Below are 56,968 nucleotides of genomic sequence, written 5' to 3'. Positions count from 1 at the left end.
TGCTCCGTGGCCCGGGCCGGGCATCCGCCGCCCGCCGTGGTGACCCCGGACGGCACCGTCCGCTTCCTCGACGTGCCCGCGGGGCCGCCGCTCGGGCTCGGCGGGCTGCCCTTCGAGGCGATGGAGAAGGAACTGCCCGAGGGCAGCCTGCTCGTGCTCTACACCGACGGGCTGCTGGAGGCCCGCGACCACGACATCGACGAGGCCCTGGACAAGTTGTCCGTCGCGCTCGGCCGTCCCGCGCAGTCGCTGGAGTCGGTGTGCGACCGGGTTCTCGGCGACCTGCTCAGCCACCGCCTCGACGACGACATCGCCCTGCTGGTGGCCCGCACCCGGGCCCTGCACGAGGACCTGGTCGCCTCCTGGGAGCTGTGCGACGAGCCCTCCGTCGTCTCGCTGGCCCGCCGGTACACCACCGGCCAACTGTCCGTGTGGGGCCTTGACGAGGCCGCGTTCACCACCGAGCTGATGGTCAGCGAGCTGGTCACCAATGCCATCCGCTACGGCCGTCCGCCCCTCCGGCTCCGGCTGATCCATCAGGGCAGGACCCTGATCAGCGAGGTCTACGACGCCAGCGACACCGCCCCGCACATGCGCCGGGCCCGGATCTTCGACGAGGGCGGCCGGGGCCTGCTGCTGGTCGCCCAGCTCGCCGACCGCTGGGGCACCCGGCACGACCGGATCGGCAAGACGGTGTGGGCGGAGCAGTCGCTGACCGCGCTCTGACAGGCGGGGCACTCCCCCAAGCGCCCCAAGCACCGCCGACTCCGCACCGCCCGCATGGCGAAGGCCCGGGCCTCCCTCACGGAACCCGGGCCTTCCCTCATCCGGCAGCGTCCGTCACGCCGCTACCGGAACCTCCGGCGCCGCGTCGCTCGTGGCGGGCGCGAGCGCCAGTTCCAGTACCTGCCGGACGTCGGTCACGGTGTGGACGTCGAGCTTGTCCAGCACCTCGGCCGGGACGTCGTCCAGGTCGGGCTCGTTGCGCTTGGGGATGATGACGGTGGTCACCCCGGCGCGCTGGGCGGCGAGCAGCTTCTGCTTCACGCCGCCGATGGGCAGCACCCGGCCGGTCAGCGAGACCTCGCCGGTCATGGCGACGTCCGTGCGGACCAGGCGGCCGGAGAGCAGCGAGGCGAGGGCCGTGGTCATCGTGATGCCCGCGCTCGGACCGTCCTTCGGCACCGCGCCCGCCGGGAAGTGGATGTGCACGCCCCGGTCCTTCAGGTCGGCCACCGGCAGCTCCAGCTCGGCGCCGTGGCTGCGCAGGAAGCTCAGCGCGATCTGCGCCGACTCCTTCATCACGTCGCCCAGCTGGCCGGTCAGGGTCAGCCCCGCCCCACCCGTCTCCGGGTCGGCCAGGGACGCCTCCACGAAGAGCACGTCGCCGCCGGCGCCGGTGACCGCGAGGCCGGTCGCCACACCGGGGACGGCCGTACGGCGCTCGGCCGGGTCCTGGGCGGACTCGGGCACGTGGTGCGGCCGGCCGATGAGCCCGCGCAGATCACCGTCGGTGACGGTGAACGGCAGCTCGCGCTCGCCCAGTTCGTGCTGGGCCGCGACCTTCCGCAGCAGCCGTGCGATGGACCGCTCCAGGGTTCGCACGCCCGCCTCGCGGGTGTACTCGCCGGCGAGCTTGCGCAGCGCGCTCTCGTCCAGCGTGACCTCGGCCTTGTCCAGGCCGGCCCGCTCCAGCTGGCGCGGGAGCAGGTGGTCCCGGGCGATGACGACCTTCTCGTCCTCGGTGTAGCCGTCCAGGCGGACGATCTCCATACGGTCGGCGAGCGCCTCCGGGATGGCCTCCAGGACGTTGGCGGTGGCGAGGAAGACCACGTCCGACAGGTCCAGCTCGACCTCCAGGTAGTGGTCCCGGAAGGTGTGGTTCTGCGCCGGGTCGAGCACTTCGAGGAGGGCGGCGGCCGGGTCGCCCCGGAAGTCGGAGCCCACCTTGTCGATCTCGTCCAGCAGGACCACCGGGTTCATGGACCCGGCCTCCTTGACGGCGCGCACGATCCGGCCGGGCAGCGCGCCGACGTACGTACGGCGGTGACCGCGGATCTCGGCCTCGTCACGGACGCCGCCGAGGGCGACGCGGACGAACTTGCGGCCCATGGCGTGCGCGACGGACTCGCCCAGCGAGGTCTTGCCGACACCGGGCGGGCCGACGAGCGCGAGCACGGCACCGCCGCGCCGCCCGCCGATGACGCCCAGGCCCCGGTCGCCGCGCCGCTTGCGCACGGCCAGGTACTCGGTGATGCGTTCCTTCACGTCGTCCAGGCCCGCGTGCTCGGCGTCGAGCACGGCCTTCGCGCCCTGGATGTCGTACGCGTCCTCGGTCCGCTCGTTCCACGGCATCTCCAGGACGGTGTCCAGCCAGGTGCGGATCCAGGAGCCCTCGGGTGACTGCTCGGAGGCGCGCTCCAGCTTGTCGACCTCCTTGAGGGCGGCCTCGCGGACCTTCTCCGGCAGGTCGGCGGCCTCGACGCGGGCGCGGTAGTCGTCGGACTCCTCGCCCTCCTTCTCGCCGTTGAGCTCGCGCAGTTCCTTGCGGACGGCCTCCAGCTGACGGCGCAGCAGGAACTCGCGCTGCTGCTTGTCGACGCCTTCCTGGACGTCCTTGGCGATGGTCTCGGCCACGTCCTGCTCCGCGAGGTGGTCGCGCAGCTGCTGCGTGGCGAGCTTGAGCCGGGCCACCGGGTCGGCGGTCTCCAGCAGTTCGACCTTCTGTTCGGTCGTCAGGAACGGCGAGTAGCCGGAGTTGTCGGCCAGCGCCGACACGTCCTCGATGGCCTGGACGCGGTCCACGACCTGCCAGGCACCGCGCTTCTTCAGCCAGGTGGTGGCGAGTGCCTTGTACTCCTTGACGAGTTCCGTGACCTGGCCCGGCAGCGGCTCGGGAACGGTCTCCTCGACACGGGCTCCCTCGACCCAGAGCGCGGCGCCCGGGCCGGTGGTGCCGGCGCCGATGCGGACGCGGCTGCGACCGCGGACCAGGGCCCCCGGGTCACCGTCGGCGAGCCGGCCGACCTGTTCCACCGTGCCGAGGACGCCGGTCTTGGCGTACGTACCGTCGATGCGCGGCACCAGCAGCACCTTGGGCTTTCCGGGTTCGGAGCGGGCGGCGGCCTGAGCGGCCTCCACCGCGGCCCGCACCTCGGCGTCGCTCAGGTCCAGCGGGACCACCATGCCGGGCAGCACGACCTCGTCGTCGAGCGGCAGCACGGGCAGGTTCAGCGTGAACGCCGGTGACTCAGCAGCCATGATCTCCCCTTCGGCAGTCAACTTGAGCTATGCCGACTCAATGTTCTGGCGGGGTCTATTGTTCCCGGGCCGCTGTTCGCTCTGAGCGATCACCTACGACCAGGGGGATGAGCTGCGCAAACGTGCGTGGGTGCGGGTGGGTTGGGGTGCTCGCGCGGTTCCCCGCGCTCTAGGCCGGCCGGTGCCACCGTCGGACCAGGGGCCAGGCCGCCACACCGATCGTCAGGGCGATGACGTGGCCCCAGTTCGTCAGCGGGTCGGCGTAGGTCAGCAGGTCGCTCAGCAGTCCGCCGGCCGCCAGGGTCAGCAACGGCCAGCGCAGCCAGGGGCGCAGGAGGCCCGTCAGGGCGCCGGTACTCGTGGCCACGCCGAAGCTGATGCCGTAGTCGAGGCGGTGCAGCGAGGTGTCGGGCAGGTGGCCCAGCAGGACGGCGAGGCCCACCGGGACCTCGGTGGCGAGGGTGGCCAGGACATGGCCGGCCAGGAAGACACAGGCGGCCCGCGCTCCGCCTATCCGCCGCTCCAGCACCGTGAGCACCAGCAGGAACGCGACCGTGTACGGCGAGAGGATCCCGCCCGCGACCCACAGCGCGCTCGCCAGCAGCACCAGCACGGGCGTGCGCACCAGGTGGGCCACGTCGGTGCTGGAGCCCTGGTGGAGCGTCTGCACCAGGGCGGGGTCGGCGTGGGTCGCGATCAGGGAGGTGACGGCCAGGACGGCCGCGTAGGCGAAGGTGAACGGGGTGCCGACGGGGGTCGGCAGCAGGCGCCACGGGCGGGGCAGCGGCCGGTGCGGGAGCGGGGCGGGGTCCGCGGTGTCGGGGGCCGCCCCGGGGGCGGCGGCGCGCTGGCGGGGCATGCCGTCCAGCAGGCCGGCGAGGGCCGGGGCCGGGACGGCGGCGCCGTCGGGAAGGGGCGTGCCCGGCGCGGGCGGGCACGCGTCCGGCGTGGGGCCCGTCGTACTCCGTTCCACGGTGAGGCGCTCCTTCCGTCGCGCCCCACCCTTCGTGCTCGGCACGGCGCTGTCTATGACCGACGCCACCCGGCTGCGGATTCACGGCGACCTCTCACCCGCCGGCCGCGTCCGGCCCCGGTGCGGACCACCCGTCCGTGGGCGTCATGCGCAATTCCCGTGAACGCCAGGCTCCGTTCAAGCAGGATGGGGTCATGACTGCCGTGTACGACACTCCCGTGGTCCTGGACCGACGCGACGGCCCGTACGGCGAGGTGGTGCTGCGCAGACACGGTGCGCTGCTTCAGATCATCGCCAACGGCTGCTTCCTGATGGACACCTCCGACGGCCGCTCGGAGCGGCTGCTGGTCGACGCGGCCCGCGCCGCGCTGGACGGGCGGCCCGCCCCGAAGGTGCTGATCGGCGGGCTGGGCGTGGGCTTCTCGCTGGCGCATGCCGCCGCCGACCCGCGGTGGGGGCGGATCACCGTGGTCGAGCGGGAACCCGCCGTCATCGACTGGCACCGGGACGGACCGCTGGCCGAACTGTCCGCCGCCGCGCTCGCCGATCCGCGCACCGTGATCGTCGAAGCGGATCTCGTGCGGTACGTCAATGAGACATCGGACACGTTCGACGCGCTGTGTCTCGACATCGACAACGGGCCCGGCTGGACCGTCACCGAGGACAACGACAGCCTCTACTCACCGGCCGGACTCGCCGCCTGCGTACGGGTGTTGAGGCCTGGCGGGGTGCTCGCGGTGTGGTCGGCCGAGCCCTCTCCGGAATTTGAAGGAAGCTTGCGGAATGCCGGGTTCCAACAGGTGCGTACCGAAGAGGTGCCGGTTGCCCGGGGCGTTCCGGACGCCATCCACCTCGCCGTCCGACCTGGATAGCGACAGCACGGCCGGTCACCGTAATGTGCTGCCCTGACGCCGATCATTCAAGCGTCAAACGCAGACATGGGATCACCCCACTGATTCCGGAAAGCAACAACAGGGGCGGGCGATGGAGCAGACACACACCTCCCAGAGCGGCGCGGCGACGACCACCCCGGGCGCGCAGCGCCGGGTGCTGGTCGTCGAGGACGACCCCACGATCGTCGACGCCATCGCGGCCCGGCTGCGCGCCGAGGGATTTCTCGTGCAAACGGCGGCCGACGGTCCGGCCGCGGTCGACACCGCGGAGGCATGGCAGCCCGATCTGCTGATCCTCGACATCATGCTGCCGGGCTTCGACGGGCTCGAAGTGTGCCGGCGGGTGCAGGCCCAGCGGCCGGTGCCGGTGCTGATGCTGACCGCGCGGGACGACGAGACGGACATGCTGGTCGGGCTCGGCGTGGGCGCCGACGACTACATGACCAAGCCGTTCTCGATGCGGGAGCTGGCCGCACGCGTGCACGTGCTGCTGCGCCGGGTGGAGCGGGCCGCGCTGGCCGCGACCACCCCGCGCTCCGGCATCCTGCGGCTCGGCGAGCTGGAGATCGACCACGCGCAGCGCCGGGTGCGGGTGAAGTCCGAGGACGTCCACCTGACGCCCACCGAGTTCGACCTGCTGGTGTGCCTGGCGAACACCCCGCGCGCGGTGCTCTCCCGGGAGCAGCTGCTGGCCGAGGTGTGGGACTGGGCGGACGCCTCCGGCACCCGCACGGTCGACAGCCACATCAAGGCGCTGCGGCGGAAGATCGGTGCGGAGCGCATCCGCACGGTGCACGGTGTGGGCTACGCGCTGGAGACGCCGACCCCATGAGCGGCGGCGGGCGCCAGGCCGCACGGAGGAGCCCCGGGGCCGTCGGCGAGAACCCCTGGGGCGGCGTGCGCCCGTTCTCGATCAAGACCAAGCTGGGTGCGCTGGTCGTCATCTCCGTGCTGATCACCACGGGTCTGTCGATCGTGGCGGTGCACACCAAGACGGAGCTGCGCTTCATCACGGTCTTCTCGATGATCGCCACCCTGCTGATCACGCAGTTCGTGGCGCACTCCCTCACCATGCCGCTGGACGAGATGAACGCGGTGGCCCGCTCCATCTCCGAGGGCGACTACACCCGCCGGGTGCGGGAGAACCGCCGGGACGAGCTCGGCGACCTGGCCCAGACGATCAACGTCATGGCCGACGAGCTGGAGGCCCAGGACAACCAGCGCAAGGAGCTCGTCGCGAACGTCTCGCACGAGCTGCGCACCCCGATCGCCGGGCTGCGCGCGGTGCTGGAGAACATCGTCGACGGGGTCACCGAGGCCGACCCGGAGACCATGCGGACGGCCCTGAAGCAGACCGAGCGGCTCGGCCGCCTGGTGGAGACCCTGCTGGACCTGTCCCGGCTCGACAACGGCGTCGTACCGCTGAAGCTGCGGCGGTTCGAGGTGTGGCCGTACCTGTCCGGCGTGCTGAAGGAGGCCAACATGGTCGCCTCCGCGCGCGCGGGCATGGCCACCGGCTCCGGCAGCCACACGCGCACGGACGTCCACCTGCACCTCGACGTCTCCCCGCCGGAGCTGACCGCGCACGCGGACCCCGAGCGCATCCACCAGGTCGTCGCGAACCTGATCGACAACGCGGTCAAGCACAGCCCGCCGCACGGCCGGGTGACCGTGCGGGCGCGGCGCGGGCCGCAGCCGGACTCGCTGGAGCTGGAGATCCTGGACGAGGGCCCCGGCATCCCCCGGTCGGAGTGGCACCGGGTGTTCGAGCGGTTCAACCGCGGCGCGGTGACCCGGCCGCACGGTCCGGGCAGCGACGGCGGTACGGGGCTGGGCCTGGCGATCGCCCGGTGGGCGGTGGATCTGCACGGCGGCCGGATCGGTGTGGCCGAATCCGAGCGGGGCTGCCGGATCATCGTCACTCTTCCGGGACTGACTTCCGCCCCAAGTTGACGTAAAGTCCGAGCGGAACCACAAGATCCACGTCCGTCGCCGCCGGTCCGCGCGGCTGGACCCGTGTGATCAGGGCAGGCCCGGGCACCCGTCGGACGAAGACGCGCAGGGCCCGGGCCGCCACACCCTCCCCTCCGCGGAACCACGCTTGTTTCCCGCCATTTCAAGCCCTGAAACAAGATTCTTGATGTGACTTACGCGACGATGACCTTGCTCGACCTGACCTTCCCGCCCAGGGAGGCGTAGCCTTTATTCCCGCTGTCCATCACCTTGTGAAGCGGAAGAGGGCGGTTGCCGCCGTGTCGCCACAGTCCCCCAGTAACTCGAGCATCTCCACCGACGACCAAGCCGGGAAGAACCCCGCCGCAGCGTTCGGTGCGAACGAGTGGCTCGTCGACGAGATCTATCAGCAGTACCTCCAGGACCCGAATTCGGTAGACCGTGCCTGGTGGGACTTCTTCGCCGATTACAAGCCGGGGGCTCCTGCCACCCCGGCTCCGGCGGGTACTGCGGCCACGGGGGCCGCAGAGACCCCCACCACGGCCCCGCAGGCCCGGCCCGCGGCCCCGGCCCCCCAGGCCGCCGCCCCGGCCGCCCCCGCGGCTCAGAAGCCCGCCGCCGCCCCCGCTCAGGCCCCGGCTCCGGCCCCGGCCCCCGCGGCGAAGGCTCCCGCCCCGGCCAAGCCGGCGCAGCCCGCACAGGCGCCCGCTCAGCCCACGGCGAAGCCCGCCGCGGCCGAGGCCCCCGAGGGCCCGGAGCTGATCACGCTGCGCGGCCCGGCCGCCGCCGTCGCCAAGAACATGAACGCCTCCCTGGAGCTGCCGACCGCCACCTCGGTCCGCGCCGTCCCGGTGAAGCTGCTGTTCGACAACCGCATCGTCATCAACAACCACCTGAAGCGCGCCCGGGGCGGGAAGATCTCCTTCACGCACCTGATCGGCTTCGCGATGGTGCAGGCCATCAAGGCCATGCCGTCGATGAACTGGTCGTTCGGCGAGAAGGACGGCAAGCCGACCCTCGTCAAGCCGCCGCACGTCAACCTCGGCCTGGCCATCGACCTGGTCAAGCCCAACGGTGACCGCCAGCTCGTCGTGGCCGCCATCAAGAAGGCCGAGACGCTGAACTTCTTCGAGTTCTGGCAGGCCTACGAGGACATCGTCCGCCGCGCCCGCGACGGCAAGCTGACGATGGACGACTTCACCGGCGTCACGGTCTCCCTGACCAACCCCGGCGGCCTCGGCACCGTCCACTCCGTGCCGCGCCTCATGCCCGGCCAGTCCGTGATCATGGGCGTCGGCTCCATGGACTACCCGGCGGAGTTCCAGGGCACCAGCCAGGACACCCTGAACAAGCTCGGCATCTCCAAGGTCATGACGCTCACGTCGACCTACGACCACCGGGTCATCCAGGGCGCCGCCTCCGGCGAGTTCCTCCGCCAGGTCGCCAACCTGCTGCTCGGCGAGAACGGCTTCTACGACGGCATCTTCGAGGCGCTGCGCATCCCCTACGAGCCGGTCCGCTGGCTCAAGGACATCGACGCCTCCCACGACGACGACGTCACCAAGGCCGCCCGCGTCTTCGAGCTGATCCACTCCTACCGGGTCCGCGGCCACGTCATGGCCGACACCGACCCGCTGGAGTACAAGCAGCGCAAGCACCCCGACCTGGACATCACCGAGCACGGGCTCACGCTGTGGGACCTGGAGCGCGACTTCGCGGTCGGCGGCTTCGCCGGCAAGTCGATGATGAAGCTGCGCGACATCCTCGGCGTCCTGCGCGACTCGTACTGCCGCACCACCGGCATCGAGTTCATGCACATCCAGGACCCCAAGCAGCGCAAGTGGATCCAGGACCGGGTCGAGCGCCCGCACGCCAAGATGGAGCGTGAGGAGCAGCTGCGGATCCTGCGCCGGCTGAACGCCGCGGAGGCCTTCGAGACGTTCCTCCAGACGAAGTACGTCGGCCAGAAGCGCTTCTCGCTGGAGGGCGGCGAGTCCGTCATCCCGCTGCTCGACGCGGTGATCGACTCCGCCGCCGAGTCCCGCCTGGACGAGGTCGTCATCGGCATGGCCCACCGTGGCCGCCTGAACGTCCTCGCCAACATCGTCGGCAAGTCCTACGCGCAGATCTTCCGCGAGTTCGAGGGCAACCTCGACCCGAAGTCGATGCACGGCTCCGGTGACGTCAAGTACCACCTGGGCGCCGAGGGCACCTTCACCGGCCTGGACGGCGAGCAGATCAAGGTCTCGCTGGCCGCCAACCCGTCCCACCTGGAGACGGTCGACCCGGTCATCGAGGGCATCGCCCGCGCCAAGCAGGACATCATCAACAAGGGCGGGACGGACTTCACCGTGCTGCCCGTCGCGCTGCACGGCGACGCGGCCTTCGCGGGCCAGGGCGTGGTGGCCGAGACCCTGAACATGTCGCAGCTGCGCGGCTACCGCACCGGCGGCACGGTCCACATCGTCATCAACAACCAGGTCGGCTTCACCGCGGCCCCCGAGTCCTCGCGTTCCTCCATGTACGCGACGGACGTGGCCCGCATGATCGAGGCCCCGATCTTCCACGTGAACGGCGACGACCCGGAGGCCGTGGTCCGCGTCGCGCGGCTGGCCTTCGAGTTCCGCCAGGCGTTCAACAAGGACGTGGTGATCGACCTCATCTGCTACCGCCGCCGCGGTCACAACGAGTCGGACAACCCGGCCTTCACCCAGCCGCTGATGTACGACCTGATCGACAAGAAGCGCTCGGTGCGCAAGCTGTACACCGAGTCCCTGATCGGTCGCGGCGACATCACCCTGGAAGAGGCCGAGCAGGCCCTCCAGGACTACCAGGGCCAGCTGGAGAAGGTCTTCACGGAGGTCCGCGAGGCCGTCACGACCCAGCAGGCCACCGGCCCCGTGTCGGACCCGCAGGCGGAGTTCCCGGTCGCCGTGAACACCGCGATCTCCTCGGAGGTCGTCAAGCGCATCGCCGAGTCCCAGGTCAACATCCCGGACTCCTTCCACGTGCACCCGCGCCTGCTGCCCCAGTTGCAGCGCCGGGCGGCGATGGTCGAGGACGGCACGATCGACTGGGGCATGGGCGAGACCCTCGCGGTCGGCTCCCTGCTGCTGGAGGGCACCCCGGTCCGGCTGTCCGGCCAGGACTCCCAGCGCGGCACCTTCGGCCAGCGCCACGCGGTCCTCATCGACCGCGAGACGGGCGAGGAGTACACCCCGCTCCAGTACCTCGCCGAAGAGCAGGCGCGCTACAACGTCTACAACTCCCTGCTGTCCGAGTACGCGGTCATGGGCTTCGAGTACGGCTACTCGCTGGCCCGCCCCGACGCGCTCGTGATGTGGGAGGCGCAGTTCGGTGACTTCGTCAACGGCGCCCAGACGGTGGTCGACGAGTACATCTCGGCGGCGGAGCAGAAGTGGGGCCAGACGTCCGGCGTCACCCTGCTCCTGCCGCACGGCTACGAGGGCCAGGGCCCGGACCACTCCTCGGCCCGGGTCGAGCGGTTCCTCCAGCTCTGCGCCCAGAACAACATGACGGTCGCCATGCCGACCCTGCCGTCGAACTACTTCCACCTCCTGCGGTGGCAGGTGCACAACCCGCACCACAAGCCGCTGGTGGTCTTCACCCCGAAGTCGATGCTCCGCCTGAAGGCCGCCGCGTCGAAGACGGAGGAGTTCACGTCGGGTCAGTTCCGTCCCGTCATCGGGGACACGACGGCGGACCCGGCCGCGGTCCACAAGGTCGTGTTCGTGGCCGGCAAGCTGTACTACGACCTCGAGGCCGAGCGGCAGAAGCGGGGCGTGACGGACACCGCGATCATCCGCATCGAGCGGCTGTACCCGCTGCCGGGTGCGGAGATCCAGGCGGAGGTCAACAAGTACCCGAACGCCGAGAAGTACCTGTGGGCGCAGGAGGAGCCGGCGAACCAGGGTGCGTGGCCGTTCATCGCGCTCAACCTGATCGACCACCTGGACCTGGCGGTCGGCGCGGACGTCCCGCACGGCGAGCGCCTGCGGCGCATCTCGCGTCCGCACTCCTCGTCCCCGGCGGTCGGCTCCGCGAAGCGGCACCAGGCGGAGCAGGAGCAGTTGGTGCGTGAGGTGTTCGAGGCGTAAGCCTCCGGCGGTCCGCCAGGTAGGAGGGCCCGGTGTCGAGTTCCTGCTCGGCGCCGGGCCCTTCGCCCGTGGGGCGCGTCCTCAGCCCAGGTACGCCTCGAAGTCCCAGTAGGGGCGGACCCGCCCGCGGGCCGAGATGGTGTGGGGGTGCTGGGCGCCCAGGGTGCGGGTGAGGGACAGGAGGGCGTCCTCCTCCAGCTTGCCGGCCTCCTCCTGCTCGTGCGCCGCCCTCAGGTCCGCGGCGAGCGCGACCTGACACGACAGCGTGAGCGGGTGCTCGTGGCCCAGGGCGTGCCGGGACCGGCGCACGGTGTCGCGGCTCAGTTCCACCGCGTCCTCGATGCGGCCGTTGAAGTTGCGCGCGCCGGCCGCGTTGAGGGCGCAGCCCAGGACCCAGGGGTGGTCCTGGCCGAGGGTGGCGCCGAGGCCGGCGAGGGCGGACTCGAACATGGACAGGGCCTCGCCCCGCTCGCCCGCGGCCTGCATCACCAGCCCGGTGTTGGACAGCATGCCGGTGGCCACGGGATGCGCGGGGCCGAGCAGCGACCGGTAGCCGGCCTCCGCCTCGTCGATGAGGTCGCGGGCCTGGCTGAGATCGCCGTGTTCCCGCAGGTAGTTGCCGTAGTTGGTGAGGAACGCCAGCGTGCGGTAGTGCTCGCGGCCGTGCAGCTGCGTCAGCTGGTCCAGCAGGCTGGCCATGCCGGGGCCCACGTCCGGTCCGTGACCGCCCTCCCGGCGCCGGCACATGGCCAGCTGGGAGCGGGCTTCGAGGGTCTGCGGATGCTGCGGGCCGAGCACCTGCACATGGAGCCGTACGACGGGTTCCTGACGGGCCAGCGCCTCGCGGTAGCGGCCGAGCAGGCGGAGGCTGTGGGTGACCGCGTTGCCGGAGTGGAGCGTGTTGATGTGCCGGGCGCGCAGCACGCTCTCGCGCCGGGCCAGGGTCTCCAGGTCGAGGTCCAGCGCCTCGGCGTACCGGCCCAGCATGCGCAGGGTGACGCCGAGGTTGTGCCGGGCGACCAGGGTGGGCGGCTCGTCCGGGCCGAGGAGCCGTTCGTTGCCGTCGAGGACCTCGCGCTGGAGGTCGTACGCCTCCTGGTAGCGGCCCAGGGAGCGCAGGCCGGAGGCGATGGCGCTCTTGCTGACGAGTTCGCCGATCTCGTTGCGCCGGGGCGCGGCCTGGAGCTGTCTCAGCACGCCCCGGTGCAGCTCGTACACCTCGCGGAACCGGCCGCTGTTGCGCAGCATGTTGCCCTCCTGGGTGGCCAGGTCGAGCATCGGCTGGTCGATCGGTTCCATGAACCGCGACCAGTGCTCGCGCACCTGCTGCGCCAGTTCCAGGCCGCCGCTGTACTCGCCGCTGCGGGTGCAGTACCGCAGGCAGTTCAGGACCAGCTCCTGCACGCGCGGCTGCCGGCTCTCCAGGGCGCCGGAGGGTTCCAGGTGGGGCAGCAGCTCGGCGTAGCGCGGCCAGTTGCGGCTGTCGGCGGGGTTGCCGGGGTCGGCCTCGGCGAGCAGGGTGCGCACCGCCCGCCGGTGCAGTTCGTGGCCGCCGTCGCCGGTCAGCTTGGAGACGATGTCGTGGACGAGCCGGTGCATGTGCACCGACTCCTGGTGCGGGCCCATCTCGGCGGCCAGCGGGCCACGGGTCTCGCGGGTGAGCACCGAGTAGTTGACGAGGGTGTCCAGGGCCCGGGTCCAGGCGGGCAGGTCGGTGGACATCCAGCGCAGTTCCTCGGGCAGCTCGGCGCGCGGGTAGGCGCGGATGAGGCCGAGCGGGATGCGTCCGGGGGCGAAGGAGGTGCACAGGCCGAGCACCTCGATGGCCTGCGGCTGGGAGCGGCGCAGCCGGTTGAGCAGTATGGCCCAGGAGGTGAGGGAGGACTGCGGGAAGCCCTCGCCGGTGACGGGTTCGTCGACGGTGGACAGCCGCCGTTCGCGCACCATCCGCAGGTACTCGGCGGCCTCCATGCCGGACTCGCCGAGCCAGGACGCGGCCTGCACCAGCGGCAGCGGCACGTCCCCGAACTCGGCGGCCACCTCGTCGGCCTCGCGGGCGGTGATGTGCGGGGCGCGGCGCATCAGGTAGGCGGTGGACTCGGGGCGCAGGAACGCGGGGATCTCCAGTACGTCGGTGTGCTCGTTCCAGCCCCGGTTGCGGGAGGTGATCAGCACGTGTCCGGTGCCCTGCGGGAGCAGCGAGGTCACGCCGTCGATGTCGTCCCAGCCGTCGAAGACCAGCAGCCAGTTCCCGTACGGCTCCCCGCGCCTGAGCGCATTGCGGACCGCGCGGATGCGTTCGCCGGGCTCGCTGCCGATGCGCAGGCCGAGTTCGACGGCGAGTTCGCCGAGGCGGTCGCGCTGGAGGGTGCGGTCGTCGCTGTTGACCCACCACACCAGGTCGTAGTCGGTGCTGAAGCGGTGGGCGTACTCGGCGGCGAGCTGGGTCTTGCCGATGCCGGACATGCCGACGAGCGTGCAGGCGGCGGCGCCGCGCTCGGCGTCGGCGAGCCGCTGGTGGAGTTCGCCCAGCAGGTCGTCGCGGCCGGTGAAGCGCGGGTTGCGGCGCGGCACCTCGCCCCAGATCTCGCAGCGCTCGTCCGGGTAGCGGATCCGGCCGGCGAGCGTGCGGGGGCGGGTGAGCGGCTCCAGGCCGAGGCGGCGCAGCAGGCGGTCCTCGGCGGCCTCCTCGCTCAGCGCCCACAGGCTGGCCGGTTCCAGGACGGCGGTGGCGGGCAACAGCGGCCGGTTGGTGAGGTTGACGGCCGCGAACCGGTCGGCGTGGGCGGCGACGAAGCCGCGCAGCGCGTCGTTCCACTCACCCGGCGGGCGGGGGCCCAGTTCGAAGAACCAGTCGTTGAGGACCAGCAGCACCTTTCCGCTGGCCAGCAGCAGGTCGCCGAGCGAGTCCTCCAGCTCGACCTCGCGCGGCGGGTCCCAGCGTTGCAGGGTGGCCCGGTGTCCGTGCCGCTCCAGGCACTGAGCGATCCACGCCGCCCACGAGCGGTAGTACCCCGGGAAGACCACGAGCACATGCTCGGGTGCCGCCGCACCGTTCGCGCCCGGCCGCCGCTGTTCCGCCATCGCCGCTCCCTGCTTCCACCGCGGCCGCCGGTCTCCTGCGCAGCCGCACGCATAACGTAACGCAATAGGTCGTCGACGGAGCGTCAGCCCGGCGCGTGGGCGCTCCCCGCGAGGCGCGCGTGGTGGCTTCCCATGTGCCGGACGAACTCCCTTCCGTACGGGGTCAGTTCATCGGAGTCCGCCAGCACGGACAAGGCCTCGGCGACCTGCTCCCGGCACGCCTCGAACCGCTCGGCGGCGCGCCGCCGCCACACCCAGGCGGCTCCGGTGCGGGCCCGCCACCACAGGTCCAGCAGCGCCAGGTGCGCGTACGCGCCCTGGAGGACGCCCGGCACCGGGCGCGGGTCCCGCCGCCAGCCCACCCGGTGCAGGGTGCCGCCGGGCCGCCACAGCGGGACCAGTTCGTCCAGCACGGCCAGCTTGGTGTGGTGCGTCTCGTGCACCAGCAGTTCGACCAGCTCGCGCCGGTCGGCCGGCAGCTGGGCCAGGACGGCGCCGGGCGCGGTCCGCACGGTGGCGCTCAGCGGCGGTCCGCCGCCCGCCGACGGCACCAGCGGGACGACGGCACGCACCAGCGCCAGGGTCTCGGCGGCCCGCGCGGGGTGCGTCGCGGCCAGCAGGGCGTGCGCGTCGCGCCAGCGGGCGGCCCACGCGGCCGGGTCGGAGTACGGCCGCTCGGCCGCGGGCAGTGCCGCCGGCCCGATGCCGCCCGGGGGCACCCGATGGGGGTCGACGTCGTCGAGTACGGCGGTGCCGCCGGGCAGGGTGTGCAGCGCCGACCAGGCCAGGGCGCCGTCGGCGGTCCACCGGGTGCCGGGTCCGGCCGGGGCGGCCCCGGGGAGCAGCAGTGTCCGGCCCGCTCCGTCGGTGATGCGGAGGACTCCGGACCGGCCGCTGAGCCGGGCCCGGCCCCGGGCGCAGCGCAGCAGCCCGGCACCGGGCAGCGGCAGGGTGCCGGCGGGCAGCACCCGGGTGGTGGTGAAGCGGCAGCCGGCGCGCAGGGCGGCGGCGACGGCCACCGCGCCCAGTCCGGCGAGACCCTCGGCGAACTCCGGGCCGTCGGGCGCGGCGAGCGCCGAGGCCAGCCAGGCGCCGGTCGTCGGATAGTCGAGGACGGCGCGGACGGCCGGGGCGTCGGACCGCTCGGCCCGCTCCAGCAGCGCCCAGTCGTCCTCGAAGCGCCGCCGTACGACCGCGGGCAGGGTGCCGCGCACACGGTCGAAGCGGACCAGGAGGGACTTCAGCAGCAGCATCCGCCGGGCGTGCAGGGCGGCGCGCAGGGCCGCGGTCGCGGCGGGCAGCGGCCGGGTGCGGGCCAGGGCGTCGAGGATCTCGGGCGGGACCGGCCCGCGAGCGGGGGCGGCCGGGGCCGCCGGCCGTATGTCCCCCAGGGGTCCCACGGCTCCCGGGGTCATGCCACGGTGTCCTCGCCGCGTAAGGCCTGCACGGGACCGGCCGAAAACACACGCCCGGGCCGGCCCGGCGTGATCTCGTCGTCCCCGCCGGTGGTGTACCAGACCCGGCGCAGCCCGTCCGGGTCGGCGAGCACCCCGGCGACCGCGGCGAGCACCGCCGGATCGTCCATGGCACGCAGTGTCCGCAGGTCGACGTCGGTGAGGTCGGGCGGGAACACGGCCTCTTCAGCGTCCTCGCCGAGGCCGGCCCCCCGTGTCCTAAGCTCCCCCACCCTCGGCTCCTCCCTGCCCTACGCCCGCCCCGCACAGCCGCAGTGGCTGCCCACTTCTTCCCGACAGGCCGGAACCAGAAACCCTGGACGGCTCAACTCCGGTCAAGTTCGCGCGCGTCGGCCCACTCCTGGGACCACGGCCACCACGGCGGGGCCGTTTCCCGCCAGTCCGGCTCGGGCAGCGACCGGGCGTCCGGGGGCGGCGGTTGCCGTTCCGCCCGCCGGGTCAGCTCGACATCGCCCCAGTCGACCTCGCGCAGCGCCCCGACGAGCCGCTGCCACTGCTCCAGGGCCGCCCGGAACGCGCCACGGGCCGCGCCGGGCCGTCCCATCAGCGCCAGCACCGCCCCGCAGCCGTGCCGGGCGCGGGCGGCCGTCACCGAGCCGGGGTCGCCGCCGTGGGCCGCCTCCGCCTCCCGCTCGGCGTTCTCGTACGCCTGCAACGCCTCCATCAGCACCGGCGCGCCCGCGTGGTACCAGCCCTCCAGCCGCACCCGGCCCAACTGGAGCCAGACCTCGGCCCGTACGGCCGCGTCGGTCGCCGCGCGCACCGCCTGGCCGAGCAGATGCCGGCTCTCGAACAGGTCGGGCAGGAAGCCGACATGGCGGAAGCGCTGGGCGAGCGCGCTGCCGACCAGGCCCTGGAGCCGGCCGCGGTGGGCAGACCGGGCGGGCAGCGACTTCAGCGCCTCGCGCAGCACGTACTCGGCCCGGTCCACCACACCGGCCCCGTCACCGGCGGAGGCCCTCCGCAGCAGCGACTCGCCCCAGGCGGTGAGGAGCTGGACGCGCAGCGGGCCGTCGGCGGGGGCGAGCAGCGCGGCTCGCTCGTAGGCCGCGTCGGCCTCCCCGGTCTCCCCGGCCGCGTCGTGGAACGCGGCCAGCGCGGCCAGGCACGGCAGCAACAGGTCCGGATCGTCCCCGGCGGCCTCCAGCGCCTCGCCGAGCGCCCGCCGGAGCTCGGCGTCCTCGACGTCGGCCCGGTGCAGTGCCCGCGCGAGGTCGAGCAACGCGGGCCCCCGTACGGCGTCGGGCACCCGCTCCCGCGCCAGCACGGCGCAGGCCTCCCGCAGTACGGGCTCGGCGGCACCGGGACGCCGCAGATCGAGCAGGACCCGGCCGCGCAGCAACAGCCGTGTCCGGTGGGCGGTCACCTCCCAGGGCACGCCGTCCCGGCTCGCGGAGACGGCTTCCGGATCAGCGGCGGCGGGTACGACGGCGTCCGTGCCGCCGAGGTCGTGTCCGGAACCACCGCCACCGGTACGGCCGTCCGTACCCCCGGCGTCACCGGGACCACCCCGACCGGCCTCGCCGCCACCGGAACCGGGGTAGGCGACCCCTCTGTCAGCAGAGCCGCCGTCGCCGTCGCCGTCGTAACCGGACCCGCCGGCACCGGGCCCACCCCCGGACCCGTCGTAGCCTGGGCTGCCGTCACCCGGGATCGCGCCCCCGGGCCCCCCGAGGTCGGGACGCCAGTCGCGGGCGACGGCGGTGATGCGCGGCCAGGGCGGGACCTCGCCGTCCAGGGTGTCGAGCGCTTCCGTCAGGTGGTCCTGCTCCGCCGAGAGCTGCCACAGCTCACGCCGGCACGAGGCCAGTTCCAGAGCCGCTTCCGCCCGTTCCCGGCTGTCGGCCGGAGCCACCCCGTACGCGGCGGCGAGTTCGGCCGCCGCCTCCCGCAGCAGCCCGGCGCGCCGCCCCTCGGCCCGCGCACCCGCCGTACCGGCCTCCGCGCGCAGCACGCGGCCGAGGACCAGGCGCGCCCGGGCCACGGGACCGGGGCCGCCGGGGCCGTCGGCGCCCGTGCCCGCCGTGGCGACGCGGGCCTGTTCCCGGGCCCGGCGCAGCATCTCCGGGTCAGCCAGCTGCCGCCACCGGTCGAGCAGCCGCTCGGCCTCGGTCAGCGGGTCGGGGGTGACCAGGTCCGGCAGGTAGAAGCGCAGCACGCGCGCGGGGATGCGGGCGAACAGCTCGGCCTCCATGCTGCCGCCGCCGTCCCGCGCACCGCCGTCCTCGGCGGAGCGCCCCGTACCGGCGTCCGGGTCGTGGTCGGCGAGCCGGGCCGCGGCCAGGGCGGCGAAGTTGCGGGTGCCCTTGCCGAAGTGCCGTTCCACGTAGGCCGAGCAGTGCTTGAGGACGAGCCCGGCGGTGTCCTGGTCGAGGGAGGACAGCAGCAGGTCCTGCATGCGCGGCGAGTACGCGAAGCACGGCTGCTCCTCGGTGCCGGGCAGTTGCCGCAGCAGTCCGCCGAGCAGCACCTCGGCCAGTTCCATGGGACCGGTGTCGGGCAGCATGGCCCGCTGCACCAGCCGCATCACGGGGAGGGTGAGGGGCGCGGCGGCGAGGTAGACGGCGAGCCGGAGGGCGCCGGGTGAGGCGCCGGCGCGGAAGGCACGCAGCAGCTCCTCGTCGCTGCGCGCCGGCGCCGCGGCGGGGACGGCTCCCGGTGCGGTGGCGGGGTGGGCGAAGCCGGCCCAGGCGTGCTCGCGGGTCGGCCCGGTGCCGGCGAGCAGCCGGGCGAAGGCCGCGAACGCCTCCGGGGTGGGCTGGAGCACCGGCACGGGCCGCGCACCCGGCGGCGGTTCCTCCGCCTCCTCCCACGGCTCGTCCTCGGGCAGGAAGTCGAGGCGCCCTCCCGACTCGCCGGTGCGGACCAGCAGCCCGGGCTCGGCGGGCAGCGCGGTACGGCTCCACAGCCGGGGCGGCAGCGGCTGGACCACGGCCAGCGGGGCGGTGCGCGGCCAGCCGTGCAGCAGGCGTTGCGCGGTGCCGTCCTGCCACAGGGGGCCGACGCAGTCGCTGATGACGAAGGTCAGCCGGCGCCCGCTGGGGTCGTGCAGCTCGTCGGCGGGCCGCAGCCGGATGCGCCGGCCGGGACCGACGGTCGTACCGACGAGGGGGGTGCCGGAGTCGTCGGCGTAGAGCTGGTGGACGCGGACGGAGGCGAACGCGCCGGACTGCTGGCAGGCCTGGCGCAGTTCCTCGACCATCTCGCCCCAGACGGCCATGGCGGGCCCGGTGTCCATGAGCAGCTGGACGTCGCAGCGCCGGTCGCGGCCGGGCCGGGTGACGGGGAGCAGGATGCCGCTGGCGGCGGCCCGGTCGGCGGTGGCCGCCTCGTCGATCCGCTCGTCCCGGCCGTGTGCGGAGGCGGTGCGGTAGCGGCCGAGGGCACGCAGTGCCTTTTGCAGCCCGAGCAGTCCGGGCAGCGCGCCGGCGGCGGGGGCGCGGACCGGGAAGGCCGCGGGGTCGCCGTCGGTACGGGCGTAGGCGGCGGAGCCCGGGGTGTGCAACGGGACGGCGGGGGCCGGCGCGTCCGCGCGGAGCGCCTGCGGGCTGCCGGGGCCGTCCGGGGGCACGTCCTGCGTCCCCGGACCGGACGCGCCGCCCGTGCCGGAGGGGCCGGAGGAACCCGCGGCACCCCCGGAACCCGGGGAACCGGAAGAGCCGGGCGGGCCGTCGGGGCCGGTGCCGGACGTGTCGTCGGGGTCGCCGGGCGTACCCGTGGCCAGCCGCCGGGCCAGCCAGAGCGCGTCGGCCACGTCCTCGGCGGTCGGCTGGAGCCCGCCCTGGCGCAGCTTGCCGATCAGCTCGTCCAGGCGCATCCCCGGCATCCGCCTCTCACCTCGTACGGTCGAGCGGTTGCATCAGCATCTCGGCGATCCGCTCACGGGTGAGGCCCTGCGCGTGCGGATCGTACTGCGTGAGGAACAGGGCGTTGAGGAGCTGGTCGGCGGCGAGCACCTCACCGGGTTCCCGCTCCAGGAAGCGGCGGATGAGGTCGCCGCCGGCGGCGACGCCGTCCGTGCCGAGGTGTGCCTCGACCATGGCGGTGAGCTGCTCCTCGCCGGGCGGGTCCAGTTCGAGCTGGACGCAGCGGCGCAGCAGCGGGGCGGGGAAGTCGCGTTCGCCGTTGGAGGTCATCACGATCACCGGGAACGCGGTGCACGCGACGCGCCCGCCGTGCACGGCCACCCGGTCGCCGTCGTGCGTGAGCACCTCGACGACGGGTTCCCGGTCGGCCAGCCGTTCCAGTTCGGGGACCGAGAACTCGCCCTCCTCCAGGGTGTTGAGCAGGTCGTTGGGCAGGTCGAGGTCGCTCTTGTCCAGCTCGTCGATGAGCAGGACGCGGGGCCGCTCGGCGGGCAGGAGCGCGGTGCCGAGCGGTCCGAGGCGGATGTAGGAGCCGATCCCGGAGGCCGCGGCAGCGCGGTCGCCCCCGCCGGCGCGCTCCAGCTGGACGTCCTGGAGGCGGGCGATGGCGTCGTACCGGTACAGGCCGTCCAGGAGGGTGGTACGGCTGACGACGGGCCAGCGCAGCACCTTGCCCAGACCGAGCTCATGGGCGATCGCGTACGCCAGGGTCGACTTGCCGGTACCCGGGTTGCCGGTGACCAGCAGGGGCCGGCGCAGATAGAGGGCCGCGTTGACCGCGTCGACCTCGGCCGGCCGGGGCGCGTAGTTCTCGACCAGCCGGCGGCGCACGCCGAGCCGGCGGGCGCTGCTGGGATCTTCCGGGCCGCTGTCCGCGCCGTCCCGGGAGGCGGCGAAGTCACGCCAGGGCGGCGGCGCCGGCAACCGCCGCATGCCGTCGTGCGGCTGACCCACTCCGCGGTAGATCCGCCAGTCGTTCACCTTGGGCTCCTCCCGGCTCTGGTGATCATGCAGCGGGCCCGGCCGTCCGACGTACGAGGCTACCGCCCGTCGGCCGCGCCCGCCGAGGTTCGCGGCGTACGACGCCCCCTCCCGCTTCCCCCGAACAGCCGTCCGACTCAGCAGAGTTGACGGGATGTCCACCGGGAGCGGCGGGTCGCCGGCGGGTCAGCCGCCGGGTGCGGCCAGCGGCGGCGGTCGCATGCTCTCCGTCCCGTACGGCGTCCGGTCCGGTGGCGGGTCGAACAGTACGGCGATCTTGCCGCGCAGGCCGTGCGCCCGGGCGGTGTCCGGGTCGGCCAGGCGGATGCGCAGATCGCGCACCGGACCGTGCAGCCCGTCCGCGTGCCCGGCGAGGCCCAGCAGGTCGGCGGCCTGCCGGTGGAAGTCCCCGCACTCGTCGTGATCGTGCTGGTCGCGGCGCCACAGCACCACCGCGTGCCCGGACCGCAGCGCGTCCCGCATCGCCGCGTACCCCTCACCGCTGCCGACGGGACCGCAGTAGACGGGCACGGATGCGTCGCTCATCGCCGACAGGGCGCCGTAGTACGGGAACCTGCCCCCGGCCCGGACCCCCGGCGGATGCCCCTCGGCTGCGGGCCGCCCGTGCAGCGTCCCGTGCGCCAGCGGTCCGCGCAGGACGCCCTTCCAGCGGCGGCGCCACTCCGGGGAGGGCGGCAGGCCGTTGCGCCGGACGTCCCGGACGACGACGGTCCGCCGCATCCCGAGCGGCAGGGCCCGCTCGTCCACGAGGTCGTCGTCCTCGTCGTCCTCGCCGCCCTCGAAGGCTGTGGTGGCCGAGGTGGCCGAGGTGGCCGACAGACCGGGGAGCAACGACCAGTCGTCCACCGGGAGGTCGAACAGCTTGCGGGGCAGGAAGACCTCGATCGCGGCGAGATGCTCCCCGTGGTCCCCCTGGTTCAGCGCCGTGGCCAACGGCTCCCGCAGCACCCGCGCCAGCTCCTCGGCCCGCACACCCCGGTCGTCCCCGTCGACCGGCGTGACGTCCTGCCCGCCGTAGATCAGCTGCACGCTCCAGGGGTGCCGGCCGTAGGTGGCCGGGCCGACCTTGACGAGGACGTCGGTACGGGTGTCGGGGGAAGGGGTGGGGAGGGAGGGGGCGGTGACGTGCGGCTGGATCGCGCGGCCTCCCTCGGGCGGGTGGGCCGACCCCGCGGGAAGCGGCGCCGCGCCGGGCTGGGTGGGTGACGGCATGCCGAGGCACTCGACGGTGGACGGCGCTTCGACGGCGGACGGCGCTTCCAGGGCGCCGACCGGCGTCGGCACGTCGACGGCTCCGCTCTGCGCCGGAATGGCCTGCGCGGGAGTCACGACCGCTCCGTTCGACACGGGCACTCCGTTGGAGGGGCTACCGGACATGCCATCGGGCCGACTGCCGGGCGGGCGACCGAGCCCGCTGTCGTACGGGCCACGGAGCCCGCTGTCGTACGGACCGTCAGGCCGGCCGCCGGACAGCCCACCGGACACGGCCGGGGTCGGACCGTCGGCCGGCCCCGCCCCCTCGGCGCCCTCCAGCAGCGCGCGGATGGCCTCGCCGACCGCCCAGTGCCGGTGGCCGGCGGCCTGCCCGGCTATCCACTCGGTGAACGCCCGCAGCCGCCCCGCCTCCACCTCCCCGGCGTGCTCGCGCGCGGCCTTGCGGGCCACCCGGGCGGCGAACAGCAGTACGGCGTCCAGGTCGACCAGCGTGCCACCGCCGCCGGGGTTCAGCGTGCGCAGGCCGTACAGCAGCGCGGCGCCCTCGCGCCAGGTGCGGACGTTCCGCAGCACCAGCGACGGCAGCCGTTCGCCCCGCACCTGCTCCTTCACGTCCTCCACGAGGTGGACGACCTCACCCGCCCCGGCCGGGGGCGGCAGGTGCGCGAGATGGCCGTAGAGCCGTGTGCGCAGTTCGGTGGTGATCCCGGAGACGGAGGACGCGTGACCGGGCAGGGTGGCCTGGACGGCGGTCCAGTGCGGGTACGGCGAGGGGGCGCCGAGGAGGCTCGCGTGGTGGAGGTCGTGGGCGCGCAGCACCTCACGCACCGCGCGCCCGGCCTCGCGCGAGTCCAGCAGTTCGTACAGCGCGGTGACCGGTACGGCGACGCCCTCCTCCCGCCGGCGCCCTTTGATCACACCGATGACGGAGCCGTGCCGCAGGTCGAGCGCCGGTCCGCCGGAGAGTCCGCCGACGGGGAGGATGCCGGTGAGCAGCAGGGCGCGGGCGTCGGAACCGGCGAGTTCGCCGCTGCCCTGCCGGATGCCCAGTTCGCCGGTCTGCACCGACCAGCCGTACAGCCCGAGCGGGGTGCGCGGTCCGGCTTCCCGGTCGCCGAGCCACAGGCAGCGCACCTCGTCGGCGCCGGTCACCCGGACGAGCGCGAGGTCGGGGAACGGCCAGGGGTCACGCACCGGCCGCCCGGCCTCGGGCCGGGGCGCGACGACGACGGCCGTCCCGGTGCCGCCGCGCGGCTCCCAGGCGCCGTCGGCGGTGCGCTCCTGCCAGGTCACGCTCAGGGCGCTCTGCCCTCGGCACACCGCGGCTCCCCCCTTCCCCACGACGTGGGCGCAGGTCAACAGCCAACCCGGGGCTATGAAGAACCCCGACCCCCAGTACGAGTCACGGTCCGTTGCATACCCGTCACCCGGTGCGCCGATGCGCGCGAGGGAGGGGCGCACCATCTCGTCGAAGGCGCTCATACGGCGCCGGGAGCCGGGGACTGCGGCGGTACGACCGGGCCGCCCGCCGCCGCCGGGTCCGCGCCGTCCGCTGCCGTGGCCGGTTCGGTCCAGGTCAGGGACACGGTGAGGGAGGATGTGCCGCCGCCCTCGGCGATGGCACTCACGATCTTGCCGGACTGCGCCGTCAGTTCGATACCGAAGCCGACGGAGACCTCGACGGGTGCCGGTGTGTCCAGACCGGCGCGCAGGGAGCGCACGACGCCACCGACCGTGCCGGCCAGTCCCCCCGCCATGTCGATGACCCGGTCGCCGAGCCCGGTGTCCCAGTAGCCGTCCTCGTCCAGCGCCTCCTCGGCGGCGGCGCTGATCCTCGCCCAGACGACGGTGCCGTCGTCCAGGCGCACGCGTTCGATTCCTTTAGCCATGACGCCCCCGTTCGCCGATGGGAGGAGAAGGCTAACTCCCGGGGAGGAAGAGGGGGAGGGGAAGAGGGGTGCCGGCGAACGATACGGCCGATGATCGCCCCTACTCGTCCTCCTCGTCGTCGAGCCGCGCGAGCCAGGTGGCCAGGCGCTCCACGGGCACCTCGAAGTCCGGGTTCAGGTCCACGAACGTACGCAACTGCTCCGCCAGCCACTCGAAGGTGACCTCTTCCTCGCCACGCCGCTTCTCCAACTCCTCGATACCGCGGTCGGTGAAGTACATCGGTGCCCATCTCCAGCAGATACATCAGCCTGACAACAACTCCCACCAGCCTATGTCGCCGCCGGATCCTGGCCGGGCTCGGCCGGGACCGTTCGGACTCGGCCGGACCAGTACGGACTCGGCCGGGACCAGTCGGGCTCGGGCTGGACAGCCGGGCTCGGTCGGCCCCCGCCGCTGCGTCCCCCGAATGGGCGCCTTGACTTCCGGCAGCCACGATATATCGTGATTCTCGGAGAACGCGATATGGCGCGTCGCGGCACGTGTCCTGGCCAGCCGAGGAGGCCCCCCATGCCCGAGTGGTCCGTCACCGAACCCCAGAAGCTGACCTTCGACACCCCCGTGCGCGACCTCCAGGTCCGCATCGTCAACGGCACGGTGAACGTGGTGGGCACGGACGAGGGCTCGGCCCGCCTGGAGGTCTCGGAACTGGAAGGCCCGCCCCTGATCGTCACCCGGAACGGCAGCACCCTCACGGTGGCCTACGAGGACCTGCCCTGGAAGGGCTTCCTCAAGTGGCTCGACCGGAAGGGCTGGCGCCGCAGCGCCGTCGTCTCCCTCGCGGTCCCCGCCGACACGCGCGTGGAGGTGGGCGTGGTCGGCGCCGCCGCGGTCGTCTCCGGCATCCGCGGCCCCGCGGTGGTCAAGGGGGTGACCGGCGACACCACCCTGGTCGGCGTGTCGGGCCCGGTCCGCGCGGACACCGTCTCGGGGAGCCTGGAGGCCCAGGCGGTCACCGGCGACCTGCGGTACCACTCGGTCTCCGGCGACCTGACCGTGGTCGAGGGCTCCGGCTCCTCCGTGCGCGCCGACACCGTCAGCGGCTCCATGATCGTCGACCTGGACCCGGACGGCCCCACGGACATCGGCCTCACCAGCGTCTCGGGCGAGATCGCCATCCGCCTGCCGCACCCGGCCGACGCCGAGGTGGAGGCGAACACCGCGAGCGGCACGATCTCCAACGCCTTCGAGGGTCTGCGGGTGCACGGCCAGTGGGGCACGCACAAGATCACCGGCCGCCTCGGCGCCGGCACCGGCAGACTGCGTGCCACCACGGTCTCCGGTTCGATCGCCCTGCTGCGCCGCCCACCCCGGGACGACGACGAGAGCACCCCCTGGGAGACCGGGCCCCACCCGGCCGACCACTCCCCCGGCACCCCGGGAGACAATTCCGTCTCCGGCCAGGACGCCGCAGGCGACACCACCGGTGCCACCGGTGGCACCGCTTCCACCGGCGACCCGGCCGACGGCACGACCGACAAGAAGGTGCTCTGACATGCCTCCCGTCTTCGCCCACGGCCGCCTCCGCCTGTACCTGCTCAAGCTGCTCGACGAGGCCCCGCGTCACGGCTACGAGGTGATCAGGCTTCTTGAGGAACGCTTCCAGGGCCTCTACGCCCCCTCGGCCGGCACGGTCTACCCCCGCCTGGCCAAGCTGGAGGCGGAGGGCCTGGTCCGGCACACCACCGAGGGCGGCCGCAAGGTGTACGCCATCACGGACGCGGGCCGCGCCGAACTCGCCGACCGCAGCGGTGAGCTGGCCGACCTGGAGCTGGAGATCCGCGAGTCGGTCGCGGAACTGGCCGCCGAGATAAGGGCCGACGTGCGCGGCGCCGCCGGCGACCTGCGCCGCGAGGTGCGCGCCGCCGCCTCCGAGGCCCGCCGTGGCACCAAGGCGTCCGGGGCCGAGCACGCCTTCGGGGAGTACGGCGAGATGAGCGAGAAGGAGGCCTGGAAGACCGCCAAGGAGGAGATGCGCCGGGTCAAGCAGGAGTGGAAGGAGCAGGCGCGGCGCGCCAAGGACGAGAGTCGCCGGGCCCGCGAGGAGGCCCAGCGGGCCCGCCGCCAGGCCCAGGAGGCACAGGCACGGGCGCGGGCCCAGGCGCAGGAGGAGATGCAGCGCATCGCCCGCCGCGTCCAGGACCGCGTCCAGGACCACTTCACGCGCGGCGACTGGCCGACCGGCGTCCGCGAGGGCCTGACGGAACTGGCCAAGGAACTCGGGGACTTCGGCAAGGACTTCAGCAAGGACTTCAGCAGGGACTGGACCTTCGGCCGCCCCACCGAAGAACCGCATCACACCTCCCCCCGGGAGGACTTCCCCGCCGACTACGAGCCCTCCTGGGCCCACGAGGACACCACCGGCGACCCGGCCCGCGACCTGGACCGCCTCCTGGACCGCTTCCGCGACGACATCCGCGACGCGGCCCGCGACCACGGCGTCACCCCCACCCAACTCCGCGAGGCCCGCCACCACCTCTCCACAGCGGCGGCCCACATCGCGGCCCTGCTCCACACCCCCAAGGCCTGACACCAGCCGACCGAGCCAGGACTCTGGCACTCAGCCGACCGACCGCCCAGCCGACCGAGCCAGGACTCCGACACCCCAGGCGACCGAGCCCAGCCCAGGCCCTGACACCTCAACCAACCGAGCCGACCGGCCGCCCAGCCGCCCAGCCTCCCCGAGCGATCCGGGCGGGCGCCGAAGCCTCCCCACGGTCGAAGCCAGACAGGCCCCTACCTCAACCCGCCCGAGCCGGGCCGAGGCCCCCCACGACCCGCCCGACCCGGGCGGGGCGGCCGGTCACCCCGCCCCCGAGGCGAAGCCTCCGGACGCCCTTCCCCAGCCGACCGAGTCGGGCGGACGGTCGGGAGAGCATCCGGGGTCCGGGGCGGAGCCCCGAGGCGCCCACCTCTCAGCGGACCGGGTCGGCGGGCGGGTGGGAAGACACTGCCGAGGCGAAGCCGACGCTCACCCCCCAGCCACCCGAGCCGCCGGGCAAACCCGCGACACCCCTTCGAACGTCACCCCGTGATCCGCCAACACCTCCCCCGCCACCCCCGGCACCACGGTGAGCGCCAACAGCAGATGCTCATCACCGATCCCCCGATCACACCGAGCCAGGGCAATCCGCAGCGCCCGCTCCAACACCCCCTTCGCCCCCCGGCCGAAGCCGGGCCGTCGCCCGCCCGACGGCCACCCCGCCCGGCTCCCACCCCGCCCCCGGTCACCGGACATCGCTCCGACGCCGTGCACCTCCTCCACCCGCGCCACGATCTCCGACACGTCGATCCCCAGCCCGGCCAGCGCGTCCGCGTCGGCCCGGGTCAGCCCGGCCCGCCGCCGGGCCTCCCCCACCTCGCGCCGTACCCGCTCCCGCGCCTCCGGTTCCGCGAGCCCGAGGGCGGACAGCGCGAAGGACGCCCGGCTGCCCTCCCGGTCGAGGAGCGCGAGCAGCAGATGCTCGGCGTCCACGGACCGCGCCCCGCCGTTCCGCGCGTGCACGAACGCACCCTCGACCACCGCCCTGGCGTCCTTGGTGAACCGCTCGAACATCAATGCCTCCCGTACTTCTTGTGCACGGCCTGCCTGCTGACACCCAGCTCCGCGGCGATTTCCTGCCACGACCAGCCCTGATTGCGCGCACTGCGCACCTGTACCGCCTCCAGCTGCTCCAGCAGCCGGCGCAGCGCGGCCACGGCCCGCAGCCCGACCCGTGGATCACGGTCACCAGCGCGCTCGGCGAGATCGGTTGCCTCACTCATACTGTCAATCTAGGTTGACACCCTTCAAGCGTCAACCCCAGTTGACAGTCGAGCCGCGCAAAAGGCGGGCCCGAGATACCGGACCCGCCTCTCAACCGTTGGGCCCCTCAGCCCAACAACCCGCCGAACCTCAGGAGTTGGTAAGCACGATCTTCCCGAACTGCTCCCCGGAAGCCAGCCGTTCGAAGCCCTCCCGGGCCCGGTCCAGCGGCAGCTCCTCGTCGATGACGGGTCGCACCCCCGTCGCGGCGCAGAAGGCGAGCAGGTCCTCCAGCTCGTCCTTGGTGCCCATGGTGGAGCCGACCACCTTCAGTTCGAGGAAGAAGATCCGGGTCAGCTCGGCGTGGGAGGGCCGGTCCCCACTGGTGGCACCGGAGATGACGAGCGTCCCGCCGGGCCGCAGGGACTTCACGGAGTGGGACCAGGTGGCGGCGCCGACGGTCTCGATGACGGCGTCCACCCGCTGCGGCAGCCGCGCCCCGGGCTCCACGGCCTCCACCGCGCCCAGCTCCAGGGCCCGCTTCCGCTTGGCCTCGTCCCGGCTGGTGGCGAAGACCCGCAGTCCGGCGGCCTTGCCGAGGACGATCGCGGCCGTGGCGACACCGCCGCCCGCGCCCTGCACGAGGACCGAGTCACCGGGTCGTACCCCGGCATTGGTGAACAGCATCCGGTACGCCGTCAGCCAGGCGGTCGGCAGACAGGCCGCCTCGGCGAAGGACAGCTCCTTCGGCTTGGGCAGGATGTTCCAGGTCGGCACGGCGACCTGTTCGGCGAAGGTGCCCTGGTACCGCTCGGTGAGGATGGAGCGCGGCTCGTCGGGGCCGACGCCGTGGCCGGTCTGGCCGATGACGGAGTGCAGGACGACCTCGTTGCCGTCCGCGTCGACTCCGGCGGCGTCGCAGCCGAGGATCATGGGCAGCCGGTCCTCCGGGAGGCCGACGCCCCGCAGGGACCAGAGGTCGTGGTGATTGAGGGAAGCGGCCCGCACCGTGACGGTGCTCCAGCCGGGACGGGCCTCGGGAGCCGGGCGCTCCCCCAACTCAAGGCCGGTGAGCGGCTGGTCGCGGTCGATTCGGGCGGCGTAGACGGCGAACATGCTGCCGACGATAGGTGCGCGATGCAGCCGACGGAACCAGGCCCCCGTGTGACACATGCCCTCTTGCGCAACGGCACCCGTGCGGCGCACGACCACCGGCACCCCCGAACGGCACCGTCCGAACCCCGGGACGGGCGGGCGGTGGACCAAAGGACCGGCCCCGTCCGCACGGACGGGGCCGGTCAGCACTACCCAGCTCTACGAAGCACCACCCAGCACTTCGAGGCGCTCCTCGCAGCTACCCTCGCAGCTACTCGAAGCTCCTCCGAGCTACTCGAAGCCACTCGGCGCCACGTCACCGACGAGCCACGCCCGCGGCCCGCGCGGCGGCGGCGACCGCCGCCGTGACGGCGGGAGCGACCCGCTCGTCGAACGGAGAGGGGATCACGTAGTCGGCGGCGAGGTCGTCACCGACCACCGCGGCCAGCGCCTCGGCGGCGGCGATCTTCATCCCCTCGGTGATCCGCGTGGCCCGCACCTGGAGCGCGCCCGCGAAGATCCCGGGGAAGGCCAGCACGTTGTTGATCTGGTTCGGGAAGTCCGAGCGACCGGTGGCGACGACCGCGGCGTACTTGTGCGCGACGTCCGGGTGCACCTCGGGGTTCGGGTTGGCCATCGCGAACACGAAGGCGCCCTCGGCCATGGAGGCGACGGCCTCCTCGGGGACCGTACCGCCGGAGACGCCGATGAAGACGTCGGCGCCCGCGAGGGCGTCCTCCAGCGAACCGGTGAGGCCGGCCTTGTTCGTGAAGCCGGCCACTTCCCGCTTGACCGGGGTCAGGTCCCCCCGGTCGGCCGACACGACGCCCTTGCGGTCGGCCACCGCCACGTCACCGATGCCGGCCTCGACCAGCATCTTGGCGATGGCGACACCGGCCGCTCCGGCACCGGAGATGACGGCCCGCAGCTGACCGATCTCGCGCCCGCTGAGCCGCGCCGCGTTCCGCAGCGCCGCGAGCGTCACGACGGCCGTACCGTGCTGGTCGTCGTGGAAGACCGGGATGTCCAGGCGCTCCTGGAGCCGGCGCTCGATCTCGAAGCACCGGGGCGCCGAGATGTCCTCCAGGTTCACTCCGCCGAAGGACGGAGCGAGCCGGACGACGGTCTCGACGATGTCGTCCACGTCGGTGCAGTCGAGCGCGATCGGCACCGCGTCGACGCCGCCGAACTGCTTGAACAGGATCGCCTTGCCCTCCATCACGGGGAGGGATGCCTCGGGACCGATGTCCCCGAGTCCGAGCACGGCCGTACCGTCGGTGACGACGGCGACCACGTTGGACTTCCATGTGTAGTCGTTGACCAGCTCCGGCGCTTCCGCGATCGCGGTGCACACGCGAGCGACGCCGGGCGTGTACGCGAGGGAAAGGTCGTCCTTGTCGCGGACCGGCACGGTGGCCTGCACGGCCATCTTGCCGCCGCGGTGCAGCGCGAACGCCGGATCGAAGGAATCGAGGGGCTCCGCCCCGCCGTCCTGGTCCGTTGTGCCGTCGCTGCGAGGATTGACGATCTCCGCTGCCACTTTGTTTTACCCCTTAGGTATGCATGGTTTGAGGGTCGACCACTCCTGGTGAGGGGTGGGCGGGCACCGCGCACGGCTCGATTGCGGATACGTACGAGCTCATACGCGACGGGCGCGCCGCACACGCGCCCTGAGCCCCGGATGAGGGGTGTAAAGAACCTTCTTACCGGACGGACGGCGCCCGCGACGAGTCCATTAGGTGCAAGGTCACATCCCGGAACCGGAAGGCGACACGCAGATGACGCGCGACGGTGGACCGGAATGGCCCGAAAACACCCGAGAGCGACCGATGGGGCGTGCGGAGGAGTGACCGCATCCTGAGACAGGCTGAAGATTTTCCGGCCGGCGCGCTGGATTCCCGTAGATGGTTCGGTGGCGATGGACCAGGGATGTACCGACCTGATGCGGTTCGGGGGTCACCCGTTATCCGATTTTGACATGGCGACGCCCCTGATTGGCGCAGACCGAATGGCAAGATGCCGTAAACCCACGAGGTCGCGACACCCGAAGGTGTGTGTTTCCGTCGACCCATCGGCAACTCTTCCATCCGCCGGAGGAACCACGATGACCGCAAGCTCCACCCGTCGTACGACCGCAGCGCGCTCCCGTCTGGCCGCGGCCGGCGCGATCGCGGTCGCAGGGGCCCTGCTGATCACCGGTTGCGGTGACCAGACCAAGGACAAGAACGAGAACTCCGGCAGCGCTTCCGCCAGCAGCGCCCCGCTCGCCGACAAGCTCCCGCAGGAGATCCGGAGCAAGGGCACGATCAGGGTCGGTTCGGACATCGCGTACGCCCCGGTGGAGTACAAGGACTCCGCCGGCAAGGTCGTCGGCCTGGACCCCGACCTGGCGGCGGCCCTCGGCAAGCAGCTCGGGGTGACGTTCGACTTCCAGAACGGCACCTTCGACGCCCTGCTCACCGGTCTGCGCTCGGACCGGTACGACATCGCCATGTCGGCCATGACGGACAACAAGAACCGCCAGGAGGGCGTCGACCCGGACACCGGCAAGAAGGTCGGTGAGGGCGTCGACTTCGTCGACTACCTGACCGCCGGCGTCTCCATATACACCCGCAAGGGCGACACCAAGGGCATCACGACCTGGGACGACCTGTGCGGCAAGAAGCTCGCCGTCCAGCGCGGCACCACCTCGGAGGACCTGGCCAAGCAGCAGGCCAAGAAGTGTCCGAGCGGCAAGAAGCTCGCCATCGAGGCCTTCGACGACAACCAGCAGGCCCAGACCCGGCTGCGCTCGGGCGGCGCGGACGCCGTGTCCGCCGACTTCCCGGTGGCGGCGTACGCGGTGAAGACCTCCGGCGGCGGCAAGGACTTCGAGATCGTCGGCGACCAGGTCGAGGCGGCCCCGTACGGCATCGCGGTCTCCAAGAAGGAGACCCAGCTGCGCGACGCCCTCCAGGCCGCGATGGACGCGATCATCAAGAACGGCGAGTACCAGAAAATCCTCGAAAAGTGGGGCGCGCAGGACGGCGCCGTCAAGGAGTCCGTGATCAACGGCGGTAAGTGACCCGCGGTACCAAGCGGCCACTGAGAGGCAATTCCCGTGACTGACATCGACAAGACGGCGGGGCCGGTGGACACGCCCCCGGCCGGCGCGGAGGCCATCAAGGCCATTCCGGTCCGGCACTACGGACGCTATGTCTCCGCCGTCATCGCGATCGCGATCCTCGTCGCGATCATCTACGCGTTCGGCCAGGGCCGGATCAACTGGCACGCGGTGCCGGACTACTTCTTCGACGACCGGATCCTCACCGGTGTCGGCAAGACCCTCCTGCTGACGGTGCTGTCGATGCTGATCGGCATCGTCGGCGGCATCGTCCTCGCGGTGATGCGGCTGTCGAAGAACCCGGTGACCTCGTCCATCGCCTGGTTCTACATCTGGTTCTTCCGCGGTACCCCGGTCCTGGTCCAGCTGTTCCTCTGGTTCAACCTGGGCCTGGTCTTCGAGTACATCAACCTGATGCCGTTCTACAAGGACTACTGGTCGAACTTCATGACGCCGCTGCTGACGGCGTTGCTCGGCCTGGGCCTGAACGAGGCGGCGTACATGGCCGAGATCTGCCGGGCGGGCCTGCTGGCGGTGGACGAGGGCCAGACCGAGGCGGCCCACGCGCTCGGCATGAGCCACGGCAAGACGCTGCGCCGGGTGGTCATCCCGCAGGCGATGCGCGTGATCGTGCCGCCGACGGGCAACGAAGTGATCAACATGCTGAAGACGACCTCGCTCGTGGCGGCCGTCCAGTATCCCGAGCTGTTCCGTTACGCCCAGGACATCGGCCAGAACTCCGGCGCCCCGGTGGAGATGTACTTCCTCGCCGCGGCCTGGTACCTGATCATGACCTCGGTGCTGAGCGTCGGCCAGTACTACATCGAGCGGTACTACGCCCGCGGCTCCAGCCGCCAGCTGCCGGCGACGCCGTGGCAGAAGGTGAAGACCAACATGCTCTCCCTGGGCCGGCCTAAGGGAGGCATGGCATGACCGACAAGCTGAGCAAGAACCAGGACACCCCGGCCAAGGGCACCGTCCCGATGGTCAAGGCGCAGGACGTCCACAAGTCCTTCGGCCATGTCGAGGTGCTGAAGGGCATCGACCTGGAGGTCAAGCCGGGCGAGGTGTTCTGCCTCATCGGCCCCTCCGGTTCCGGCAAGTCGACCTTCCTGCGGTGCATCAACCACCTGGAGAAGATCAACGCCGGGCGGCTGTACGTCGACGGCGAGCTGGTCGGCTACCGCCAGCAGGGCGACAAGCTGTACGAGCTGCGCGACCGTGAGGTCGCGATGAAGCGCCGGGACATCGGCATGGTCTTCCAGCGCTTCAACCTGTTCCCGCACATGACGGCCGTGGAGAACGTCATGGAGGCGCCGGTGCAGGTCAAGGGCGCGAACCGGGCACAGGCCAAGGAGCGCGCCATGCAGCTGCTGGAGCGCGTGGGCCTGGCCGACCGGTCCGGGCACTACCCCTCGCAGCTCTCCGGCGGCCAGCAGCAGCGCGTGGCGATCGCCCGGGCGCTGGCGATGGACCCGAAGCTGATGCTGTTCGACGAGCCGACCTCGGCCCTGGACCCGGAGCTGGTCGGTGACGTCCTGGACGTCATGCGGGACCTCGCCGAGTCCGGCATGACCATGGTCGTCGTCACCCACGAGATGGGCTTCGCCCGCGAGGTGGGCGACAGCCTGGTGTTCATGGACGACGGTGTGGTGGTGGAATCCGGCCACCCGCGGGACGTCCTGACGAACCCGCAGCACGAGCGGACGCAGTCGTTCCTGTCCAAGGTGCTCTGAAACAGGCGCTCTGAAACAGGCGCTCTGGGACAGGTGCGCCGACGCGGGTGCTCCGGGCCACACCGGGCGAGGGCGGTACGGGACCTCCGTACCGCCCTCGCCCGTCAGACGGGCGTTCGGCCGGGGACCGCTGTGACGGGTGCCAGGGGACGCGGAAGAGGCGGTACGACTGCTCGTACCGCCTCTGTGCGTGCCGGGCGCCGGTCTACTTGACGGCGAGGAGCAGCGTGTCGGAGGGCGAGCACCACACCGGCCGGGCCTCGCCGAAGCCCTGGGCGAGCAGGGTGCGCGCGTGCCACGCCGCCGACGGCACGTCCCCGTCCGCGTGTTCGCCGTAGATCTCGAAGCGGCGGGCGGTCGGCTCGGCGAGGACCGGGTCCTGGGCGGCGAGCTGCCACCAGTCCGCCCAGTCCAGGGCGCCGTCCCGCTTGGCCTGATCCATACGGGCGTGGCGCTGGGCGCGCTCGGCCGCGTTGATCCGGGGCGTGGTGTCGTCGATCATGTGGTCCGCGTTCATGAAGACACCGCCGTCGCGGACCAGCCCCGCGACCTGACCGTAGAGGGTCGCGAGGGGTTCGCTGTGCAGCCAGTGGAGGGCCGTGGCGGTCAGTACGGCGTCGTAGGAGTCGTACGGCAGCCCGGCCGGCCAGTCGGGGTCCTTGAGGTCGGCGTTGACGAGACAGACCCGGTCGTCGCCGGCGAAGGTGCCATGGGCTATGGCGAGCAGCGCGGGGTCGAGGTCGACGCCGGTGCTGGTGGCGTCGGGGAAGCGTCGCAGCAGCCGGGCGGTGATGCTGCCGGTGCCGCACGCGAGGTCCAGCACGCGGGGGGCCGTGCCCACGAGCGCCTCGACCATGTCGAGCATGATCCGGAACCGTTCCTCACGGTCCGGCATGTACCACTCCTGCTGCCGGTCCCAGCTCTCCTGCCAAGCCGCCCAGTCGGTTCCGGTACTCGTCGTCATGGAACCCCGACTCCCCTCGGTTCGCGTAATACCCTGGAAGCACGACCGGCTGTTACCCGACCGCAGACCCGACGATAAAGCGCCTCCGTAAGGACTACAAGTGGAACTGGCCTATTACTCGGATTACGCCGTACGTCTCGTCAACAGCGAGGAACCGGCCCGGGGCAGGGACACCCTGACCACGGTCGAGGCCGTCCGCGATCTCTTCGGCGACAATTCGTCGGCGGCCCGCCGCGCCACCGACGCCGATGTCACACGCTTCCGCTCGGTCCGGGCGCGGCTGCGCGGGGTCTTCGAGGCCGCCGACCAGGGCGACGAGACCCTGGCCGTGGACCTGCTGAACTCCCTGCTGCTGGAGTTCCCGGTCAGCCCGCAGATCTCCGGGCACGACCACCGCGACGAGGACGGCCGCCCGCTGTGGCACATGCACCTGGCCGACCACCCGTCCAACGCCACCGCCGGCTACGCGGCGATCGCGGCGATGGGCCTGGCCTTCCACCTCACCGAGTACGGCGTCGACCGGCTCGGCCTGTGCGAGGCCGCCCCGTGCCGCAACGCCTACCTGGACACCTCGACCAACCGCTCCCGCCGCTACTGCTCGGACCGCTGCGCCACCCGCGCCAACGTCGCCGCCTACCGGGCCCGCAAGCGCCTGGAGGCCGACCGGTCGGGCAGCAGCGGCCTCGCCGCCGAGAGCGCCCAGCGCAGCAGCGCGAGCGGCGAGCGCTGACCGGCCCGCAGCGGGCGGAACCGGAACCTGGCCGTCCCGAGGATCAGCTCCTCGGGCACGACCCCGTAGTCGGTGCTGTCCCCGCCCGCGTACCGGTTGTCGCCGAGCACCCACCAGCCGCCCTCGCGCCGCTCCACGGCACGCTTGACGACCAGCAGGTCCTGCTGGAACGGATGACGCAGGACCACGACGTCCCCGGGCCTGACCACACCTCCGTACCGCACGAGCAGCTGATCCCCGTGATGCAGCGTGGGCACCATGGACGGGCCGGTCACCTCGGCCAGCCCGAAGGGCGCCACGGCCCTCCCCCGTTCGGTCTCCTGCGACAGCTCCGGCATCCCCGGCACCTCCCCGGTCCGTTCCTCCACCAGTCTCAGTCTCACCCTGGACTTTTGTCCTAAGCCCTAGGGGGCACCCGAGAAATCGCCTTCCACAGGGAGTAATGTCGCACCTGAGAAGACGATCACGAGGAAGGAATGCTCCATGCTTTCCCGCCTGTTTGCCCCCAAGGTCAAGGTCAGCGCCCACTGCGACCTGCCCTGCGGCGTGTACGACCCGGCCCAGGCCCGCATCGAGGCGGAGTCGGTGAAGGCCGTCCAGGAGAAGATGGCCGGTAACGACGACCCCCACTTCCAGGCGCGCGCCACCGTCATCAAGGAGCAGCGCGCGGAGCTGGCCAAGCACCACGTCTCCGTGCTCTGGAGCGACTACTTCAAGCCCCCGCACTTCGAGAAGTACCCGGAGCTGCACCAGCTGGTCAACGACACCCTGAAGGCCCTCTCGGCCGCCAAGGCGTCCACCGACCCGGCGACGGGCCAGAAGGCGCTGGACTACATCGCCCAGATCGACAAGATTTTCTGGGAGACCAAGAAGGCCTGATCTCTCCTCACGCCTTCTGACCTGCGGTTCCTGTGATCGCAGCATCTCCCCGACCGCACCCGGCCCCCAGCCCGCCGCCCACGGCGTCCTGACGGACCGGGTGCGGTCTTCTTCGCCCGGCCGCAGACGGGCGTGGATCCGCAGCGTGGTCACAGCGGACGCGTGGCCGAGGACGAGGGCGGGGTGGCGAGCCGGGTGAGAAGCGCGTCGACCGCCGCACACGACGCCGCCGTCACCGACCGAGGCCGTCTCGCCTGTGCTGGAGTCGTTCGCGCAGGTGTGCGGTCTGCGCGGCTTCACCGTATTGCGGCTCGCGTGTCAGCTCATGGTCCGGAGCAGTGAGCCGGCGCACGATGCCGGCCGACAAGATCGACATGGGTGGCGAAAAGGTCACCGGCCGACTGGTCGTCGTCTTCGGCGCTGCGGTAGAGCCGGATAGCGGTGTCCGCGCAGGCGATGGCCCGCTGGACGTGCTCCCGCCCGCCCACGGCCAGGTGGCTCGTCGCTGCCTACGCGAACTGCTTGGCAGCCGGAAGGGCGAAGATGCCCGGCAGTGGCCCGGAATCGCTCCGGAGTACGCCGAGCAGTTGCTGTCCATGACCGATACCTTGCTGTCCGGCCCCGCCACTTCTTCCGCGCGTACTCGGCGAGCGAGATCGGCCGCTTGATGACCGCACCGGCCACCAGGAGCATCCCCGCCCCATGACCGACCCCACCGCTCGGGTCCACGAACTCAGCCTCTACCGCCAGTACTTCGACCTCGTCGCCGCGGGCACCAAAACCATCGAGGTGCGGGTGAAATACCCGCACCTCGCCGATCTCGCGGCAGGCGACACCATCCGCTTCCGGATCAAGGGCACCGACGAGACGTGCGAGGTGAAGGTCAAACGGGTCACGGAGTATCCCGACTTCGAAGCCCTGCTCGACGGTGAAGGACCCGTCAACGTCAACCCCACCGCGAGCCGCGACCAGCAGCTCGGCAACATCCGCGCCATCTACCCACCTGAGAAGGAAGCCCTCGGTGTCCTGGCCATCAAGATCTCCCGCCTGGAACCGACTCGGGGCTGGCAGGCCACTGCTCGTCGGTCAGCGGCGCGTGCGCCCGCTGATGGTCACCGAGGCTGGTAGGCGGTGGCGAGCACGGAGACGGTGACCTGATCGGGCAGGAGGCCGTCATCGTTCAGGTCCGCACTGCTCACGTGGCGCGCGCTCGGTGTCATCGCTATCAGATCCACGGCATCCGGCCTGGTCAGGGTCGCGGAGTACTCCACCTGTTCGCTGACGGCGGCCTCGAAGAAGGGGTCCAGCGCCCGGTGCAGACGCTGTTCCTTGGCCGGGTCGATCGTGACCATCCCGGGCAACCGGCCGCGCAGCTCGGCCAGGTGCCGCCCGGTAGGACGGATCACGATCAACCGGCCGGTTGGGCAGAGCACCCGGTGGAACTCGGCGGGGTTGCGCGGGGCGAACACGCTCAGCACGACATCGGCCACCCCGTCGGCCAGCGGGAAGGAACGGAAGACGTCCCAGGCCACCGCGGCGGCTCGGTCGTGGGCACGGGCTGCCGCGCGTAGCGCGCGCACCGATGTGTCCAGCCCCAGACCACGGGCGCCCGGCAGCTGATCGAGTACGCCGGCCAGGTAGTAGCCGGTGCCGCACCCCACGTCCACAACCGTGGCCTGCTCGGACACGGCGTCGGCGGCCAGGGCGGCCCCGACGTGGCGGATGGGCGCGTAGGTGCCGGTGGACAGGAATCGGTCCCGGGCCTGGACCATGGCCGCATCGTCACCGCTGGTGGCGCGGGTGCCCGTCAGCAGGCCGGCGTAGCCGTGGCGGGCGATGTCGAAGGTGTGGCCCACCGGACAACGCAGTGCGCCGTGGTCGGGATGCAGGTGACGCGTGCGGCACGTTGGGCAGCGCAGCAGGTCCAGGGACAGTTCGAGGGCAGGGGGAAGCGACACGGGCACGAGGACTCCTGGCGAAATGAAGGGAAGGACCGTGCCTGCGCGCGCTCGGAGCGTCGCTTCCTCAGGAGGAAGCGAGCCGTGTGGGAACGTGGTTCACGCAGCAGGCACACCAAGGAGGGCGATGCCGTTCGGTATCGCCCTCAACGCCTTCCGATCACAGGAAGCAGCAGTGCGGGGTGCTCATGAATGCCACGTCAGGAGTGTACGAGCCAGCCTGTCGGCACATGCGGGGACCGGACGAGGACGCCGCGAGCCCCGGGGCGGGCAAGGGCAGGCCGGTGCCCGGACAACCGGAGGAGCAGGTCCGTCGAACCCGTGGGACTCTGTGGCACCGTCCGTGCGAAGCTGAGCGGGTGACCGCCCTGGAGGACCTCAGACGGCTGCGGCGCGTGCGTGACCGCATGGACCGCGAGTACGCCGAGCCGCTCGATATGACCGAGCTGGCCCGTGACGCCCTCATGTCCCCGGGCCACTTCCAGCGCAGCTTCCGCAAGGCGTTCGGGGAGACGCCGTACAGCTACCTGATGACCCGGCGGATCGAGCGGGCCAAGGCGCTGCTGCGCCGGGGCGATCTCAGTGTGACCGAGGTGTGCCTCGCCGTCGGCTGTACCTCGCTCGGCTCCTTCAGCTCCCGGTTCACCGAGCTGGTCGGCGAGTCGCCGAGCGCCTACCGCGCCCGCGATCACGAGGAGACCGCGGCGGTCCCGCCCTGTGTGGCCCGCAGGCTGACCCGGCCGCGCCGCCGCCCGTACTGAGGCACGACCCCGCCCCTCGGCTCTAGGGTGATTCCATGGACGTGAAACTCGCGCAGTGTTTCCTTGCCGTGGACGACCACGACAAGGCCATCGCCTTCTACCGCGATGTGCTCGGTCTGGAGATCCGCAATGACGTGGGCTTCGAGGGGATGCGCTGGGTGACCATGGGCTCTCCGCTCCAGCCCGACGTGGAGATCGTCCTGGAGCCGCCGGACGCGAGCCCGGACGCCTCCCCCGCCGACAAGCAGGCGCTCAACGAACTCCTCGCCAAGGGCCTGCTGCGCGGCGTCATCTTCACCACGCCCGACTGCGACGCGCTGTACGAGCGGGTACGCGAGTCCGGCGCCGACGTCCTCCAGGAGCCGATGGACCAGCCGTACGGAGTGCGCGACTGCGCCTTCCGGGACCCGGCCGGCAACCAGCTCCGCTTCCTCGAACGCCCCACGGTCTGAACGCCGCCCACTGACGACGCGTACGCCTTCTGGACGGCCGTCACCGGCACCCGGCTCTCCACGTTCCGTGGCGAGCACGGCGAGTCCGTGACCCTGCTGCCAGAGGGGACGGATCCCGGTGCCGAGGACGAACGGGAGTGGACGGCACTCGCCCGGCGACTCGGCGCCGGTCTGGTGGCGGACCACGGCGACTGGGCCGTACTGCGCTCCCCGGCGGGGCAGTTGTTCTGCACCGCGCCCCGGCACGGGGAGACGGTACGGCCGCCGGTGGTGTCCGGCAGCCACCTGGACCAGGTGTCCCTCGACATCCCGCCGTCCCGGTACGACACCGTCCGAGCACGGCACGAGGAGCTGGGTGCGGTCCCGCTGCGCGCCGGCGGCGGCCAAGCCGCCACGCGGAACCGTTCGTGCACTGCCTTCTCCGCCCCCCGGCTCAAGCTCCGGTCTCCGCCTCCCGGCTCAGCCAAACGACTCCACGTCCACCACCGCCTCGACCGGTACGGGCCCGTACACGTGCGGGAACTCCTCCCCTCCCGGCTCGACGGACTCGTACTTCACCGGCGCCCCGACCCGCGCCGGGTCCACGACCAGCACGACCAGCTCGTCCGGGCCGTCGTAACCGCCGTAGAGGAAGTCGGCGATGCGCGGGAGCTGCTCGCGGGTGGAGCAGTGGATGAAGCCCTCCTCCTGGAGGGTGCGGCCCCGGGTGGACATCTCGTAGGCGCCGCGCTCGCGCGCCGCCTCCCACAGGGAGCGCTCGGTGATGTGCAGGATGTACGGCAGTTTCGGCATGCGCCCACGCTACGGCGCCCCGCCCGCCCCCTGTGCTCAGACGACGTGCTCAGACGGCGCTGTTCCCGGTGCCCGCCGCCGACGGGTCCTGCGGACCGCTGCCGCCGCCCGGCCGGGCCCGCGCACCGGCGGAACGCTCCTGCCCCGCGGGCCGGAGGCCGGTCTCGGCGTACGCCGCGCAGTCGGGGTCGCGGCAGGGACCGGGGCCCCAGACCGGCACCCAGGCGCCCAGGGTCTTGTGCCGCTTGACGACCGTTTCCACGGGCTGTCCGCAGACGGGACAGGCGTGTTCCTCGCTGTCCATGTCCTCCAGGGTAGATCGGTGGCGCCCGCAACGCTTCTTTCCGCACTCCTTCCCGCGACGGCCTCGACGTCCGTCGCCGAGGGATCGGCGGCCCCGCACCCTGTGGGAGTGTGCGGGGGCCGCCTGGCCGGAGCCCCCGGTGACCGTGCGGGGTCAGGAGCCGCACGGGCCCGGGGACTCCGGGTTCTGCTCGGCCGCCGGGACGGGCGGCCCTCAGCTGGTGCGCCGGGTCACGAACTCGGCGAGCGCCAGAAGACCGCCCGCCGCCTCCGGATCGGGGACCGCACGGGCCAGCTCCTGCATGGCCCGGGCCATCCGGTCGGCCGCCTCGGCCTGCGCCCAGTCCCGGCCGCCCGCCCGCTCCACCGCCAGCGCCGTACGCGCGATCTCCCCGGCCTCCGCCTCCTCCTCGCGGTACGGCGTCCCGTACAGCGCGGCGAGCTCGGCCGCCGCCGGGGTGCCGGAGGTGAGCGCCGCCACCACCGGCAGGGACTTCTTGCGGGCGGCGAGATCCGCGCCGGCCGGCTTGCCGGTGTGCCGCGGGTCTCCCCATATGCCGATGACGTCGTCGATGAGCTGGAAGGCGAGCCCGGCCTGCCGGCCGAAGCCGTCGAGCGCGGCCACCTCCTCCTCGCCCGCGCCCGCGTACAGCGCGCCGAGCGCGCAGGCACAGCCCAGCAGAGCACCGGTCTTGGCCTCGGCCATCGCGAGCACCTCGTCCAGGGTGACCGCGTCCGGCGCGCACCGCTCCAGGTCGGTGTCGGCGTGCTGGCCCTCGCACAGCTCCACGACACAGGCGGCGAGCCGGGCCGCGGCCGGCACGGAGGCCGGGTGCGGAGCCTCGGCGAGCAGCCGCAGGGCCAGCGCCTGGAGGGCGTCCCCGGCGAGGATCGCGTCGGCGTCGCCGAAGACGGTCCAGGCCGTCGGCCGGTGGCGGCGGGTGGCGTCCCGGTCCATCACATCGTCGTGCAACAGCGTGAAGTTGTGGACCAGTTCGACCGCCGCTGCCGCCGGGACGGCTGCCGTCCGGGCCGCCGGGCCACCGAGCGCGGCGGCAGCCGCCAGCACGAGCGCGGGTCTGATCGCCTTGCCCGCGTTGCCCGCCGCCGGGGTGCCGTCGGCGTGCTGCCAGCCGAAGTGGTAGCTCGCGATCCGGCGCATGGAACCGGGCAGCGACTCCACGGCCGCGCGCAGCTCCGGGTCGACCAGCGCCCGGGCGCGCTCCAGCTGGGCCGCCGCCTCGTGTCCGTCGAGCGGACCGGCGGCGCCGTCCCCGGCCTTCTCGGGTGGCTCCCCCGGTGTGCCGGGACGCGGCACACCGGAGGAACGCTCTTCGGTCTCCGTCATGAACTCGGCCATGCCTCCCCCTCGCCAGGTCCGCGGAGTACGACGTCACCGGCCCGGCCGGACGCGTACCCCGAGGGCCTACCCGCCCCGGGGGGCGGGGACACGGCCGCGACGTGCGGAAACGTCACCTCCATCGACCGATCTCGACGTTCTCCAGCACGCCGAGCGCGTCGGGCACCAGGACCGCGGCCGAGTAGTAGGCCGTCACCAGGTACTTGATGATGGCCTGCTCGTTGATGCCCATGAACCGGACGGACAGGCTCGGCTCGATCTCGTCCGGGATGCCGGACTGCCTGAGGCCGATGACGCCCTGGTCCGCCTCGCCGGTACGCATGGCGATGATGGAGGTCGTGCGGGCCTCGCTGATCGGGATCTTGTTGCACGGGTAGATCGGCACCCCGCGCCAGGTGGGGATGCGGTTGCCGGCGATGTCGATGGTCTCCGGGACGAGCCCCCGCTTGTTCAGCTCGCGCCCGATCGCGGCGATGGCGCGCGGGTGGGCCAGGAGGAGCTTGGTGCCGCGGCGGCGGCTGAGCAGCTCGTCCAGGTCGTCCGGGCTCGGCACACCGTCGTGCGGCTGGATCCGCTGGTCGTACTCGCAGTTGCTGAGCAGACCGAACTCCGGGTTGTTGACCAGCTCGTGCTCCTGGCGCTCCTTCAGTGCCTCGACCGTGAGCCGCAACTGCTGCTCGGTCTGGTTCATCGGCTGGTTGTAGAGGTCGGCCACGCGCGAGTGGATGCGCAACACGGTCTGGGCGATGCTCAGTTCGTACTCGCGGGGCCGTGGCTCGTAGTCCACGAAGGTGTGCGGGATGTCGGGCTCGCCGGAGTGGCCGGCCGCCAGCTCGACCTCCTTCTCCCCGTACTTGTTGGTCCGCTGCTCGGGGATCGAGCGCAGCCGTTCCAGGTGCGCGCGCAGCGAGTCGGAGCGCTCCGCGACCTGCTGGAAGTCCTGGCGGCTGAGGATCAGCACCGTGGTCGAGGTGTCCGCGCGGACGGTGTACTCCCAGATCGCCTCCGGGTCCAGCAGCGCCTGGTCGCCGAAGTAGGCGCCGTCGGCGAGGACACCGAGCACGGCGTCGTCGCCGTAGGGACCCGTGCCGACCTTCTCCACCCGGCCGTGGGCGAGCAGGTAGACCTCGTCCGTCTGGTTGCCGAAGTCGGCGATCACCTCGCCGGGCGCGAAGTCGCGCTGCCGGCAGCGGCGGGCCAGTTCGGCCAGCACCTCCTCGTCCTCGTACGACCGCAGGGCCGGCAGCTCGCCCAGTTCGTCCGGGATGACCTCCACCTGGTTACCGGTCTTCACGAAGGTGATCCGGCCGTCGCCGACGGCGTATGTGAGACGCCGGTTCACCCGGTACGTGCCGCCCTGGACGTCCACCCAGGGAAGCGTGCGCAGCAGCCAGCGGGAGCTGATCTCCTGCATCTGCGGAGCGGACTTGGTGGTGGTGGCCAGGTTCCGCGCGGCCGCCGTCCCGAGGGACTGCTGCGGCCTGCCCTGATCCGTGCGGACCTCTTCGCCTACCGACATAGAGAAATGACCTCCCGTGTATGCCCGGTGCCGAAGTGCACCGGGCACCGGTCTCGCATCGAGCGTCCCAGCACGGAGCGTGTGCGCGCCATTACCCGAAAGAGGGGGAATGGATCATCGGATTACTGGGCACGATGGGGGACCTCGTCCCGGCCCGCACGGCATGCCCCCGTCTGTCCGGATCGGCTCGCACACCGTACGAACGATGTGTTCCCGGACGTCCGGTTTCGGTAGAAGCAGGCAGGACATCCGGCAGCCGCGACCGGCGGCGGCACGGGCACGGCACGAAGGAGTCGGGCATGGCCCCACCCATGTCGGCGAGCGGATTTCTGGACGCGCTCAGGGCGGAGGGCGTCACGGTCGTCGAGGTCGGCGACTGGCAGCACCACAACCGCAATCACAAGGGCCCCTGGGGGCCGGTGCACGGCGTGATGATCCACCACACGGTGACCAAGGGCAGCGCGCGCACGGTGGAGGTGTGCCGGGACGGCCACCCTGGCCTGCCGGGGCCGCTCTGCCACGGCGTGATCACCAAGGACGGCACGGTCCACCTGGTCGGCTACGGCCGCGCCAACCACGCCGGGCTCGGGGACGACGAGGTGCTGCGCGCGGTGATCGCCGAGAAGGGGCTGCCGCCGGACAACGAGGCGAACACCGACGGCAACCGGTACTTCTACGGCTTCGAGTGCGAGAACCTCGGCGACGGGGAGGACCCGTGGCCGGACGAACAGCTTGAGGCGATCGAGCGGGTCGCCGCCGCGCTGTGCCGGCACCACGGGTGGACGGAACGGTCGGTCATCGGCCACCGGGAATGGCAGCCGGGGAAGGTGGACCCCCGGGGCTTCGAGATGTCCTGGCTGAGGGAGCGGGTGCGGGAACGGCTGAAGGACTAGCGGCGCGGGCGGGGCCGTACCCGGGTCGCCGGTCCGCCGTGGCCGGTCGCGCGGTTCCGCCCGCCCCCTTCGGACCGCCCAGCGGCACCCCGCCGGCACCGGCGAGCGACCCCGCCCCCGTCCGGCGTCCGTACCGGGCGACAATGAAGCCGTGTCCAGCCCCGACCCGCTCAGCCCCCGCCTCCCCTCGCCCCTGCACGAGGCGCGGGACGGCCGGTTCGAGCGCCGCGGGCTCCGGCTGCTGCTCAAGCGGGACGACCTCATCCACCCGCAGCTGATCGGCAACAAGTGGCGCAAGCTGGTGCCCAACATCGCGGCGGCCGAGGGCCGCGCCCTGGTCACCTTCGGCGGGGCCTACTCCAACCACCTGCGGGCCACCGCCGCCGCGGGCCGCCTGCTGGGCCTGCCGACCACGGGCGTGGTCCGTGGCCAGGAGCTGGCCGACCGCCCCCTCAACCCGTCCCTGGCCCGGTGCGCGGCCGACGGCATGCGACTGCACTTCGTCGACAGATCGACATATCGCCACAAGACCGATCCGGAGACCCTGGCGCGGATCCTGCGCGCGGCCGGCGCAGAGGACGCGTACGTCGTCCCCGAGGGCGGCAGCAATGCCGAGGCGGTACGCGGCTGCCGCACCCTCGGCACGGAACTGCGCGGCCAGGCCGATGTCGTCGCGGTCGCCTGCGGCACCGGCGGCACCCTCGCCGGCCTCGCCGCCGGACTCTCGGCCGGCCAGCGCGCGCTCGGCGTACCGGTCCTCAAGGGCGGCTTCCTGGAGGCCGACGTAGAGGCCCTGCAAGAACACGCCTTCGGCGCCCGCAGCGGCACCTGGTCCCTGGACGACCGTTTCCACTGCGGTGGTTACGCCCGTACGACACCGGAACTGGAGGCGTTCGCACAGGACTTCGAGCAGCGGCACGGGCTGCCCGTGGAGCGCCTGTATGTCGCCAAGTTGCTGTTCGGACTGGTCGCCCTGGCGGAAGAGAACGCCTTCGCGCGCGGGACGACGATCGCCGCCGTGGTCACGGGACGGCCGTTCCCGGAACCCGCGGCAGCCGCCCCGGAGCGCTAACCGGCTTCCCGGTAGGCCGCCGCCTCCTCCAGGTCCAGGCGTCTGAGCAGGGCGCGCAGCATCTCGTCGTCGATGTAGCGCAGGTCGCGGAGCCTGACGAAGACCTCGCGCTCGGCGCCGATCATCTCGCGGGACAACCGCCGGTAGGTGTCGTCGACGGACTCGCCGGTGATCGGGTTGACCTGCCCGAGCCGTTCCCAGACGGCGTTGCGGCGGCGCTCCAGGACCATGCGGAGCCGGTCGGCGAGCGGCTGCGGCAGGGCGTTGCGCTCGTCGGCGAGGAGTTCGTCGAGCCGGGCCTCGGCGGCCCGGGAGGCCTGGGCCTGCGCGTTGGCCTCGGCGAGCGTCTCGGCCTGCCGGTCGCGGCCGGGGAACTTCAGCAGCCGGATCAGCGGCGGCAGCGTCACGCCCTGCACGACGAGGGTGCCGATGACGGTGGTGAAGGTCAGGAAGAGGATCAGGTTGCGCGGGCCGGCGGGCATGGTCGGCGGGATGGCGAAGGCGATGGCCAGGGAGACGACGCCCCGCATGCCGGCCCACGAGGTGACCATCGCGCCCCGCCAGGTGGGGTCCTGTTCGCGCTCCTTGATGCGCGTCGACAGGATCCGGGGCAGGAAGGTGGCCGGGTAGACCCAGACGAACCGGGCCACCACCACGACCAGGAAGACGGCGACCGCGTACCAGACGGCGGAGGTGCCCTCGTACTCCCCGAGCCGCTTCAGGACGATCGGCAGTTGCAGACCGATCAGGGCGAACACCGCGGACTCCAGCACGAAGGCGACCATCTTCCACACCGCGCCCTCCTGGAGACGGGTGGCGAAGTCGACCTCCCACGCGCGGTGGCCGAGGTAGAGGGCGACGACCACCACCGCGAGCACCCCGGAGGCGTGCGCCTGCTCGGCGACCCCGTAGGCGACGAACGGGATGAGCAGGGAGAGCGTGTTCTGGAGGAGGGGCTCGGTCAGGTGCGTGCGCAGCCAGTGCAGGGGCGCCATGAGGACGAGACCGATCCCTACCCCGCCGACCGCGGCGAGCGCGAACTCGCGGATGCCGCCTCCCCAGGTAGCCCCCTCCCCGACGGCGGCGCCGAGCGCCACCTTGTAGGCGGTGATCGCCGTGGCGTCGTTCAGCAGGGACTCGCCCTGGAGGATGGTGGTGATCCGGGACGGCAGGCCCACCCGGCGCGCGACCGCCGTGGCGGCGACCGCGTCCGGCGGTGCGACCACCGCGCCCAGCACCAGCGCCGCGGTCAGCGACAGCCCGGGGATGATCAGGTAGGCGGCCCAGCCGACGACCACGGTCGCGAAGAGCACGTATCCCACCGAGAGCAGCGACACCGTCCGCATCTGTGCCCGCAGGTCGAGGTAGGAGCTGTCGCTCGCCGAGGTGTACAGCAGCGGGGGCAGCAGCAGCGGCAGGACGATGTGCGGATCGAGGGTGTAGGACGGCACGCCGGGGATGTACGAGACCGCCAGACCGACCGCGACCAGCAGCAGGGGCGCCGGCGCCGGGGTACGCCGGGCCGCCGCGGCCACCGCGGCACTCCCCGCCACCAGCAACAGCAGCGGCATCACGTCCATGGTTTTCGCCCACCCTCATCTTTCGCGCGGCAACCCGCACAACCGTCGTAATCTGGCAATCATGAAACAGTGCACGCATGCCGACGCGCTGCCGCACCCGGAACCGGAGCCGCTCGACGAGACCTGTCCGGAGTGCCTGCGGGACGGTACGAACCCGGTCCAGCTGCGGCTGTGCCTCACCTGCGGCCACATCGGCTGCTGCGACTCCTCGCCCGGACGGCACGCGACGGAGCACCACGCGCAGTCCGGTCATCCGGTGATGCGGACATTCGAGCCGGGCGAGGACTGGCGGTGGTGCTTCGTGGACCACGTCCTCGTCTGAGCCTGTCCCGGCCGTTTCCGGGCGTGCTTCGAGCACCGTCCCGGACCGCCCTTCGACCGCGTCTGTCGAGAGCGTTCTCCGCGAGAGCGTCCCGTCCGACCGGGTTCTCGTGTGACACTGCATGCGGCGGCTGCCGTACGACGGTTCGAGCGTCCGACGTCTGGGTACGTCAACCCGGCGCGCGCTCTTCCCATTTGGGCCCGCAAACCCTCTAGACACGGAGCGTATCCACAGCTTTACTGTGAGTGACGCCAGGGGGTTGGGGTCCCGGGGACAGAAACGTTCGGAGCGCGATAGCGTCACCGCTTGAACCACTCGCGCGTTACCCCGGGGGGCGACCCTCGGCCCCGTAAAGCTTGTACCACCATGGAGGTGAGGGTGTCCCAGATCGCAGGCGAGCCCGTGGCGAACCAGGACTTCGTGGAAGTCCGGCTGCCGGCTGCGGGTGCCTACCTGTCGGTGCTGCGGACGGCCACGGCCGGTCTCGCGGCCCGCTTGGACTTCACCCTGGACGAGATCGAGGACCTGCGCATCGCCGTGGACGAGGCCTGCGCGATCCTGCTCCAGCAAGCCGTGCCCGGCTCGGTGCTCAGCTGTGTCTTCCGGCTCGTCGACGACTCACTGGAAGTCACGGTGTCGGCGCCGACCACGGACGGCCACGCCCCCTCGCGGGACACCTTCGCCTGGACCGTGCTGTCGGCCCTCGCGGGCAAGGTCTCGTCCGCCGTGGACGAGGACAAGACGGTGTCGATCAGCCTCTACAAACAGCGTGGCGCCGGCCCCGGGCCGGCGTGAGGAACGGGGACGGGCCGGTGCGGGACGAAGAGCGCGGCACACGGGAGCTGCCGACCGGGGGCGGGGGTGCCTCCTGGTCGGGCGATGCCGAGACCTCCGGGGCAGGCCCCCGGGACGGTTCCCGGCGCATGGCGGACGGCATCGACGGCATCCCCGAGCAGGCCAGACCGCACCCGGAGGACGACTCCGCGCGGGTCGGCGGTGACGATGCCACGGGCACGCCACCGAAGGCACGCGGCGGCGCCGGACCCGCCGTCCGCGCGGGGGCCAGGGCTCGGGGAAGGGCTACGGGCGGGACGATGAGCGAGCACGAGCGATACGCCGAGGACGACGCGCTGGGCAAGGAGGCCGTGCAGGCCGTTCAGCACGACGCCCAGGACCGCAGCGGGGCGCGGGCGATGTTCGTCGAGCTGCGTGCGCTGCCGGAAGGCAGCACGGAGTACGCGGAGCTGCGCAACCAGCTGGTCCGTATGCACCTGCCGCTCGTGGAGCACCTGGCACGCCGGTTCCGCAACCGCGGCGAGCCGCTGGACGACCTCACCCAGGTCGCCACGATCGGTCTCATCAAGTCCGTCGACCGGTTCGACCCCGAGCGTGGCGTGGAGTTCTCCACCTACGCCACACCGACCGTCGTCGGCGAGATCAAGCGGCACTTCCGCGACAAGGGCTGGGCGGTCCGCGTGCCGCGCCGGCTCCAGGAACTGCGGCTCGCGCTGACCACCGCGACGGCCGAGCTGTCCCAGTTGCACGGCCGGTCCCCGACGGTCCACGAGCTGGCCGAGAAGCTCGCCATCTCCGAGGAGGAGGTCCTGGAGGGCCTGGAGTCCGCGAACGCGTACTCCACGCTGTCCCTGGACGTCCCCGACACGGACGACGAGTCGCCGGCGGTCGCCGACACCCTGGGCGCCGAGGACGAGGCGCTGGAGGGCGTGGAGTACCGCGAGTCCCTCAAGCCGCTGCTGGAGGACCTGCCGCCGCGCGAGAAGCGGATCCTGCTGCTGCGCTTCTTCGGGAACATGACCCAGTCGCAGATCGCGCAGGAGGTCGGCATCTCGCAGATGCACGTCTCCCGTCTGCTGGCCCGCACCCTGGCCCAGCTCCGCGAGAAGCTCCTCGTGGAGGAGTGAGCGAGGAGTGGGCAGGCAGTGAGCCCTGCTCGGCGAAGCGCCGTCAGAACAGGCCCCGCCCGGTGAGCCCTACTCGCCCCGGCCCGGTCCCTTGATACCAAGGGCCCGGGTCGTCTCTCCGTTGACGAGGAGCACCAGCGCCACCACGGCGACCAGCCCGAGCGCGATGCCTGCCGGAATGGCCATGCTGTCGGCCCGGAGCAGGTTGTAGGCCACGGGAAGGGCCATGAGCTGGGTGATCAGCGCGGGCCCCCGGCTCCAGCCGCGCCGCAGCAGCAGACCGCGCGCGGCGAGCAGCGGCAGCAGCGCGAGGACGACCAGGGTGATGCCCAGGGTCACGGCCTGCTGCCGGTCGTCCGGGTCACTGGTGAGCCCGAGGACGAGCACCCACAGGCCGCCGGCTACCAGCGCCGTGCCCTCCAGCGCGGCCAGCGCCGCCGCGTACGTCAGCCGGCGCGGACGCGGCCCGGCGGCCGGGTCGGTCGCGTCGGCCGTGACGGCTTCGGCGGTGTGCGGGGCGGGATTCTGCTGACTGCTCACCTCAGCAGGGTAGCCCTCCCCCTCCGGCGCGCTGCCGCGCCCCGCGCCCCCGAGTGTCCAGGCTCACGCCCCGCTCTCTTACCGGATCCCTAACTCGGTCTGGGCCGAGTACCACCCAGTAGGTACGCTGCCATGCATGCGTGCACTTCTCGTGGTCAATCCGGCGGCAACCACCACAAGCGCACGCAGACGTGACGTACTGATCCATGCGCTGGCGAGCGAGATGAAGCTGGAGGCCGTCACCACCGAGTACCGCGGCCACGCTCGCGACCTCGGCCGGCAGGCGGCGGAGAGCGATGACATCGACCTGGTGGTGGCGCTCGGCGGCGACGGCACGGTCAACGAGGTCGTCAACGGCCTCCTGCACGCCGGTCCCGCCCCGGACCGCCTCCCCGGTCTCGCCGTCGTCCCCGGCGGCTCCACGAACGTCTTCGCCCGCGCGCTGGGCCTGCCCAACGACCCCGTCGAGGCCACCGGAGCGCTGCTGGACGCGCTGCGCGACAGGACCGAGCGGGTCGTCGGCCTCGGCCTGACCTCGGGCACGCCGGGCACCGAGGACGAGGCGGTGCCGGCCCGCTGGTTCACCTTCAACGCCGGGCTCGGCTTCGACGCGGGCGTGGTGGGCCGGGTCGAGCAACAGCGCGAGCGCGGCAAGAAGTCGACGCACGCGCTGTACGTCCGGCAGGTGGTCCGACAGTTCCTCGGCGAGCCGAACCGTCGGCACGGCATGATCACGCTCGAACAGCCCGGCGAGGACCCGATCGAGGATCTGGTCGTCGCCATAATCTCGAACACGTCCCCGTGGACGTATCTCGGCAATCGCCCGATGTACACGTCGCCTAAGGCCTCGTTCGATACAGGCATCGACGTGCTCGGCCTCAGCCGCCTGTCCACGGCCGCGGTTGCCCGGTATGGCACCCAGTTGCTCACTTCGTCCCCCGAGCGGGGACCGCAGGGGAGGCACGCCGTCTCCCTGCACGACCTGGACCAGTTCACCTTGCATTCGAAGGTACCTCTCCCCCTTCAGATGGACGGTGACCATCTCGGGCTGCGTACGAGCGTGACGTTCACAGGCGTACGCCGTGCACTGCGTGTGATTGTGTGAGCGGAACGGGCGAAAGTCCTTTCACTCGAACGTTTAGACCAGGGTCCACCCCATGGAAGTACGGCTGTGACCTAGTCGACACCGAGGAATCAAAAAAAATCTTCGGGAAGGGGTTGTATCCGCCGCTGAGGTTTGCGAGTCTCTACGTGGCGATCGGGACGGCCCGCAACACCGGCCTCCGCTGATCACCAGAACCCCTCTTCAAACACAGGACCACGCCGGGTGAAGACTCGGCGGTCGGCCCTTCACTTGTTGAGGGATTCGTGAAAGCGTTCACATTCACAAGCAACCTGCACGTAATACCAAGGAGAGGTAGCAGCCATGGACTGGCGTCACAACGCCGTTTGCCGCGAGGAAGACCCCGAGCTCTTCTTCCCCATCGGCAACACCGGTCCTGCGCTGCTGCAGATCGAGGAAGCCAAGGCCGTCTGCCGTCGCTGCCCGGTGATCGAGCAGTGTCTGCAGTGGGCGCTTGAGTCCGGTCAGGACTCGGGCGTCTGGGGTGGTCTCAGCGAGGACGAGCGCCGCGCCATGAAGCGCCGCGCCGCTCGCAACCGGGCTCGTCAGGCCTCCGCCTGACATACCCACCCCTGCTGACAGCCTGAGCTTGGCGGCGCGCACAGCACGTACGCATCTCCCGCCCCCGAGCCGCAGCGCGCAGTTCCCCCGATGCGCTTAGCGATACAAGCAGAGCAGCAACGAGCATCAGCCTCGGACCAACGCGGTCCGGGGCTTTTTGCTGCACCGGCTCCCCCGGCGCCCGCCCCCCTGCGCACACTCCCCCGGCGCGCGTCGCGCGCCGGGCCCGCCGGCTCACTTCTGCGCCCGCACCGGAATGTCGAGGATCACCCGCGTCCCGCGCTCCGGCGCCGGCACCATGTCGAACGAGCCGCCCAACTCGCCCTCCACCAGTGTCCGTACGATCTGCAAGCCGAGGTTGCCCGAGCGGTGCGGGTCGAAGCCCTCGGGCAGTCCGACCCCGTCGTCCTGGACGGTGACCAGCAGCCGGGCCTCCTTGGTGGTGCCGCCACGCACCGCCGAGACCTCGACCGTGCCGGTGTCGCCCTCACGGAAGCCGTGCTCCAGGGCGTTCTGAAGAACCTCGGTGAGGACCATGGACAGCGGGGTGGCGACCTCGGCGTCGAGTATGCCGAACCGTCCGCTGCGCCGGCCGGCCACCTTGCCCGGCGAGATCTCGGCGACCATCGCCAGCACCCGGTCGGCGATGTCGTCGAACTCCACCCGCTCGTCCAGGTTCTGAGACAGCGTCTCATGGACGATCGCGATGGAGCCGACCCGGCGGACCGCCTCCTCCAGGGCCTCCCGGCCGCGCTCGGACTCGATGCGCCGGGCCTGGAGCCGGAGCAGGGCGGCCACCGTCTGGAGGTTGTTCTTCACCCGGTGGTGGATCTCCCGGATGGTGGCGTCCTTGGTGATCAACTCGCGTTCGCGGCGTCGTAGTTCGGTGACGTCCCGGAGCAGCACCAGCGAACCGATGCGCGTGCCCTTGGGTTTGAGCGGGATGGCCCGGAACTGGATGACCCCGTCGTGGGCCTCGATCTCGAACTCGCGTGGCGCCCAGCCGCTGGCCACCTTGGCCAGTGCCTCGTCCACCGGCCCCCGGGTCGGGGCGAGCTCTGCGGTGGTCTGTCCGAGGTGGTGGCCGACGAGGTCGGCGGCGAGGCCGAGCCGATGGTAGGCGGACAGGGCGTTCGGGGAGGCGTACTGGACTATGCCGTCCGCGTCGAGCCGGATCAGGCCGTCGCCGACGCGCGGGGAGGCGTCCATGTCGACCTGCTGGTCCGGGAAGGGGAAGGCGCCGGCCGCGATCATCTGCGCGAGGTCGGAGGCGCTCTGGAGGTAGGTCAGCTCCAGACGGCTCGGGGTGCGCACGGTGAGCAGGTTGGTGTTCCGGGCGATCACGCCGAGGACGCGGCCCTCACGCCGTACGGGGATGGACTCGACCCGTACGGGGACCTCTTCGCGCCACTCCGGGTCGCCCTCGCGCACGATCCGGCCCTCGTCCAGGGCCGCGTCCAGCATGGGCCGCCGGCCGCGCGGCACCAGGTGGCCGACCATGTCGTCCTGGTAGGAGGTCGGACCGGTGTTGGGGCGCATCTGGGCGACCGAGACGTACCGGGTGCCGTCCCGGGTGGGGACCCACAGCACCAGGTCGGCGAAGGAGAGGTCGGAGAGCAGCTGCCACTCCGAGACCAGCAGGTGGAGCCACTCGAGGTCGGAGTCGTCGAGGGCGGTGTGCTGGCGTACGAGTTCGTTCATGGAGGGCACGTCTGCGAGCGTACCCGGGGCCTCGCGGGTGGCCGAAAAACACCCGCGGGCCGCGGCGCCTGGAAGGGACCCTCAACCCTCCCGGCACCGCAGCCCGGAGCATCATCGGCCGTGGGGTGTGCGGTCCCGGTCGGCCGAAGGCCGAGGAGCCGGGGCAGTCAGGGCAGAGAGCGCCGGTTCCTCGATCCGCCTTCCTGTGCGGGGAGGGCGGAAGCGTGTTGTTCTCGATTGTGGACTAGACCACGACGGCGTGTCCATGGTGCGGAGGCGTCCGCGCCGCCAGGGGCACCGGCACGCGATGCCAGGCAGCCTAGCCCGAGCGGGTCAGCCATGGGGCCAGATGGCCATGGCAATTTCCGCGAGTGCTTCCAGTTCCTCCCGGCGTGCGCCGTCGCGGGCCTGCTGGGACATGCCCTGGATCATCGCGCCGGTGTGCCGGGCGAGGGCGGCGGCGTCGGTGCCGGCGGGCAGCAGCCCGGCCGCGATGTCCGCCCGGATCCGGTCTTCGACGGCGGTGATGGCGGCGTTGCGCATGTCCCGCAGCAGCGTCTCCACCTCGGGGCTGGTGCAGTTGGTGGCCGCGTGGACGATCAGGCAGCCGTGCGGGTGGGCGGGGTCGGTGTACTCCGCGGCGGCCTCGCGGAGCATGCGGGCGACGCCCGCCCGGGCCGTGGGCTCCTCGGCGAGGGCGCGGTCGGTGAAGGCGCCGTGCGAGCCGGCGTAGACCCGGACGACCTCGTCGAAGAGGGTCCGCTTGTCACCGAAGGCCGCGTACAGACTGGGCGTGCCGATGCCCATGAGCCGGGTGAGGTCGGAGACCGAGGTGGCCTCGTACCCGCGCTCCCAGAAGGCCATCAGTGCCTTCTCCAGCGCGGTGGCCCGGTCGAAGGAGCGCGGCCTGCCCCGCGTCCGCCCCGTGCCGCCCTGCGCCCGCGTGTCCTGATCCATCGCCATGGGGTCTATTTTATAGCGTCCCCTAGAAAATTGTCGGCGGGCTGGTGTACGGTTTTTTTGTAGCGACCGCTAGACAAATCTGGAGGGGGCAGACATGGGCGTGCTCAGGGGGAAGACGGCGCTGGTCACGGGCGCGAGCCGGGGCATCGGTCGGGGGATCGCCGAACGGCTGGGGCGCGACGGGGCGCGGGTGGCGGTGCACTACGGACGGAACGAGACCGCCGCGAAGGAGACGGTCGCGGCGATCGAGGCGGCCGGCGGCTCGGCGTTCGCGCTCGGGGTGGAGCTGGGGGCGCCCGGGAACGCCGAGCGGCTGTGGGCGGAGTTCGACCGGCACGCGGACGGGCTGGACATCCTCGTGCACAACGCGGGCATCGGCACCACCCGCCCGTTCGCGGAGATCGACGAGGAGGAGTACGACCGGCTCTTCGCGGTGAACATGAAGGCCCCGTTCTTCCTCACCCGGCTCGGGGCGGAGCGACTGCGGGACGGCGGGCGGGTGGTGACCATATCGTCCGGCCTCTCCCGGACCGCCGCCATGCCCGACCTGATGGCGTACTCGATGACGAAGGCGGCCCTGGACGTCTTCACCCGGGACCTGTCCAAGGTGCTCGGCCCCCGCGGGATCACGGTGAACTCGGTGGCACCCGGCATCGTGGACACCGACGTCAACGCCCCCTGGCTGCGCACGAGCGACGAGGCGTGGCAGCGGGCGGCCGGCTACTCGGCGCTGGGCCGGGTGGGCACGCCGGCGGACATCGCCGACGCGGTGGCCTTCCTTGTCTCGGAGGACGGCCGCTGGGTGACCGGGCACTGGCTGGACGCGACGGGAGGCTCCCTCACCTGAGGACCCCGGGCCTCTCTCCCCGGCCTCCCTCCGGCCCTCTCTCCGCCCCTCCCCCGCCCCCTCCTTCCGCCTGTTCCTCCCCGTCTTCCCCGCGCTCCCGAACATCGATACTGTTAGATTGGTCTAAACCACATAGAGACGCACAGAGCCCTCTTCAGAACGGCAGGCCCAGCGTGGAAGTTGTCATCGTTCCGGACGCCGCGGCGGGCGGCGAGCTGATCGCCGAGGCCATGGCACAGCTGCTGCGACGCAAGCCCGACGCCCTGCTCGGCGTGGCCACCGGCTCCACCCCGCTGCCCGTCTACCAGGCGCTGGCCGCCAAGGTGCGCTCCGGCGCCGTGGACGCCTCACGCGCGCGGATCGCCCAGCTCGACGAGTACGTGGGGCTGCCCGCCGACCACCCCGAGTCCTACCGCTCGGTGCTGCGCCGTGAGGTGCTGGAGCCGCTGGGCATGGGCATGGACGCGTTCATGGGACCGGACGGCACGGCCGAGGACATCCAGGCGGCGTGCGAGGCGTACGACCGCGCGCTCGCCGAGGCCGGCGGCGTGGACCTGCAACTGCTCGGTATCGGGACCGACGGGCACATCGGGTTCAACGAGCCGTGCTCCTCGCTCGCCTCGCGCACCCGGATCAAGACGCTGACCGAGCAGACCCGCATCGACAACGCCCGCTTCTTCGACGGCGACATCGAGCAGGTCCCGCACCACGTCATCACCCAGGGCATCGGGACGATCCTGGAGGCTCGCCACCTGGTGCTGCTGGCGACCGGCGAGGGCAAGGCGGACGCGGTCGCCGCGACCGTCGAGGGCCCCGTCGCGGCCGTCTGCCCGGCCTCCGCGCTCCAGCTCCACCCGCACGCCACGGTGGTCGCGGACGAGGCCGCCGCGTCCAAGCTGAAGCTGGCCGACTACTTCCGGCACACCTACGCCAACAAGCCGGACTGGCAGGGGATCTAGCCCGGAGCGCCCGGCGGGAGGGCGGCCCCGGCCCCGCGGGCCCGCCGGGCTCACACTCCCGATGGACTAGACCAACAGCGGGCGCACCGGTATATAGAGGAGATCACGGAGCGTGCGGGTGGAGTGCTGACACAACAACCCGTGCCACGATGTGAGCCGTGGGCCGATGGGGATGTCGGTCGCTTTCGGCATTCGGAGCCGGGAAGGCAGAGCATGAGCACCGACGTCAGCAGTGCGGAGAACGAGGCCGGCACCACCCGTACCGCGCGCGTGCCGAAGTACTACCGCTTGAAGAAGCACCTGCTGGACATGACGGAGACGCAGGCGCCGGGCACCCCGGTCCCGCCCGAGCGCACGCTGGCCGCCGAGTTCGACACCTCCCGCACCACGGTCCGCCAGGCCCTTCAGGAACTGGTCGTGGAGGGGCGGCTCGAACGCATCCAGGGCAAGGGCACCTTCGTGGCCAAGCCCAAGGTCTCCCAGGCGCTACAGCTCACCTCCTACACGGAGGACATGCGCGCGCAGGGCCTGGAGCCGACCTCGCAGCTGCTGGACATCGGGTACGTCACCGCCGACGACCGGCTGGCCGAGCTGCTCGACATCACGGCCGGCGGGCGCGTGCTGCGCATCGAGCGGCTGCGCATGGCGAACGGCGAGCCGATGGCCATCGAGACCACCCACCTGTCGGCCAAGCGCTTCCCGGCCCTCAGGCGCTCGCTGGTGAAGTACACGTCCCTGTACACCGCGCTCGCCGAGGTCTACGACGTCCACCTCGCCGAGGCCGAGGAGACCATCGAGACCTCCCTGGCCACGCCGCGCGAGGCGGCGCTGCTCGGCACCGACGTGGGCCTGCCGATGCTGATGCTCTCCCGGCACTCGCTGGACCGCGAGGGCAAGCCGGTGGAGTGGGTGCGGTCGGTGTACCGCGGGGACCGCTACAAGTTCGTGGCCCGGCTCAAGCGGCCGGTGGAGTAGGCGCCGGCCGGCCGGTGCCCAGCACCTTCGCCGAATCGATATACCGATATGCGGACGAGGTCTTCCACTCTCGCGACAGCGTCACCTAGATTGCCTGCTCATTACACAGGTGATCAGCGAGGGGACGGAGCCCGTGGCATGTCGGAAACGCCTGAAGTGAGACCACCGGTGGTGACACCGGTCCGGGTGATCATCGCCCTGTGTCTCGTCGCGCCCTTCGTGGCGATGCTGTGGGTCGGCTCGTACGCCAAGACGGATCCCGCGTTCATCGGGATCCCGTTCTTCTACTGGTACCAGATGCTCTGGGTGCTGATCTCCACCGCGCT

General features: G+C 72.0%; 52 protein-coding genes (1 of these 52 cut by a window edge). 27 read left to right on the top strand and 25 right to left on the bottom strand.

Annotated features, from left to right (window positions below):
• Positions 1–726: the final stretch of a SpoIIE family protein phosphatase gene (locus IE294_RS35950; RefSeq protein WP_189893195.1), read on the top strand. It extends 1,659 nt beyond the left edge of the window; the window shows 726 of its 2,385 coding nt (coding positions 1,660–2,385); its start codon lies beyond the left edge, outside the window; its stop codon occupies positions 724–726.
• Positions 727–840: 114 nt separating this feature from the next.
• On the opposite strand, the gene lon is transcribed toward IE294_RS35950, so the two are convergent.
• Positions 841–3,261 carry an endopeptidase La gene (lon, locus tag IE294_RS35945; RefSeq protein WP_189893194.1) on the bottom strand — a complete coding sequence of 807 codons (2,421 nt, stop codon included), beginning with the start codon at positions 3,259–3,261 and terminating at the stop codon, positions 841–843.
• Positions 3,262–3,430: 169 nt separating this feature from the next.
• Positions 3,431–4,234, bottom strand: a complete 804-nt coding sequence (locus tag IE294_RS35940) for a rhomboid-like protein (protein WP_373315904.1) — start codon at positions 4,232–4,234, stop codon at positions 3,431–3,433.
• Between the two features lie 194 nt (positions 4,235–4,428).
• Between IE294_RS35940 and IE294_RS35935 the strand changes: the two genes are divergently transcribed.
• From IE294_RS35935 to IE294_RS35920, 4 genes are all read left to right on the top strand, one after another.
• Positions 4,429–5,106 (top strand): spermine/spermidine synthase domain-containing protein, encoded by a 678-nt coding sequence (locus tag IE294_RS35935; protein ID WP_189893192.1) that lies wholly within the window; start codon positions 4,429–4,431, stop codon positions 5,104–5,106.
• 112 nt (positions 5,107–5,218) lie between these two features.
• Entirely contained in the window at positions 5,219–5,959 is a 741-nt protein-coding gene (locus tag IE294_RS35930; protein ID WP_014674952.1) for a response regulator transcription factor, read from the top strand.
• On the top strand, positions 5,956–7,080 hold the full coding sequence (locus IE294_RS35925) for a HAMP domain-containing sensor histidine kinase (RefSeq protein WP_189893190.1): 1,125 nt from the start codon (positions 5,956–5,958) through the stop codon (positions 7,078–7,080). The genes IE294_RS35930 and IE294_RS35925 overlap by 4 nt, the downstream gene beginning before the upstream one ends.
• Before the next feature lie 299 nt (positions 7,081–7,379).
• Positions 7,380–11,198 carry a multifunctional oxoglutarate decarboxylase/oxoglutarate dehydrogenase thiamine pyrophosphate-binding subunit/dihydrolipoyllysine-residue succinyltransferase subunit gene (locus IE294_RS35920; protein WP_189893188.1) on the top strand — a complete coding sequence of 1,273 codons (3,819 nt, stop codon included), beginning with the start codon at positions 7,380–7,382 and terminating at the stop codon, positions 11,196–11,198.
• A gap of 81 nt (positions 11,199–11,279) precedes the next feature.
• On the opposite strand, the gene fxsT is transcribed toward IE294_RS35920, so the two are convergent.
• The 8 genes from fxsT to IE294_RS35880 all read right to left on the bottom strand — a co-directional run bounded on the left by fxsT (position 11,280) and on the right by IE294_RS35880 (position 24,009).
• Complete coding sequence (fxsT, locus tag IE294_RS35915; RefSeq protein WP_189893187.1) at positions 11,280–14,282, bottom strand: FxSxx-COOH system tetratricopeptide repeat protein; 3,003 nt, start codon at positions 14,280–14,282, stop codon at positions 11,280–11,282.
• An 83-nt stretch (positions 14,283–14,365) separates the two neighbouring features.
• A complete protein-coding gene (locus IE294_RS35910) occupies positions 14,366–15,697 on the bottom strand; it encodes an aKG-HExxH-type peptide beta-hydroxylase (protein WP_189893184.1) in 1,332 nt (443 codons plus the stop codon).
• The gene (locus IE294_RS35905) at positions 15,694–15,969 is read right to left on the bottom strand and encodes an FxSxx-COOH-like cyclophane-containing RiPP peptide (protein ID WP_229917641.1); all 276 of its coding nucleotides are present in this window, start codon (positions 15,967–15,969) and stop codon (positions 15,694–15,696) included. Before IE294_RS35905 ends, IE294_RS35910 begins: the two co-directional genes overlap by 4 nt.
• Before the next feature lie 92 nt (positions 15,970–16,061).
• On the bottom strand, positions 16,062–19,583 hold the full coding sequence (locus IE294_RS35900) for an SAV_2336 N-terminal domain-related protein (RefSeq protein ID WP_189893182.1): 3,522 nt from the start codon (positions 19,581–19,583) through the stop codon (positions 16,062–16,064).
• Between the two features lie 7 nt (positions 19,584–19,590).
• Entirely contained in the window at positions 19,591–20,604 is a 1,014-nt protein-coding gene (locus tag IE294_RS35895) for an AAA family ATPase (RefSeq protein WP_189893180.1), read from the bottom strand.
• A gap of 186 nt (positions 20,605–20,790) precedes the next feature.
• Positions 20,791–23,304 (bottom strand): VMAP-C domain-containing protein, encoded by a 2,514-nt coding sequence (locus tag IE294_RS35890; protein ID WP_229917649.1) that lies wholly within the window; start codon positions 23,302–23,304, stop codon positions 20,791–20,793.
• Between the two features lie 14 nt (positions 23,305–23,318).
• Positions 23,319–23,729 (bottom strand): CU044_2847 family protein, encoded by a 411-nt coding sequence (locus IE294_RS35885; RefSeq protein WP_229917639.1) that lies wholly within the window; start codon positions 23,727–23,729, stop codon positions 23,319–23,321.
• A gap of 100 nt (positions 23,730–23,829) precedes the next feature.
• On the bottom strand, positions 23,830–24,009 hold the full coding sequence (locus IE294_RS35880) for a DUF6104 family protein (protein WP_014674941.1): 180 nt from the start codon (positions 24,007–24,009) through the stop codon (positions 23,830–23,832).
• 288 nt (positions 24,010–24,297) lie between these two features.
• Between IE294_RS35880 and IE294_RS35875 the strand changes: the two genes are divergently transcribed.
• Both IE294_RS35875 and IE294_RS35870 read left to right on the top strand, forming a co-directional pair.
• A complete protein-coding gene (locus IE294_RS35875; protein WP_189893178.1) occupies positions 24,298–25,281 on the top strand; it encodes a DUF4097 family beta strand repeat-containing protein in 984 nt (327 codons plus the stop codon).
• A 1-nt stretch (position 25,282) separates the two neighbouring features.
• The gene (locus IE294_RS35870; RefSeq protein ID WP_189893176.1) at positions 25,283–26,317 is read left to right on the top strand and encodes a PadR family transcriptional regulator; all 1,035 of its coding nucleotides are present in this window, start codon (positions 25,283–25,285) and stop codon (positions 26,315–26,317) included.
• A gap of 441 nt (positions 26,318–26,758) precedes the next feature.
• Here the strand turns inward: IE294_RS35870 and IE294_RS35865 are convergent, their stop codons facing one another.
• From IE294_RS35865 to IE294_RS35850, 4 genes are all read right to left on the bottom strand, one after another.
• Positions 26,759–27,343: a Clp protease N-terminal domain-containing protein gene (locus IE294_RS35865; protein ID WP_189893174.1), complete on the bottom strand. Its 585-nt coding sequence runs from the start codon at positions 27,341–27,343 to the stop codon at positions 26,759–26,761.
• Positions 27,343–27,552, bottom strand: coding sequence for a helix-turn-helix domain-containing protein (locus tag IE294_RS35860; protein WP_014674937.1), 210 nt, complete (start codon positions 27,550–27,552; stop codon positions 27,343–27,345). Before IE294_RS35860 ends, IE294_RS35865 begins: the two co-directional genes overlap by 1 nt.
• Before the next feature lie 130 nt (positions 27,553–27,682).
• Positions 27,683–28,648, bottom strand: coding sequence for a zinc-binding dehydrogenase (locus IE294_RS35855; RefSeq protein ID WP_030992977.1), 966 nt, complete (start codon positions 28,646–28,648; stop codon positions 27,683–27,685).
• Between the two features lie 295 nt (positions 28,649–28,943).
• Complete coding sequence (locus IE294_RS35850; RefSeq protein ID WP_189893172.1) at positions 28,944–30,167, bottom strand: NAD(P)-dependent malic enzyme; 1,224 nt, start codon at positions 30,165–30,167, stop codon at positions 28,944–28,946.
• Between the two features lie 564 nt (positions 30,168–30,731).
• On the opposite strand from IE294_RS35850, the gene IE294_RS35845 reads away from it, so the two are divergent.
• From IE294_RS35845 to IE294_RS35835, 3 genes are read left to right on the top strand one after another with little or no spacing between them, the layout of a single operon-like run.
• On the top strand, positions 30,732–31,691 hold the full coding sequence (locus tag IE294_RS35845; protein WP_014674934.1) for an ABC transporter substrate-binding protein: 960 nt from the start codon (positions 30,732–30,734) through the stop codon (positions 31,689–31,691).
• 36 nt (positions 31,692–31,727) lie between these two features.
• Entirely contained in the window at positions 31,728–32,663 is a 936-nt protein-coding gene (locus IE294_RS35840) for an amino acid ABC transporter permease (protein WP_189893171.1), read from the top strand.
• A gap of 50 nt (positions 32,664–32,713) precedes the next feature.
• Positions 32,714–33,466, top strand: a complete 753-nt coding sequence (locus IE294_RS35835) for an amino acid ABC transporter ATP-binding protein (protein WP_189893249.1) — start codon at positions 32,714–32,716, stop codon at positions 33,464–33,466.
• Between the two features lie 205 nt (positions 33,467–33,671).
• On the opposite strand, the gene IE294_RS35830 is transcribed toward IE294_RS35835, so the two are convergent.
• A complete protein-coding gene (locus IE294_RS35830; RefSeq protein ID WP_189893169.1) occupies positions 33,672–34,430 on the bottom strand; it encodes a class I SAM-dependent methyltransferase in 759 nt (252 codons plus the stop codon).
• A gap of 100 nt (positions 34,431–34,530) precedes the next feature.
• Here IE294_RS35830 and IE294_RS35825 point away from each other — a divergent pair, with 100 nt between their 5' ends.
• A complete protein-coding gene (locus IE294_RS35825) occupies positions 34,531–35,160 on the top strand; it encodes a CGNR zinc finger domain-containing protein (RefSeq protein WP_189893167.1) in 630 nt (209 codons plus the stop codon).
• Here IE294_RS35825 and sodX read toward each other — a convergent pair.
• The gene (gene sodX, locus IE294_RS35820; protein ID WP_189893247.1) at positions 35,064–35,498 is read right to left on the bottom strand and encodes a nickel-type superoxide dismutase maturation protease; all 435 of its coding nucleotides are present in this window, start codon (positions 35,496–35,498) and stop codon (positions 35,064–35,066) included. The genes IE294_RS35825 and sodX overlap by 97 nt on opposite strands.
• Positions 35,499–35,643: 145 nt before the next feature.
• On the opposite strand from sodX, the gene sodN reads away from it, so the two are divergent.
• The 3 genes from sodN (at position 35,644) to IE294_RS35805 (ending at position 37,167) form a co-directional block, all read left to right on the top strand.
• The gene (gene sodN / locus IE294_RS35815) at positions 35,644–36,039 is read left to right on the top strand and encodes a superoxide dismutase, Ni (RefSeq protein ID WP_004983535.1); all 396 of its coding nucleotides are present in this window, start codon (positions 35,644–35,646) and stop codon (positions 36,037–36,039) included.
• 353 nt (positions 36,040–36,392) lie between these two features.
• Positions 36,393–36,707 carry a hypothetical protein gene (locus IE294_RS35810; protein ID WP_189893261.1) on the top strand — a complete coding sequence of 105 codons (315 nt, stop codon included), beginning with the start codon at positions 36,393–36,395 and terminating at the stop codon, positions 36,705–36,707.
• Positions 36,708–36,741: 34 nt separating this feature from the next.
• Positions 36,742–37,167 carry an ASCH domain-containing protein gene (locus IE294_RS35805; protein ID WP_189893164.1) on the top strand — a complete coding sequence of 142 codons (426 nt, stop codon included), beginning with the start codon at positions 36,742–36,744 and terminating at the stop codon, positions 37,165–37,167.
• On the opposite strand, the gene IE294_RS35800 is transcribed toward IE294_RS35805, so the two are convergent.
• Positions 37,152–38,003 (bottom strand): methyltransferase domain-containing protein, encoded by an 852-nt coding sequence (locus IE294_RS35800; protein ID WP_189893163.1) that lies wholly within the window; start codon positions 38,001–38,003, stop codon positions 37,152–37,154. The two genes, IE294_RS35805 and IE294_RS35800, sit on opposite strands and share 16 nt — an antisense overlap.
• A 353-nt stretch (positions 38,004–38,356) precedes the next feature.
• Here IE294_RS35800 and IE294_RS35795 point away from each other — a divergent pair, with 353 nt between their 5' ends.
• On the top strand, positions 38,357–38,758 hold the full coding sequence (locus tag IE294_RS35795; RefSeq protein WP_189893161.1) for a helix-turn-helix transcriptional regulator: 402 nt from the start codon (positions 38,357–38,359) through the stop codon (positions 38,756–38,758).
• A 35-nt stretch (positions 38,759–38,793) separates the two neighbouring features.
• A complete protein-coding gene (locus IE294_RS35790) occupies positions 38,794–39,210 on the top strand; it encodes a VOC family protein (RefSeq protein ID WP_189893159.1) in 417 nt (138 codons plus the stop codon).
• A 459-nt stretch (positions 39,211–39,669) separates the two neighbouring features.
• On the opposite strand, the gene IE294_RS35785 is transcribed toward IE294_RS35790, so the two are convergent.
• From IE294_RS35785 to IE294_RS35770, 4 genes are all read right to left on the bottom strand, one after another.
• Complete coding sequence (locus IE294_RS35785) at positions 39,670–40,002, bottom strand: DUF952 domain-containing protein (protein WP_189893158.1); 333 nt, start codon at positions 40,000–40,002, stop codon at positions 39,670–39,672.
• Positions 40,003–40,051: 49 nt separating this feature from the next.
• Positions 40,052–40,306, bottom strand: coding sequence for a hypothetical protein (locus tag IE294_RS35780; RefSeq protein ID WP_189893156.1), 255 nt, complete (start codon positions 40,304–40,306; stop codon positions 40,052–40,054).
• A gap of 213 nt (positions 40,307–40,519) precedes the next feature.
• Positions 40,520–41,665, bottom strand: a complete 1,146-nt coding sequence (locus tag IE294_RS35775) for a family 2 encapsulin nanocompartment cargo protein polyprenyl transferase (protein WP_189893154.1) — start codon at positions 41,663–41,665, stop codon at positions 40,520–40,522.
• A gap of 112 nt (positions 41,666–41,777) precedes the next feature.
• Entirely contained in the window at positions 41,778–43,184 is a 1,407-nt protein-coding gene (locus IE294_RS35770; protein WP_189820341.1) for a family 2B encapsulin nanocompartment shell protein, read from the bottom strand.
• Positions 43,185–43,483: 299 nt separating this feature from the next.
• Between IE294_RS35770 and IE294_RS35765 the strand changes: the two genes are divergently transcribed.
• Both IE294_RS35765 and IE294_RS35760 read left to right on the top strand, forming a co-directional pair.
• Positions 43,484–44,077, top strand: a complete 594-nt coding sequence (locus IE294_RS35765) for an N-acetylmuramoyl-L-alanine amidase (RefSeq protein WP_189893152.1) — start codon at positions 43,484–43,486, stop codon at positions 44,075–44,077.
• Between the two features lie 151 nt (positions 44,078–44,228).
• Positions 44,229–45,149, top strand: a complete 921-nt coding sequence (locus IE294_RS35760) for a 1-aminocyclopropane-1-carboxylate deaminase/D-cysteine desulfhydrase (protein WP_189893148.1) — start codon at positions 44,229–44,231, stop codon at positions 45,147–45,149.
• Here the strand turns inward: IE294_RS35760 and IE294_RS35755 are convergent.
• Entirely contained in the window at positions 45,146–46,729 is a 1,584-nt protein-coding gene (locus IE294_RS35755) for a Na+/H+ antiporter (RefSeq protein WP_189893147.1), read from the bottom strand. The two genes, IE294_RS35760 and IE294_RS35755, sit on opposite strands and share 4 nt — an antisense overlap.
• Positions 46,730–46,790: 61 nt before the next feature.
• Here IE294_RS35755 and IE294_RS35750 point away from each other — a divergent pair, with 61 nt between their 5' ends.
• From IE294_RS35750 to IE294_RS35740, 3 genes are all read left to right on the top strand, one after another.
• Positions 46,791–47,051: a UBP-type zinc finger domain-containing protein gene (locus IE294_RS35750; RefSeq protein ID WP_103812520.1), complete on the top strand. Its 261-nt coding sequence runs from the start codon at positions 46,791–46,793 to the stop codon at positions 47,049–47,051.
• Positions 47,052–47,429: 378 nt separating this feature from the next.
• Complete coding sequence (locus IE294_RS35745; protein WP_189820337.1) at positions 47,430–47,846, top strand: ATP-binding protein; 417 nt, start codon at positions 47,430–47,432, stop codon at positions 47,844–47,846.
• Between the two features lie 17 nt (positions 47,847–47,863).
• The gene (locus tag IE294_RS35740; RefSeq protein ID WP_189893146.1) at positions 47,864–48,973 is read left to right on the top strand and encodes an RNA polymerase sigma factor SigF; all 1,110 of its coding nucleotides are present in this window, start codon (positions 47,864–47,866) and stop codon (positions 48,971–48,973) included.
• A gap of 69 nt (positions 48,974–49,042) precedes the next feature.
• On the opposite strand, the gene IE294_RS35735 is transcribed toward IE294_RS35740, so the two are convergent.
• On the bottom strand, positions 49,043–49,513 hold the full coding sequence (locus IE294_RS35735) for a hypothetical protein (protein WP_189893145.1): 471 nt from the start codon (positions 49,511–49,513) through the stop codon (positions 49,043–49,045).
• A gap of 136 nt (positions 49,514–49,649) precedes the next feature.
• Here IE294_RS35735 and IE294_RS35730 point away from each other — a divergent pair, with 136 nt between their 5' ends.
• Together IE294_RS35730 and IE294_RS35725 are read left to right on the top strand one after the other, a co-directional pair.
• Positions 49,650–50,618: a diacylglycerol/lipid kinase family protein gene (locus IE294_RS35730; RefSeq protein WP_189893144.1), complete on the top strand. Its 969-nt coding sequence runs from the start codon at positions 49,650–49,652 to the stop codon at positions 50,616–50,618.
• 321 nt (positions 50,619–50,939) lie between these two features.
• Positions 50,940–51,197 carry a WhiB family transcriptional regulator gene (locus IE294_RS35725; RefSeq protein WP_003992873.1) on the top strand — a complete coding sequence of 86 codons (258 nt, stop codon included), beginning with the start codon at positions 50,940–50,942 and terminating at the stop codon, positions 51,195–51,197.
• A 234-nt stretch (positions 51,198–51,431) separates the two neighbouring features.
• Here IE294_RS35725 and IE294_RS35720 read toward each other — a convergent pair whose 3' ends face one another.
• The gene (locus tag IE294_RS35720) at positions 51,432–52,907 is read right to left on the bottom strand and encodes a sensor histidine kinase (RefSeq protein ID WP_189820333.1); all 1,476 of its coding nucleotides are present in this window, start codon (positions 52,905–52,907) and stop codon (positions 51,432–51,434) included.
• 324 nt (positions 52,908–53,231) lie between these two features.
• Complete coding sequence (locus tag IE294_RS35715; RefSeq protein WP_189893143.1) at positions 53,232–53,861, bottom strand: TetR/AcrR family transcriptional regulator; 630 nt, start codon at positions 53,859–53,861, stop codon at positions 53,232–53,234.
• Between the two features lie 94 nt (positions 53,862–53,955).
• Between IE294_RS35715 and IE294_RS35710 the strand changes: the two genes are divergently transcribed.
• The 4 genes from IE294_RS35710 to IE294_RS35695 all read left to right on the top strand — a co-directional run.
• A complete protein-coding gene (locus IE294_RS35710) occupies positions 53,956–54,708 on the top strand; it encodes an SDR family oxidoreductase (protein ID WP_189893142.1) in 753 nt (250 codons plus the stop codon).
• 173 nt (positions 54,709–54,881) lie between these two features.
• Complete coding sequence (nagB, locus tag IE294_RS35705; RefSeq protein WP_189893140.1) at positions 54,882–55,667, top strand: glucosamine-6-phosphate deaminase; 786 nt, start codon at positions 54,882–54,884, stop codon at positions 55,665–55,667.
• 213 nt (positions 55,668–55,880) lie between these two features.
• Positions 55,881–56,642 (top strand): GntR family transcriptional regulator, encoded by a 762-nt coding sequence (locus tag IE294_RS35700; protein ID WP_189893139.1) that lies wholly within the window; start codon positions 55,881–55,883, stop codon positions 56,640–56,642.
• A 138-nt stretch (positions 56,643–56,780) separates the two neighbouring features.
• The coding region (locus tag IE294_RS35695) for a DUF3311 domain-containing protein (RefSeq protein ID WP_189893137.1) at positions 56,781–56,968 on the top strand (188 nt) is incomplete at its 3' end.

Origin of the sequence: Streptomyces canarius (genome assembly GCF_014650735.1) — a bacterium.
Classification (GTDB): Bacteria; Actinomycetota; Actinomycetes; order Streptomycetales; family Streptomycetaceae; genus Streptomyces; species Streptomyces olivaceoviridis.
The sequence above is the reverse complement of the archived record's forward strand: the minus strand, read 5'-3'. Positions and strand labels throughout refer to the sequence as shown.

Coding starts and splice junctions, on each gene's coding strand:
- IE294_RS35765 (WP_189893152.1), top strand. CDS start 43,484: ATGGCCCCACCCATGTCGGCGAGCGGATTTCTGGACGCGCTCAGGGCG.
- IE294_RS35805 (WP_189893164.1), top strand. CDS start 36,742: ATGACCGACCCCACCGCTCGGGTCCACGAACTCAGCCTCTACCGCCAG.
- IE294_RS35770 (WP_189820341.1), bottom strand. CDS start 43,184: ATGTCGGTAGGCGAAGAGGTCCGCACGGATCAGGGCAGGCCGCAGCAG.
- IE294_RS35810 (WP_189893261.1), top strand. CDS start 36,393: ATGCCGGCCGACAAGATCGACATGGGTGGCGAAAAGGTCACCGGCCGA.
- IE294_RS35785 (WP_189893158.1), bottom strand. CDS start 40,002: ATGCCGAAACTGCCGTACATCCTGCACATCACCGAGCGCTCCCTGTGG.
- IE294_RS35870 (WP_189893176.1), top strand. CDS start 25,283: ATGCCTCCCGTCTTCGCCCACGGCCGCCTCCGCCTGTACCTGCTCAAG.
- IE294_RS35750 (WP_103812520.1), top strand. CDS start 46,791: ATGAAACAGTGCACGCATGCCGACGCGCTGCCGCACCCGGAACCGGAG.
- IE294_RS35855 (WP_030992977.1), bottom strand. CDS start 28,648: ATGTTCGCCGTCTACGCCGCCCGAATCGACCGCGACCAGCCGCTCACC.
- IE294_RS35885 (WP_229917639.1), bottom strand. CDS start 23,729: ATGGCTAAAGGAATCGAACGCGTGCGCCTGGACGACGGCACCGTCGTC.
- IE294_RS35715 (WP_189893143.1), bottom strand. CDS start 53,861: ATGGCGATGGATCAGGACACGCGGGCGCAGGGCGGCACGGGGCGGACG.
- fxsT (WP_189893187.1), bottom strand. CDS start 14,282: ATGGCGGAACAGCGGCGGCCGGGCGCGAACGGTGCGGCGGCACCCGAG.
- sodX (WP_189893247.1), bottom strand. CDS start 35,498: ATGCCGGAGCTGTCGCAGGAGACCGAACGGGGGAGGGCCGTGGCGCCC.
- IE294_RS35790 (WP_189893159.1), top strand. CDS start 38,794: ATGGACGTGAAACTCGCGCAGTGTTTCCTTGCCGTGGACGACCACGAC.
- IE294_RS35865 (WP_189893174.1), bottom strand. CDS start 27,343: ATGTTCGAGCGGTTCACCAAGGACGCCAGGGCGGTGGTCGAGGGTGCG.
- IE294_RS35775 (WP_189893154.1), bottom strand. CDS start 41,665: ATGGCCGAGTTCATGACGGAGACCGAAGAGCGTTCCTCCGGTGTGCCG.
- IE294_RS35935 (WP_189893192.1), top strand. CDS start 4,429: ATGACTGCCGTGTACGACACTCCCGTGGTCCTGGACCGACGCGACGGC.
- IE294_RS35930 (WP_014674952.1), top strand. CDS start 5,219: ATGGAGCAGACACACACCTCCCAGAGCGGCGCGGCGACGACCACCCCG.
- IE294_RS35710 (WP_189893142.1), top strand. CDS start 53,956: ATGGGCGTGCTCAGGGGGAAGACGGCGCTGGTCACGGGCGCGAGCCGG.
- IE294_RS35875 (WP_189893178.1), top strand. CDS start 24,298: ATGCCCGAGTGGTCCGTCACCGAACCCCAGAAGCTGACCTTCGACACC.
- IE294_RS35755 (WP_189893147.1), bottom strand. CDS start 46,729: ATGGACGTGATGCCGCTGCTGTTGCTGGTGGCGGGGAGTGCCGCGGTG.
- IE294_RS35830 (WP_189893169.1), bottom strand. CDS start 34,430: ATGACGACGAGTACCGGAACCGACTGGGCGGCTTGGCAGGAGAGCTGG.
- IE294_RS35725 (WP_003992873.1), top strand. CDS start 50,940: ATGGACTGGCGTCACAACGCCGTTTGCCGCGAGGAAGACCCCGAGCTC.
- sodN (WP_004983535.1), top strand. CDS start 35,644: ATGCTTTCCCGCCTGTTTGCCCCCAAGGTCAAGGTCAGCGCCCACTGC.
- IE294_RS35835 (WP_189893249.1), top strand. CDS start 32,714: ATGGTCAAGGCGCAGGACGTCCACAAGTCCTTCGGCCATGTCGAGGTG.
- IE294_RS35700 (WP_189893139.1), top strand. CDS start 55,881: ATGAGCACCGACGTCAGCAGTGCGGAGAACGAGGCCGGCACCACCCGT.
- IE294_RS35910 (WP_189893184.1), bottom strand. CDS start 15,697: ATGACCCCGGGAGCCGTGGGACCCCTGGGGGACATACGGCCGGCGGCC.
- IE294_RS35900 (WP_189893182.1), bottom strand. CDS start 19,583: ATGCCGGGGATGCGCCTGGACGAGCTGATCGGCAAGCTGCGCCAGGGC.
- IE294_RS35860 (WP_014674937.1), bottom strand. CDS start 27,552: ATGAGTGAGGCAACCGATCTCGCCGAGCGCGCTGGTGACCGTGATCCA.
- IE294_RS35730 (WP_189893144.1), top strand. CDS start 49,650: ATGCGTGCACTTCTCGTGGTCAATCCGGCGGCAACCACCACAAGCGCA.
- lon (WP_189893194.1), bottom strand. CDS start 3,261: ATGGCTGCTGAGTCACCGGCGTTCACGCTGAACCTGCCCGTGCTGCCG.
- IE294_RS35890 (WP_229917649.1), bottom strand. CDS start 23,304: ATGGTGCGCCCCTCCCTCGCGCGCATCGGCGCACCGGGTGACGGGTAT.
- IE294_RS35880 (WP_014674941.1), bottom strand. CDS start 24,009: ATGTACTTCACCGACCGCGGTATCGAGGAGTTGGAGAAGCGGCGTGGC.
- IE294_RS35925 (WP_189893190.1), top strand. CDS start 5,956: ATGAGCGGCGGCGGGCGCCAGGCCGCACGGAGGAGCCCCGGGGCCGTC.
- IE294_RS35845 (WP_014674934.1), top strand. CDS start 30,732: ATGACCGCAAGCTCCACCCGTCGTACGACCGCAGCGCGCTCCCGTCTG.
- IE294_RS35780 (WP_189893156.1), bottom strand. CDS start 40,306: ATGGACAGCGAGGAACACGCCTGTCCCGTCTGCGGACAGCCCGTGGAA.